Consider the following 42,510-nt stretch of genomic DNA (forward strand, 5'->3'; position numbering starts at 1 on the left):
AACCCATCCCTATCGCGGCAGGCTGACATGGCCAGGGGCCCCCTGTCCCGTTCCGTCACGCCCGCCTCCCCACCAGGGGGCCCGGAGCCCACGCCTCTCCTACTTGTCGCGATCACTCGGCCCGCTCGCTCGTCGCCCAGGAGACCAAGCGAAGGAAAGCGTCGTGAATGAGGTTCTCCGATGGGTGGGCCGGCGCGGTGAGGGATTCATTGGGGTCGATTGTCGCCTTGGACCGCGAGACGTACGTTCGACGGAATGGGAACGGTGGCCCCATGCGGCCCCGGGCTCCTGGCGGGACGCAGTGGCGGGGCCCCACCTCGACTACGGCTTGGGAGAAGGCATGGATACGCTGACCCCTCAGGAGCGCAGCGAGCGCATGTCGCGAGTGAAGGGGCGGAACACGAAGCCTGAACTCGTTGTCCGCCGTCTCGTCACCGCGTTAGGACACCGTTACCGACTTCACTACGGCAAGGTGCCAGGGAAGCCCGATCTCGCGTTTCCTGGTCGGCGCAAGGCCATCTTCGTGCATGGTTGCTTCTGGCACCGGCATCCCGATCCCAACTGCCCCCTCGCGCGCCTTCCCAAGTCCCGCCTCGATTTCTGGCTCCCCAAGCTTGAAGCGAACCGGGAACGCGATCTGGCGAAGCGCGCGCAGCTTGAGGCCCTGGGATGGTCGGTCCTTGAAATCTGGGAGTGTGAGCTCACCCGCTCGCCAGAGCAGCTGACCGAACGGATCATGGACTTCCTGGGGCCGTCCCGGTCCACCATGAAGCATCTTCACCCGGATCGAGACGAAGCCCCTGCGGCTGGTGCGTGACCCCAAGCTGTAGCCCCGCGAACTGGATCACGGCGTGAACACGGGTGCACTCACTAGTGCGCGAAGCGCACTAGTTAATGGCGTGACCTGGGGTTTCGCGGTACCACGCCTCATGCATCGCGGGCTTCTTCGTCAGCCCGACCTTGTATGGACCCACGCATGGACTCGATTGAACTGTTCACGGGCGCGGGTGGCCTGGCTTTGGGAACGCACCTGGCAGGCTTCCACCATCGTGGTCTGATGGAATGGAACGACGACGCGTGCGACACCCTGCGACGCAACGCGAAGTCGAACGCCTTGCCCGGGATCAGCGGTTGGCGGGTTCATCAGACCGACGTGCGGATGATGTCCTTCGACCTCTTCGGCGAAGTGGACCTCGTCGCGGGTGGCCCGCCGTGTCAGCCCTTCAGCCTTGGTGGTAAGCACCGCGCCCAGGACGACAGCCGCAACATGTTCCCTGAGTTCGTCCGTGCCGTGCGCGAGTTGCAGCCGCGTGCGTTCATCCTGGAGAACGTGAAGGGTCTGCTGCGGCAGAGCTTCAGCAACTACTTCGAGTACATCAAGCTCCAGCTTGAATACCCGACCATCACCAAGAAGCGCGACGAGGAGTGGACCGACCATCGCAACCGCTTGGAAGAGGTGCGGACGAAGGGTCGACACCAGGGCTTGAAGTACAACGTGATCTCCGAGCTGTTGAACGCGGCCGATTACGGCGTTCCCCAGACCCGTGAGCGCGTCTTCGTCGTGGGCTTCCGTTCCGACACGGACCTGGAGTGGCACTTTCCGGAACCGACGCACAGCCTGGATGCGCTGAAGTGGGACCAGTACATCACCAAGGAGTACTGGAAGCGCCATCGGATCCGTGCGCCGAAGAACGAACCGGTCAGCTTGGGAGTGAAGCTGAGTGACCTGGAGCAGGGCGGGCCGTTCAAGACTAAGCCGTGGCTCACGGTACGAGATGCCATCGCGGGCCTTCCCGACCCCATCGCTGGCCGTGACGCGAAGGACGTCAGCAACCACCGCCTCAACCCTGGCGCGAGGACCTATCCAGGGCACACGGGCAGCCCCATCGATCTGCCCTCGAAAACGTTGAAAGCGGGCGTCCACGGAGTGCCCGGCGGCGAGAACATGATCGCATATCCGGATGGTTCGGTCCGATACCTCACTGTTCGGGAGGCGGCGCGCATCCAGACCTTCCCCGACACTTGGCTCTTCGAAGGTTCTTGGTCGGAGGCAATGCGGCAACTGGGCAACGCCGTTCCCGTGAGCCTCGCTTCGGTCGTGGCCAAGAGCGTGGCGGCGAAGTTGAATGCCAGCGATGAGCACTGACGAGTACAATCCACTCGACTACGCCAACCTGACGAAGAACTGCGTCGACGAGCTGATGGACCGGGGCCCATACACCCTGGAGCTGGACACACCCTTCGAGGGAGCTGGGGTCTACGCCCTCTTCTACAAGGGGAAGCTGGGCATCTACGCCCCCATCAGCTCCAAGAAAGCGCAGTGGCCCATCTACGTGGGTAAGGCTGTCCCTGCTGGAGCCCGAAAGGGAGCCAAAGAGACCGGAGCCTCTCGCTCACTTTACTCTCGCCTCCGCCAACACCGCGAATCCATCAAGGCCGCAGACAACCTCGACCCCAATGACTTCCTGGCCAGATACCTCGTGGTGACGCCACTTTGGATCACCATGGCCGAGCGCTTTCTTATTGAGCACTACCAACCCGTTTGGAACGTCTGCATCGAGGGCTTTGGCAACCACGACCCAGGCTCCGGACGTCATCAAGGAGAGCGCAGTTGGTGGGACACGCTTCATCCCGGCAGAGGTTGGGCGGAGAGGCTTGTCACCAGTCGTAAGCAGAGCGACGCGAAGAAACGCTTGAGCGAGTTCCTGACGAGTCATCGTCCCGGAGCGAAGATGCCGGCGCTTCGAAGCGACCCCGGCTTGTTCACCGAGGACGAGGAGTAGGGTCTCCCGAGAGACTCAAACCATCCATATGCAGCAGATCGCTTCGGTGAATGCCGCCCACTTCGAGATCGACATCGTTCGAGCGCTCGCTGATCAACTCATCGAGAAGTTCGGGCAGCTGTCGGTAGGACCTCTCACTGAAGAAGCCATCAAAGCCCTGGAGCCAAATCAGGGCGTTTACCAGCTCTTCCTGAACAATGAGCTTGTATACATCGGCAAGGCGGGCAGCCTGCCGACTCGGCTCTTCGACCACCTGACAAAGATAGATGGGCGTCAGAACATTAGCGCGAGCCAAGTTGGATTCAAGTGCCTCTACATTCATCGCAACTGGACGGCCCTCGCACCGGAAACATCCCTGATCGACTATTACCAAAGCCAGGATGTTCGTGCGTCAGCTTGGAACGGGAATGGATTTGGTCCCCACGATCCTGGGCGCGAGCGCGAGACCACGAACAAACAACCTGACGGATTTGACGCTATCTATCCAATCAAGGATGCATTCCCCTGCTCCTGGATAGAGGCAGGATCTTGGCCCGTTCTTAAGCTCTTGGTGTCACTGAAACGGGGCTTGCCGTATCTCCTTCGCTATGAAGCCGAATCCTCGTACGTCAAAGGCCACCCTGATTTCATTGGCGTTACGCTCAACGTGCCCAGGACGAACATGGCCGCGCGAGAATTGCTCTCGCTTATCGCTCAAGCCCTTCCTGGTTGGCAGGCCACCGTGTTCAAGAGCCATATGATCCTCTACAAGGAACACCGTAGTTATAATTTCGGCGTTCGACTCTGACCGAGGACATAAATCATCACGCGCCATCCCCGTCGACATTGAATTCAGTGCACCGGCGCGGGCCGCGACGCCGGGAGCTCCGGACGCGCGGGAGGCGCAGGAGACACGGCGGGCGCCTGGAGGGACACCGCCAGGGCGGGCATGCGCTTCAGCACGTTGCCGGTGATGAGCCGCATGTCCCGGCCGCCCTTGGTGAAGAAGGTGTAGCCCCAGTTCAGCATCACGGAGGCGCGGTTGCGGAAGCCGATGAGGTAGGCGATGTGCACGCCCGCCCAGACGCACCACGCGGGAAACCCCGACATGCGCCACTTGTCGAAGAGCAACCCCACCGCGTAGCCGCGGCCAATCACCGCGAAGCTGCCCTTGTCGTGGTAGCGGAACGCGCGCAGCGGCTTGTTCGCCAGGCGGCAGCGGATGGTCTTCGCCACGTGCCGCCCCATCTGCATCGCCGCCGGCGCGATGCCCGGCACCGGCTTGCCGCGTTGCTCCACCGCCGCCACGTCGCCAATCACATACACGTCATTCAAGCCCGGCGCCGTGAGCAGCGGCGTCACCTGCACCCGCCCCGCGCGGTCCAGTGGCACCTCCAGCGAGCGCACCAGCGGCGACGCCGCCACGCCCGCCCCCCACAACACCGTGCGCGTGGCGATGCGCTCGTTCCCGAACGTGACGCTCTCCGCGTCGATGTCCGTCACCATGGCCCCGGTGCGCACGTCGACGTGCAGCTCCTCCAGGTCGCGCTTCGCCCGCTCCGACAGCTCCTCCGGATAGGTGTTCAGCACGCGCGGCAGGCCCTCCAGCAACACCACTCTCGCCTCGCGCGTGTCGATGCGCCGGAAGTCCTTCGGCATCGCATGCCGCGTCATGTACGAGAGCGCCCCCGCCAGCTCCACGCCCGTGGGCCCCGCGCCGATGATGACGAAGGTCATCCACTGACGCTGGCGGACAGGGTCGGACTCGCGCTCCGCGGCCTCGAAGGCCGCCAGCACGCGCTCGCGGATGCGCACCGCGTCCTCCAGCGTCTTCAGGCCGGGTGCCACGTCCGCCCACTCCGGGTGCTTGAAGTACGAGTGAGACGCGCCCGTGGCCAGCACCAGCGAGTCGTAGGGAATCTCCCCGCCCTCCACGACGAGCACCTTGCGGTGCGTGTCCACCGACTTCGCATCCGCCAGCAGCACCTCCGTGTTGCGCGAGTGCAGCACGGTGCGGATGGGCGCGGAGATGTCCGACGGGTTCAGCACCGCCGTCGCCACCTGGTACAGCAGCGGCTGGAAGAGGTGGTGGTTGTAGCGGTCCACCACCGTCACCCGCACGTCGCGAGCCTTGCCCAGGGCCTTCGCGGCCTGAAGCCCGCCGAAGCCCGCCCCCACGATGACCACGTGATGCCTGCTGTCCCGAACGCGTTCCATGGCGGACAAGGTGCGGACGCATGACGCGCCCGGCCAGCATCCGCTGTGCCTTGGCTGCCTGGCGGCTCGGGAACGGATGCCCGGCCGCTCCACGGCCAGGCACCTGGAATCCGGACGCGGTGGATCAGCCCGCCTTGGCGGTGCCCTTCGACTGGTGCCAGGCGGAGAGCACTTCCTTCTCACGCTCGGCGGGCAGGCCCGCGCGCAGCTTCTCCTGACGGTCCGCCGGCAGCGTGTGGAACCAGGTCAGCGTGTCGCGCACGGTGTCCGCGAGCGACCGGGTGACGAGCCCCGCCTGCGTGGCCTTGGCGATGCTCACCGCGCCGACGCCGCTCTCCGGCCCGGTGCGCGGCACCCACGCGGGCATGTCCCCGAAGGCCGTCACCTTGTGCTGTTCCAGGAACGCGCTGTCCACCCAGGTGAAGCGCGCGTCGCTCCCGGTCGCCTCGCGCAGGGTCTCCAGCATGCCCTTCATCTTCATGGGCTGGACCGGGCCGGTGACGTTGAAGATGCCCATGCTGCGGCGCTCCACGTTCCGGATGATGAACGCGGCCAGGTCGCGCGCGTCGATGACCTGTACCGGGTCCTCGCCGTCGCCGGGGGCCAGCACCTCGCCGCCCTTCGCCACGCGCAGCGGCCAGTAGGTGAAGCGGTCGGAGCCGTCATCCGGCCCCACGATGAGGCCGGGGCGGATGTTGAGCGTGCGGCCGGGCAGCGCCGTCTCCGCGGCCTTCTCGCAGAGCGCCTTGAGCGGGCCGTAGCTCTCCTCGCCCACCTCCTCCGTGGTCTCGTCCGCGAGGGTGGCCACGGCGTCGGACTCGTTGAGGTCCTTCTTCGTCATCTCCTTGTAGACGGAGACGCTGGAGATGAAGACGTACTGCTCCACGTTGGGCGCGAGCAGCTCCGCGGACGCCTTCACGAGGCGCGGCACGTAGCCGGACGTGTCGATGACCGCGTCCCACTTGCGGCCCGCCAGCGCCTTCAGGCCCTCGCCCTTGTTGGGGTCTCGGTCGCCCTGGAGCTTCTCCACGTCCGGGAACAGGCCCGGGTTGGTCTTGCCACGGTTGAAGAGCGTGAGCGTGTGGCCGCGCGCCTGCGCCACCTGCACCAGCGCGGGGCCCAGGAACCGGGTGCCGCCCAGGATGAGGATGTTCAGGGGCTTGCCCGGGGCGGTGTCCTTGTCATCAGACGCCGAGCCTGGGCCCGCCTTGGGGGACGACGCACAGCCCAACACCTGGACCGCGCCCAGCGCGGCCGCTGCTTGAATCACGCCTCTTCGGGTCAGCTTCATGCCGTGGTTCCTCCAGGAAGGCTTGTCTGCGGAAGGGTTTCAGCGGCGCGCGTGCGCTGCTGACGCGCCAGGTACAGGGCCACCGCGAGCCACAGCGCGGCCACGGGCACGGCCGCCAGCGACAGGCCCGTCATGCCCAGGCCCAACGCGGTGAGCCCGCCCTGCAGCCACGCGCTCAGCGTGTCACTGCCGCGGTACACCACCGTGTCGATGAAGCTCTTGGACTTGTAGCGGGCCTCGCGGTCCACCGTGGTGAACAGGATTTCGCGCGACGGACGCTCCAGCGCGTAATGACTCGCGCCCCGCAGCGACTTCACGGCGATGAGCACCGTCAGCACCGGCGCGAACGCGAGCACCCCAAAGCCCACCAGCGTGAGCACCGGCGCCACCGCCATGGCCACGCCCAATCCCAGACGCGAGATGACCCGCCCGGTGACGAGCGTCTGGATGGCCAGCGTCAGCACCTGCACCCAGAAGTCGATGTCCGCGAACGCCGCCGTGCGCGACGCCGCGTCCTTCGCCAGGGACGCGACCAACTGCACCTCCTGGTAGTACAGGAACGTGGAGGTCGCCGCGTACAGCAGCACCTGCATCCCCAGCGCGAGCAGGAACGGCGACGTCACCAGGAGCCTCAAGCCCGCGAGCATCCCGCCGCCCACCGGCCCCTCGCGCGTGGCGGGCTGGTGCTGCACGTCCCTGGCCCAGTGGCCCAGGCGGCGCACGCACTGCGCGCTCACCTCCAGCATCACCGCGGACACGAGGATGAGGTTCACCGGCCCCACCGGCTCCGCAAGTCTGCCCACCAGGAACGGGCCGACAATCATCCCCGTGGTGCCACCCGCGGCGATGAAGCCGAAGAGCCGCTTGCCCTGGTCGCTGGCGAACACGTCCGCCATGAAGCTCCAGAAGATGGAGACGACGAACAGGTTGTAGACGCTCAGCCAGACATAGAAGGCGCGCGCCACGGACTCCTTCGCCACGCCCCATTTGAGCAGCGCGAAGAAGACCAGCAGGTTGAGGAGGAAGAAGCGGTAGACGCGCGGCACCACCACCCGCCGGGGGTAGCGAGCCACCAGCGCGGAGAAGGCCGGCACCGCCAGCAGCATCACGACGAAGGTGACGGTGAAGAGCCAGGGCAGGTGCTTCACGTCCCCGGCGGTGCCCATCTCGTTGCGGATGGGCCGCAGGATGGCGTAGCCGCACATCAGCGTGAAGAAGTAGACGAACGCCCCGAGGACCGCGCCTACCTCCTCGTCACGGACGTCCACGAAGCGCTTGAGCATGATGGCGGCGCCCTCAACGCCACGGCTGGCAGGCTATTCCCTGTCTGCCAGCCTGTGGAGGAAAGTGGCTACCGGGCCGTGAGGATTTCACGCACGGTGGCCTCCACGCGAGGCATCGCCTCCTCGATTTCGGCGACGGAGGTGGCGCCCACGGAGAGGCGGAACCAGCCGGTGTCCTCCGCCAGGCCGAACGCCTGGAAGGGCACCACGGCGAAGCGGGCCTTCTCCAGCAGGCGCTTGCGGATGGCGTCGTTGGTGGCGAGGCCGTCCTTGCCCACCACGTCGAAGCGCACGGTGAGGTAGATGGCGCCCTGCGGCGCGATGGCGTCCACCGGCAGGCCCGCGTCCTTCATGCGCTGAAAGCCCTTGTAGAGGGCCTCCAGGCGCTGGTCGACGCGCTGACGCATCGTCGTCAGGAAGGACTCGGTGGCGGGGACGTCGTCCAGGTAGCGCGCGGTGGCGACCTGTTCGGCCTTGGGGGCCCAGGCGCCCACGTGGCCCAGCACGTCGCGCATGCGGGAGATGATGGTGGGCGCGCCCACGCCCCAGCCCACGCGCACGCCGGTGGCGGCGAAGGCCTTGCTGATGCCGTCCACGAACACGGTGTACGGCGCCATCTCCGGCACCAGCTCCACGGGCGTGACGTGCTTCTTGCCGAAGTTCAGCACCCAGTAGATGTGGTCGTACATCAGGATGAGAGGCTTCTGGCCGCGGCCCTCGCGCGCGCGGTTCTCCTCGACGATGCGCTGGCAGATGGCGCGCAGGGCCTCCGGGTCCAGCATGGTGCCGGTGGGGTTGAGCGGGCTGCACAGGCAGAGCAGGCGCGCGGACGACAGGTGCGGCTCCAGCTGCGCCAGCGTGGGCATGAAGCCCGCCGATGCCTCGGTGGTCACCACCACGCTCTTCGCGCCCAGCATGTGGGCGTAGTGGTTGTTGTTCCACGACGGCACCGGGTAGACGACGACGTCGCCCGGGTCGAGCACCGCGCGGAAGATGGCGTAGATGACGGGCCGCGCGCCGCCCGCGATAGTGATGCCCTCCAGCGGGTACTTCAGACCCAGGGAGCGCTCGTAGAAGCGCTGCACGGCCTGGCGCAGCTCCAGCACACCGTCGGACGGCGGGTAGTTCGTCTCACCGCCCTGGAGCGCGGCGCCAATCTGGTCGCGCAGGCCGTCCGGGATGGGGAACTCCTTCGGGTTGAAGTCCCCCACGGTGAGGTTGCACACCTTGTTGCCCTTGGCCACGAGCTCGCGAATCTCCGCGGCGATGCGGAGGATTTCACTGCCCACGAGCCCACGCACCATGGTGCTCACGGTGGTGTCATCGCGAGAGGGACGCGGGAGGGAGGTCAGGTCAATGGCCATGGTGCGGATCTCTCCAGTGCACGAAGGGGGGCCGGGGGGACGCGGCCCGGCGGACCCTATACGCAACGGCGCCGGGAAGGCGCATCTTCCATGGTCCTGGGGCACGCGGTGTGCGAGGACTCGGGAAGTCCCCGGCTGACGGGGTTTGACGGGAGGAATCGGATGCGTCTGCGACTGGGAATGTACGTGCTGGGAGTGGCGGTGGGACTGCTGGGCCAGGGCTGCCAGAAGCAGGAGCCCCAGACCGTCCCCATGGACGTACCGGCCGCGAATCCGCCCGCCAACACCCTGCCGCGCGAGGGCCCGGCCGCCACCGCCCCGGTGGTGCACCAGGTGCTGGACGTGAAGGAAGACGCGGGCAAGCCGGCGTCCACGGCGGAGGCAGCGCCGGACTCCGGGAGCGCGGCGGACGCGGCGTGGACGACGGCGACGGTGGAGAGGCCGCGCGGCGAGCCCCCGTCCATCACGCTGCGCTCGGTGCGCACGGGGACGCACGCGGACTACGACCGCACGGTGTTCGAGTTCGACGGGCCGCGCCTGCCGGGCTACCAGCTGGGGTACGTGAAGACGCCGGTGCAGCAGTGCGGCTCCGGCGACGACGTGAAGACGCCGGGACAGGCCGCGCTGGAGGTGCGCTTCACGCTGGCGCGGGCGCACGACGACCAGGGGCAGGCCACGGTGGCGCAGCGCTCGCTCAAGCCCGCGCTGCCGACCCTGCTGGGCCTGGAGCGCGTGTGCGACTTCGAGGGCGAGGTGACGTGGGTGCTGGGCACCGCGCGCCGCGCCCCGTTCCGCGTGCTGGAGCTGAAGGACCCCACGCGCCTCGTGCTGGACGTCCAGCACTGAGGCGACGGGAGGCGGCTACTTCTTGGGCGGCTGGGCGCGCTTCTTCGCGATGAGGTCGCGCGCGTCCTTCTCCGAGTCGGCGAAGTCCACGTCCACCGTCCACTTGCCGGTGAAGTACAGGGCGAGCATCAGCGCCTTCGCGCCCGCGCGCTGGAGCGGGCCCGTGCCCAGGTAGACGTGGCCACGGAACCACTCGGCCTTCGCCTGCGCGACCAGCAGCTCGCGCGAGTCCTTCTCGATGCTGGAGTTGGACACGTCGGAGATGACGAACACCGGTCCGTTCTTCGAAACCTCCTGACAGATTTCCAGCACCTTCTTCGAGTCCTCCATCTTCGAGGGCCCGTTGAACTTCATCACCAACAGGTCCGGCGCCTCGAAGTACGCGCGATGCGCCCCGAACTCCCACTCACGATGATTCGCCACGCGGTCCCTGCCTCACACGGATGAAGAATTGCGCAGACCCGATAGCATCGAGAACGATGATTTCCAAGGAGAGTGCGGAGTCCCGCTCTGTGTGAAGTGAAGCCTGCTGAGGGTGACAGCGACCGCTCAAGTCGGGTCGTGCGCGACGTCTGTCCTTGCTGACCCGGGTCGAGCACGGGCGCGGTAGGAGGAAGGCGTGACGCCGAAGCGGGTACGGAAGCGGCGGATAAATTCAGACAGGTCGCCAAAGCCACACGCGAAGGCGACGTCCGCGATGCGCTCACGGTCCGTCCGCAAGCGTTCAGCGGCGAGTGTCAGGCGACGGCCGAGGATGTAGCTGTAGGGGCTCTCTCCCACCACCTTGCGGAAGGTGCGCAGGAAGGGGTGGCGGCCCATGCCCAGCTCTTGCGCGAGCACGCCCAGGGAGAGGGGCTCCACGAGCCGGGCCTCCATCAACCGGAGCGCCTCCGCCATGCGGCGCTCCTCGGTGGCGGTGATGGGGCGGGCGGAGCCCTCGTGGATGCCGCTCAGCGCCGCGCCCGCCATCCGCAGCGCCATTTCCTCCGCGCCGCGCGAGCCCGGCTGCTCGGCCAGCGCCTGGACGTCCGCGATGAGCGGTGCGAGCCGTTGGAGGGGAGGCAGCCGGTGCTTGGGAAAGTCCGTGCGCGTCACGCCCGACAGGTCCCTGGCCACCTCTTCCATGAGCTCGGGTTTGAAGTGGAACGCGATGCAGCGGTCACCCACGCCGTGCTCGTGGCCGCAGCAGAAGGACGTGTGCTGTTCCCCGAGCAGCAGTGAGCCGGGCGTCAGCAGCACGCGTCCATTCCGGGAGCGGTAGGTGAAGCTCCCCGACAGGACGGCGGAGACGGACACCCAGGTGTGCTGTTCCTCGAAGACAGGGTCCCTGGGACCGGAGCGACAGACGATCTCGCTCACGCGCCATCCGTCCCCGGAGGCCAGCCGGCGCACCGTGGTCAGGTCCACTTTCCCCAAGTCGGCCAAGGTCCGTCCTTCCATCCTGCCCCGCATATCCAACGGGGTGACCGAATCATGGCGATGGAGGCAACGGCAGTCACGCGGGAGCTCATCTGGCGGCGCGTGATGGATGACCTGGGATTCGAGCATGCCCGCGTGAGGCGCGGGAAGGAGGGCACGGAGCTCTCCGGCTTGATCCTCGTCGCGGAGCAGGGGTCACCGCTGAGGGCGGAGTATTCGGTCGTCTGTGACAGTGCGTGGCGCACGCGCCGGGTGAGCGTGACGCAATCGTGGCGCGGCGAGCACCGGACGCTCACGTTGGAGCATGACGGAGAGGGCCACTGGCGGAAGGACGGCCGGGTCGCGGAGGCGCTGAAGGGCTGCACCGATGTGGACCTGGGCCTGAGCCCCTCCACCAATGCGCTGCCCATCAACCGGCTGCGGCTGGGCGAAGGCACCAGCGCGGAGATCCGCGCGGCGTGGGTGCGGTTTCCCTCGCTGGAGGTCGTACCCGCGCGGCAGGGCTACACACGCGCGGGCCCCACGCGCTACCGCTACGAGAGTCTGGAGAGCGGCTTCAACGCCATGCTGGACGTGGACACGGACGGGCTGCCCATCGAATACGCCGGCATCTGGCGCAGGCTCGCGGAAGGGCCCGCCGCCCCCGTGTCCCCGGCGCAGGCGTTCGTGGAGGCACTGGTGAGTCCAGGCCCTTCGAGCGAGCTGGGGGACGCGGCGGCCACCTTCGGCTGGTTGGCGGGAGGCTGGGCCGGGACCATCCAGGACCATGACCCGGACGGGAGCGTCCGCCAGAGCCAGGGCGAGTGGTGGTTCCACTGGGTGCTGGAGGGACGGGCCCTGCAGGACGTGTTCATCGTGCCGTCGCGGCACGCCCCCGCGCAGTCAGGTCCCGGTGCGAACAAGCGCTACGGCACCACGGTGCGCACGTTCGACCAGGCTGGAGGCAAGTGGCAGATCACCTGGATCAGTCCCACGGGTGGCGCCATCAACCGGTTGTCTGGAGGACGGGATGGGGACCGGCTCGTCCTGCTGGGCGAGCACCACGGGAAGCCCATCCGCTGGAGCTTCTCCGACATCGGCCCGGACCGCTTCACTTGGCGCGGGGAGATCCAGGAAGCCGACGGGCAGTGGAAGCTCCAGTCACGCTTCGACATGCGGCGCATCACCTGAAAAACCTGTCCGACTGTCGGACAGGTTCGAGCCGCGCGTCCCCGTCGGGGTGCGACTCACCGCACGCCGCTTCGCAGTCGGGCAGCAGCGGCGTCCAGCCGGGTCAGCAACTCCGCGTGACGGGCTCGGGCTTCGGATCCGCCCGCGCGCAGCGCCATGGCGAGCACCTGAGGCAAGTTGAGCGCGGCCCCCACGCGCAGCCGCTGCTGGTAGTGCTCGGCCCAGTCCGCCGGGATGCGCAGCGACCAGTTGCGCGCGTCCACGGAACCCGGCGCGTTGTACGTATCCGGCATGCCCAGCAGGTCCGCGAAGAACACCATCACGCTGCGCGCACGGCTGGCGAACAGGTCCGCGAACTTCGCCTGCGCGAGCAGCCCCGGGTCCTCCGCCAGCTGACGCGCGAAGGCCTCACGCCCCTCCGCATCGGGATGCAGCCGTTCCGCGAGGTAGTCCGCCTGGGCGCGCAGCGCGTGCTTCCACTGCCATTCGGAGACCAGCCGCCAGAGTGACTTCGTGTCGTGGTTGCCCACCATCACCCAGTCCTCGGGGGCCACGTTCTCGCTGCGGTACACGTCCGCCGGGTTGTTCAGGTCCGCCTTCTGCGTGACGCGGAAGCGGCCCAGACCATCGCGGGCCATCACCCGTGACAGCTCATACGGCAGCGTGCTCAGCACCTCGCACAGCACGTCCTCTCGGGCCCGGCCATGCGCCCGCGCCGTGCGCACCACGGAGTCGAAGAGGATGGCGTACCGAGCCACCTGCTCCTCCGTGAGCCCCTTCACCCACCCATCCGCGTAACGCGGCACCGAGCGGTCCAGCTGCGCCGAAGCCACGATGGAGTACCGCGCCAGCGCCGGGTGGTCCGGCAGGTCCGGCGACGAGAACAGCCGCGCCCCACCCTGCACCGCGCGCAGCGGATCCGCCGAGCCCGCGCGGTACACCCAAGGGCACACGAGCCCGTGCGGGTGGTCGATGCGCAGCCCGTCGTACTCGGAGAGCATCTTGCCCAGCCGCGCGTCCATGTAGCGCAGCACCTGCCCAGGGCCCGAACCGTCCGGAGCGATGTACTGCTCCGGATCCAGCACCGGGTAGTTCCACGGCTGGCCCTCCGGATTGGTGCGGCTGGGCGGAGCCCCCATGAGGTACGCGCCCAGGAACAGCCCCTGCCGCGCCCACGTGTCCCGAGGCGAGAAACCAATCTGGAGGTCCCCATACAGCTTGAGTCCCCAGGCCCCCGCGCGCACCCGCAGCAGCCCATGCTGCTCGTACACGAGGAACTGGCGGAAGGCGTACTGCTCCACCGCATCGGCTTCGACGGTGAGCAACTCCCGGATGCGCGCCTCCGCCTGCGTCTCTTCGCCAGCACGCGGCGCGAACAGGCGCCCATCCAACGAATCCGCCCAACCGCGCCAGTCATCCGGCGTGTGATGCCGAGCGGCGAGCACGTCGAAGAGCGCATCCCGCTCCAGCCACTCCCGCTGCTCCAGGCGGAAGTCCGCGAAGCGACGAACCAGCCCTGGCTCCCGGGTGCGCCGGAAGGTGTCCCACGCCTCCTGGAGCGCCAGCGCCTGGCCCCGGCACGCGGAGGAGTACCGGGCCTCCGGACCCACGTCCTCGGGTACTTCGGAGACGAGCCGCGCCAGGGTGTCCGCGGACAGCAGTGCGCCCCAGGGTCCATGCGGATCCGTGAGCGGAGCGAGCGCCACGTTCAGTGTGTTGCGCGAGAACAACGTGCCGTCATACGGCGACGGGTTGTACGCGGTGGTCTGTCCCTGCGGCCCCAGCTGGATGCCGGTGAAGCCCAGGTCCCGAGCAAAGGCGAGGAAGCGCGCGGCGCCCTCGGAGTACGGAGAGCCGCGCCCCAGGTCCTCTCCGGGGAGGCCGGGGAAGCTGGGGTCATGGATGCTCAGGACCCAGCGGGTGACGCCCAGTGCCTCCAGGGCTTCGGTGACGAGCGAGCGGTGCGAATCGGGCAGCGGGGACAGGAGCTCCACACTCCCGACCCTATGGCCCTCCGCGCGATGCGCCAACCGTTCCTTGAGGGTGACACGAGCATCTTCTCCGCGTCACTCCTGCCGGGCCTGCGGGTGGGGCCGGGGCTCGCCGCCACCGTGCGCTGGCCCGTGGGCCTGGCCCCTCGCCTTGAACACCCGGCGCAGCTTCCCCGTCATCCACGCGCGACCGTCCGTCAGGATTTCATACACCGTCGGAATCACCAGCAGCGTGAGCAGCGTGGACGTGATGACGCCGCCAATCACCGCGCGGCCCAGCGGCGCCCGGAAGTCGCCACCCTCACCATGTCCCAGCGCCACCGGCACCATGCCCGCGATGAGCGCGAAGGTCGTCATGATGATGGGCCGCAAGCGGATGCGCCCTGCTTCGATCAGCGCCTCGCGCAAGGGCATGCCCTTCTCGTGCTGCCACTTGGCGAAGTCGATGAGCAGGATGGCGTTCTTCGCGACGATGCCCATCAGCAGGATGACGCCGATGAGGCTCATGATGTTCAGCGTGTCCCCCGTCACCACCAGCGCCAGCACCACGCCAATCAACGACAGCGGCAGCGACACCAGGATGGCCAGCGGATCGATGAACGAGCCGAACTGGATGACGAGGATGAGGTACATCAGCATCACCGCCACGCCTAGCGCCAGGAACACCCGGCCGAACACCTCCTGTTGATCCGCGGACTCGCCGCCCGTGGACACCTCGTAGCCCGGCGGTACCTTCACCGCCTCGAGCCGCGTCTGGATGCCGTTCATCACCTCCGACAGCGACCGTCCCGCCACGTTCGCTTGCACGTTGATGACCTTCTCGCGGTTCAGGTGGTCAATCTGCGCCGGGCCCACCGTCTGCTTCACCGACGCCACCTGTCCCAGTGGAACCACCACCGGCGCGCCCGTGGCGCTGGTGCCCACCACCAGTGGCAGCTGCGACAGCTGCGATGGGTTCTCCCGGAACTGGGGCGCCAGGCGCACCATCACGTCGCGCGTCTCGCCAATGGGGTCCACCCAGTCGCCGGAGTCCAGGCCCGCGAAGGCCGGCCGCAGCGACTGCGCCACCTGGCCCACCGTCACGTTGAGCTGGCCCGCGACACCGCGGTTCAGCTCCACCTCCAGCTCCGGCTTCTCGCCGCGAGTGGACAGCCCCACGTCCACCGCGCCCGGCACCTGCTTCACCTCCTTCATCACCTGCTGCGCCAGCTGGTTGAGCCCCTTGGACTCTGGCCCACGCAGCTCCAGCTGGATGGACTTGATGGCCCCGCCAAAGCCGCTGGTGAACACCGACACGTTCGCGCCGCCCACCGCGAGCAACTCCTGACGCAGCGTCTTGCCCAGCACCTCCTGGCTCGCCTTGCGCTCCGTCTTCGGCTTGAGCCGCACGTACACCAGCGCCTGGTCCACACCCGGCGAGCGCAGCGGCAACGGCACACCGATGGTCGTGTACGTGTACGCGACCTCCGGATGCTGGCGCGTGAGGCGGGATACCTCCTCCACCTTGCGCCGCGTGTAGTCCAGGCTGGAGCCTGCGGGCGTCTCCACCAGCATCTCAATCTCCGCGCGGTCGCTCACCGGCACGAAGCCCGCGCCGCCGAAGACGCCTTGCAGCGCCACCGCGCCCACCAGCGAACCCACCGCCAGCAACACCATCGCGAGCCGGTGGTCCAGCGCCCACGCGATGACGCCCTTGTAGCGGTCCGCCTGCCGGTCGAACCAGTGATTGAAGCGCTCCAGCCCGCGCGAGATGAAGTTGCGCCGCTCGCCCTTCTCCACCTGCGGGTCCGGCCAGTACGCGCTGAGCATGGGGTCCAGCGAGAAGCTCACGAACAGCGACACCAGCACCGAGCACGCGATGGTGAGCGCGAACGGCTTGAACCACTGACCCGCCACGCCGTACATGAACGCCACCGGGACGAACACCGCCACGATGGAGAACGTCGTCGCCGCCACCGCGAGGCCAATCTCGTTCGTGCCCTCGCGCGACGCCGTGTAGTGGTCCTTCCCCATCTCCACGTGCCGCACGATGTTCTCGCGCACCACGATGGCGTCGTCGATGAGGATGCCGATGGCCAGCGTCAGGCCCAGCAGCGACATCGTGTTGAGCGTGAAGCCGAACGCCCACACGCTCACGAACGACGCCAGCACGGACACGGGCAGCGCCAGGCCCGTAATCACCGTGGAGCGCCATGAGTTGAGGAACAGGAACACCACCAGCACCGTGAGCAGCGCGCCTTCAATCAGCGCCTGCTGCACGTTGATGACGGAGTTCTCCACGCGCGTGCCCGCGTCGCGGACGATTTCCAGCTTCGCGTTGGCGGGCAGCCGCTGCTGGAGCATCTTCACCCGCTCGCGCACGCCGTCCGCGACCTCCGTGGTGCTGTGGCCCTTGGACTTGATGACCTCGATGCCCACCGCCTGCGCGCCGTTGTAGAGCGACAGGGTGCGCGGCTCCTCGGTGCCGGCGAACACGTCCGCCACTTCGCCCAGCCGCAGCGTGCGCCCGTTGCGCTCCGCGATGGGCACCTGCGCGAAGTCCTCCGGCGTCTCCAGGCGGCCCTTGAGCCGGATGGTGCGCTCCTGCAATTCGGTGTTGAGCCGGCCCACCGGCGCCGCCAGGTTCTGCGCCTGGAGCGCCGCCACCACCTGCGCCACCGACAGGCCCGCCGCCTGGAGCGCCGCGGGCCGCACCTGCACCGTCATCTCCCGGTCCACGCCGCCCACCACCGTGGCCTGCGCCACGCCCGGCACCGAGCGCAAATCCCCCACCACCAGCGGATCCGCGATGAGCGACAGCGCGGGCACGTCCAGCGCGTCCGACGTCAGCACCAGCGACACGATGGGTTGGTCCGCCGGGTCGAAGCGCGTGAGGATGGGCTCCTCCATCTCCTGCGGCAGGTCCGCGCGCTTGCTGGAGATGGCGTCGCGGATGTCCTGGGACGCCTCCTGGATGTCCTTCTCGAAGTCGAAGAAGACCGTGAAGTTCGCCAGGCTGTCCGTGGAGCTGGACGTGGTCTTCTTCCCGTCCACGCCGGAGATGGCGAAGATGGCGTCCTCGATGGGCTCGACAATCTCGCGTTCCACCGTGTCGGGTGAGGCCCCTGGGTACGCGATGGTGACGTTGATGACCGGCTGCTGAACGTCCGGGAACTCGTCCGTCTCCAGGTTGAAGAGCGCCACGATGCCGAACACGACGAGCACCACCATCGCCGTGATGGTGACGATGGGGCGCTTGATGGCGAAGTCGGAGATGAACACGGACGACTCCTGCGGTGCTTCAAGGGGTGGAGAGGTCTGGCGTTACTTCGCGGGTGCCTGGGCCGGAGGCGTGGGAGTCCCGGCCGCGGCCGGAGCCTGCGAGGGGCCACTGCCGCCGGACGCGTTGCCCGCGCCGCCCACGCCCTGCTGGGCTTCCGGTGGAGAAACCGGCCGCTGCTTCTTCGGCCCTTCCGGCGCGGCGGTGAGCTTCACGGGCGTGCCGTTGGTCAGGTCGCGCGCGGAGCCGAGCAGCACCACGTCCCCAGCCTTCAACCCCGAGCGAACCTCCACGGCCTGCGCCACGTCATCCCGCAGGCCCAGCGTCACCGCCACCTCCTCCACCTTGCCGTTGGAGATGCGCTGCACGGTGGGCGGCTCCTGGCGCGTGTCGAGCGCGTCCACCGGCACGGCCAGCGCCTCTTTCGACTGGGACGCCACGCGCCCCAGCGCGAACAGGCCGGACAGGAGCGTCTGCTCGTTGTTGGGGATGCCCACGTAGATGCGCACCTGGCCCGTGGCGGGGTCCACCGCCGGGTTGATGCGCTCCACCTCACCCTTGAAGGCGCGGTCCTCGTAGCCGTTCACGCGGAAGTCCACGGGCGTTCCGACCTTCACCTGGCCCAGCTGCGCCGCGGGCACGGAGGCCTCCAGCCGCAACGTCGCGGGATCCACCACGACGAAGAGGGGCGCGCCCGGCTGGACGATGTCGCCCGCGTTCACCTGCCGCTCGCTCACCACGCCCGTGAAGGGCGCGGAGACCTTCGTGCGCGACAGCTGATCCTGCGCCAGCTTCAGCTGCGCCTGCGCCTGCGCCAGCTGTCCCTCCGCCTGCGTCCGTGTGAGCTGCGCGCGTTCGAAGTCGCGGCGGGTGATGACGCCCTGTTTGACCAGGGTTTGATTGCGCTGCTCATCCGTCTTCGCCACCTGCAAGGCATTGCGCGCCACGCGCAGGCTGGAGCTGGCCGCCAGCACCTGCTCGCGCAGCGTGTGTTCCTCCACTCGCGCCAGGGGCTGCCCCTCCTTCACCGTCTGGCCCTGGTCCGCCATCACGTCCAGGATGCTGCCCCCCACCTCCGCGCGGACGCTGGCCAGCCGCCGCGCCTGGAGCGTCCCGGAGATGACGGGACCGTTCTCCAGTTTCTGGGGCTCCACGCGCACCACGTTCTCCGGTCCCAGCGACACCACCGTCGGCGCGGTGGGCGCGGCGGCCTCCTCGGAGCGCTGTCCGCATGCGCCAGCCAACCAGACAACGGCCAGCACGGCTCCCCACCGTGAACCCGTGCGCCGGGCTCGAAGACCCGCTGTCTCTTCGGTGCGTTCCACGGCCTGCCTCCCCGGCCCCCAGGGGCCATTGGCCCTGGAGTTCCACCCGGGGGCGGTCCCCGGGGCCGGGTAAACGTGGTGCCGCCCCCCCGGCCGGGGAAGTCGTGCCACCACCACCCGTGAACCTGGAGAACACGCACGGCCCGTCCCCCTGACAGGCGGGGAGACATGCGGACGGCGGCTGGAAAGACGACGGCCTCCGTCCCACGCGAAGGGACGGAGGCCGCGTTTTCTTCACATCCGGACGAGGCTCAGTGGACGCTCGGCGCGGCGGTCACGAACGCCGTGGTGAGGCAGCTCTGGTTTGCCATCTGGTCCAGGAACGTCTGGCGCGCCAGCACCTCGTTGAAGGTGCGCACGGGCGTCCCGTCCGCGCGGTCCGGCACGGTGAGCGCGCCGCTGAGGAACGGCGACAGCGCGCCGGTCCAGCTCACGTGGGTGAAGTTCGTGCCCAGCTCGTCACCGTGGCAGCCGTCGCAGGTGTTGAGCGAGAAGACGTGCCGCGCCTGGCGGTTGGGGATGGCGGACGCCGGCAGGCTCCAGAACGGCGGGGTGGCCACGGGGTTCGTCACCAGGGCGCGGCCCGAGCGGAAGGTGCCACCGGCCCACGGCAGCGGAACAGAGTACGTGCCCGAGATGATGGGCCCTGTGTTGGCGTTCACGTACGCCGGGAACAACGAGGTCTGCCGGGTGCGGTCCGGCGTCTGGGCCACGGTGTGGCTGTTGAGCAGCCCGAGCGCCGGCGGCGGCGTGGTGGAGTACGAGTTCGGGTTGATGGAGCCGTTCCAGAGACGGAACTCGCGCAGCTCCCACGGGTGGGCCAACCAGTCGTCGTTGGTGCGCACCTGGTTGATGGAGCTGCGGTTGGGCTTGCGCGGGGACAGGTCGCGCTTGGCGAACTGCTCCGTCAGGGCCTCCAGCGCCGCGTTGTACGACGCGCTGCCCAGCGGCAGCCCGGACAGGGCCTGCCACTGCTGCGCGTAGGTCTTGATGTTCACGCAGCCGGTCTTGTCCACCCCGTACTCCAGGATGACCAGGAAGGGCACCGTGTAGCAGCTCGACCCCGTGCCCGTGGTGGCCGCGAAGATGAAGCGGCCCTCGCCCGCGCTGCCCGCGCCGTAGGCCGGGTTGCTGCCGGCCAGGTCCAGCCGGTTCACGATGGCGATGAGCTTGAACGGCGACCTCGCCAGGTTCAGCTCGCCGGAGGACAGCTTCGGCCAGGGCCCGATGAGGTTCGCCGCGATGGACGTGCGCGGCGGGTTCACGAAGCCGTTGATGGTGCGCGGCTGCTCCCACTGGCGCAGCCACTCGCGCACGAAGGTGGTGGGAGCCACGCCCGTGAAGGGCTGGTTCGCCATCTCCGTCATCAGGTAGTTGAACGTCCACTTGCCGTTCGGGTTGCCCACGCCGGTGCACGGGTCATACGTGCGCGTCGTGTCGTTCACGACGCCGGGCGCGCGGATGATGAGCGAGCGCGCCGGGTCCACCAGCGACGCCAGACCAATGGGCTGGATGGGCACGGGCTGGCCCACCGGGAACTGCGTGCTCAGCGCCGTCACCGGCACGGTGGCCACCAACTGGCGGTTCTCGAACACGGCCGTGGTCAGCTGCGTCTGCGACTGGGACTGCGCCTGGGCAATGCGCTGCTGCTGGGTCTGGAGCGCCACGAAGTCGAACGTGCCGGAGGCCGTGAAGAGCAGGTCCCCCGCCACCGCGTCGCCACCCTGGCCGTCGTCGCGGAACGTCAGCTGCTGCGCACCGTCCGCCATCGAAAGCGTCCCACCGCGGAACGCCTCGTTCTCCGAGCGATTCGACTTCAGCTTCAGCTGGAACACCGTGGCCGTGGACTTGCTGGCCGCGCCCTGGGGAATCGCGAAGAGGGACTCCACCACCGGACGCGCTTCGTCCCCCTCCAGGGCCTGCAGGGTCGTACCAAGCGCCACCTCCAGGTTGCCGGACGGGTCCACGGCCTGGGCGGAGGAGTCCGCCTGGGGCGCGGAAGGCGCGGGAGTCTCGGACGTCTCCGGGGCGGGCTGGCCACAGCCCACCGCCAGCGACGAGGCCAGGAGCGCGAACGGCAGACGCTTCCGGGAATGCTTCCACAATAGGGACAGCTCAGGCTTCATGGGGCGTGCTCCACTCACGACGGGGTGACCGCGACGACAGCCTCGCGATGGGGCGCCCTCCCCCTCACCGTGCGCGGAACCCCGGACACACCGGTCCCGTCCCCCTCCGTGAATGCGGAAAACGCCCCATGCCCCTCCGGTCCTTGCGACGCGGAGGCGAATGGAGCGTTCTCATAACATGAAACACTGACTTTCATCGACTTCCAGATTTTGTAACCTAGTCCGTTACAAGTCTGGGATTGCTGTAGCCGGTGAGGCTACAAGCCGCTGACCCCGTAGGGCGACTCGCTGATGAGGCGGGTGCCGGACTGGAAGTGGCTGGTGCTGCCGCAGTCAGGGATGGGGTTGAAGCCCGAGCACGTCACGGGCGCGTGGGCGCGGGTCTCCGAGGTGAAGCAACGCGCGCCGGCCTCATTCCACTCGGCCTCCGTGCTCCAGGACTCGGTGTCCGTCTGGACGCCCACGCCGTCGTAGAGGTTGACCCACTGGCCATCGGTGGTGTGCGACGCGCCGTCGCCACAGAAGTCCGCGCGAACCATGCGGGTGCAGGCCTGGTGGTGACCCGCGAGGCTCTGGCCGTTGACGGTGGCCCAGGGCTTGTAACCAAAGTGCATGCACTTCGCGATGGCGGCGCCCTCGCAGGCGAAGGTGAAGGCGGTGGCGTCCTCAATCTTCTCGCCGCCGCCCGCCACGCCCTGGAGGTAGTTCCAGCGGCCGGCCACGGCGATGGCGGAGAGCGCCCCACCGTTCGCGTCCTGGCACACGGAGTTCCAGCTGCCGTCCGAACCCTGGTAGGAGACTTGGTAGGACCACAGGTCGCTGTCGCCGCCGCTGCCCTGGGTGATGCTGTCCACGCGCACGGGCAGGGTGGAGCCGTCGCCCAGCTTGCCGACGAAGCGGGCGCCATTGAAGCCCATGCCCGTCACGGGGTTGGGGCCGTCCAGGCCGACGAAAGCCGAGCCCTGCAGCCGCACGTTGGTCAGCGCCTTGCCGGAGGCGGAGGTAGCGCCCGCGTACGCCACGGACACCAGCATGCTGCCCAGCTCGCCGTTGTTCAGGTTGCGGCCGTTGAGGTTGCGGCCGTTGAGGTTGCGCCCATTGGGCGAGACGACCTCCGCCACCTGCGTGCGCAGGGAGGGAGCCTCGGGCTCCGACGATTCCGTGCCACAGCCCACCGCCACGACGGCGAGACACGCCGCGAACACTCGCTGCAACGTCCTCATCTGGATGCCCCTTCCCTGCCCCGACCCCGACCCGCACCGCGTTACAGGGCACAAGGTCAGTCCGGTGTGCGGGAGCGGCAACCACACGAGGCCCATCCGGGCACTTGCAGCGTCCAGTGGCTTCCAGTTGGAGCAGACCCCAGGGCGAGGCCAGCGGTTCCCGGGGGGTTCCAGTGTCCGGTGGCGCTCAACCGCCGGACACGGGCGCGTCCGCGCACACGCGCAGGCCCACCGTGACGTCGCGCAGTGAGGGCTCTGGCAGCTCGCGGTTGGAGGACCGCGCGCTCGTCACGTTGAAGGTGAAGCTGCCCCCGCGAGCCACCGGGCGGCCGGGCTCCAGCCACGAGCGGGTCCACTCCCAGACGTTGCCGGCCATGTCGTCCGCGCCGAAGGGACTGCGGGACGCGGGATGGCTGCCCACGACGTCCGGGCCGAAGCCGCCCGGATCCTTGCCGTAGGTGACGTCCACGTTGGCCTCGTCCGGCCCCAGCCGGTTGCCGTGGGGATACTCGCGACCGTCCACGCCGCGCGCGGCGCGCTCCCACTCCAGCTCCGAGCACAGCCGCGCCCCCGGCACCTGGCCGGACGTGGACAGCCACGTCACGTAGGCCTCCGCGTCCGCGAAGTTGATGCCGCTGACGGGGAACTGGCGCCAGTCCTGCTCCGTGCGCTGCGAGCGCCGCGCGTACCGCACGGGCTCGCCCGTCCGCGCCGTGTAGCGCACGCCGCCGGGCTGGAAGCGAAGGCGCCAGCCATTGCCGTCCGGCTCCAACGCCAGGCCCCCGGCGTAGCCGCCCGTGCCCACGCTGGGCTGGCGCGAGGCGCGCTCCGCCGCGGGCAGGGCCGCCAGGTACTGGAGCCAGTCCGCGTACGTCGTCTCGTGGCGGGCGATGAGGAAGCCCTGCACGGGCACGGTGTGCAGCGGGGTGGCGTTGAAGAAGTCGCGCACGCTGGACTCGGCGGCGCTGCCGAAGCGCACGTCGCCCGGGGGCACGTACACGAACCCCGGAGGGAGCGCCCCCTCGCGGACGAGCGGCAGGACGACGTTCCGAGACTCCCCGCGCGTCAGGAGCAGCGGCTGCACCGACGCCTCGTGGCCCGGGGCGCGCACGGTGAGCTGGTAGTTCCCTGGAGGCACGGTGAGGTTGGCCCAGGGGAGCGCGCCCGGGGACGGCAGGGGCTCGCCCACGACCTCCGGACCCGAGGCCTCGCGTGAAACGGGGCGCAGCTCCGCGGAGGCGCCGGGCGCGTCCACCTGGAGGGACAGGTGCGCGGGCGTGTTCCAGCGGTTCCAGCGCACACCGTCGGGGTCGTAGAGGCGCAGGCGCTGGAGCAGCGCGGGCAGCACGGGCTCGCGCTCGCTTTCGGCCCACAGGGCGCGCTCGTAGAGGAAGTCCGCCAGCGCGTCGCGCACGTCGGTGCGCGTGGGGGCCAGCGCCAGCGCGCGCTCCAGCTGGTCCGCCACGGCGTCGAAGTGGTGGGACAGCTGTCCGGCGTGTCCCGCCACCTTCGCCCAGCTCCGGTCCCCGTCCGCCTTGTGGCCGGTGTCGTAGAGCTGGAAGGCCTCCGCGCGCTCGGCCTGGAGCGCGTCGCGTTCACGGCGCACGGCCTCCAGCTCCGATCCGGCCGAGGCCAGCTCGCCACGCACGCGCACGTCGAGGATGCGGCGCTCGCGCCACTGCAGGCCCGCGTACACGAGCCCCAGCGACGCGAGGAAGCCCAGCACCAGGCCCACCTTCAGGCGGCGGCTGCGCACGCCCGTGCTGCGCGAGGTGCTGAGGAAGGACTGCTCACGCTGGGTGAGCTCGGACGGCTCCAGGAGCTCCGTCTCCGCCAGCTGGCGAGGGCCCCAGAGCGACTCGCGCGCATGGCCCAGGCGCTCCCACTGCGCGGCGGCGGCCTCCAGGCGGGCCTGCACCTCGCGGCGCTCGCCCGCCTCCACCAGCCAGCGCGCCAGCGTGGCCCACCCGGTGAGGAGCGCTTCATGGGCCAGTTCGTACGCGGTGCCGCCCTCGCCTTCACGCGCCACGAGCAGGCGCGCGCGCACCAGTGCCTCCAGCGCGGCGCGGTAGCGAGGGTCGTCGCCCACCAGCTCGCGGTCCGTCTTGCGCGCACGGGTGCCATCCGCCGTCACCAGGCGCAGCATCACGCCGCGCGCCGCCGAGCGCTGGTCGGGCAACAGGCGGGCCACCGCGGCGTCGGCATGCCGGGCGAGCGCACCGGACACGCCGCCCAGCGAGTCCAGCGCCGCCTGGGTCATCACGCCACGGGACTCGTCGCGAGCGTCCCACAGCTCCGCCAGCGCGAACTGGAGCAGCGGCAGGCCGCCGTCGGAGGCCGCCGTGGAGGCGACGAGCGCGTCCACCACGTTCTCGGACTCGAAGCCCACGCCCTTCACGCGCGCGGGGCCGACGATGGCCTCGCGAGTCTCCTCCGGGGTGAGCGCGCGCAGGAGGAACAGCGCGTGCGGCACCTCCGGGCCCAGGCCGGGCACGGCGGTGAGGCGGGTGAGGAAGTCGCTGCGGCCGGTGGCGAGCAGCCGCAGTCCCCCGGCCGCCTCCGTGAGCGACCCCAGCGCGGCGCCCGCGAGCGCGGCCTCCTCCGGCGGGGACAGCGTCACCAGCTCCTCCAGCTGGTCCATGTAGACGAGCAGTCCGCCCTGCGTGCCCAGCTTCGCGCGCAGCCTGCGGCCGAGCGACGTGGGGTCCTGGCGCAGCGTCTCCGCGAGCGGCTCCTCGTCCACCTCCAGCACCGGCGCGAGCGCCACGGCGAGCGCGGACACGGGCCTGCGTCCGGGCACGAGCCGCGCGGTGCGCCAGCGCCGGCCGTCCTCCAGCGTGCCGTCCATTACGGCCGGGAGGATGCCCGCGAGGCACAGGGACGACTTGCCCACGCCGGAGTCGCCCGTCATCAGCAGGAAGGCCTCCGCCTTGAGCCGCTCCAGCACGGCGCGCTGTTCGCGGCGGCGGCCGAAGAAGAGGCCGCGGTGCTCGGCCTCGAAGGCGCGGAGGCCACGGTAGGGATTGCCCTCCGGAATGACGGCCGGAAGCTCCTCGCGCGTCAGCGCCTCCAGCGCGTCGAGCAGTTGCGCGGCGGACGCGTGGCGCTGGGCGGGGTCGCGCTTCAGGCACTTGTCGATGGCGGCGGCGAAGCCCGGGTCCACTGACGAGGCCACCTCCTGGAGGGGGCGCACGTCGCGGGTGCGCACGGCCTCGGACAGCTCGCGCCAGGGCACATCGCGGAAGGGGCCCCGGCCCGCGCACAGCTCGTAGAGCACGACGCCCAGTGAGTACACGTCACTGCGCGCGGTGAGTTCCTCGCCGGCCCAGGCCTCCGGGGACATGTAGTAGGGCGTGCCCACCAGCGCGCCGCGCGGCAGGGACGGCAGGAAGACGCCGTCCAGCGAACGGGCGCCGAGCGCGGGGCTGGCTTCCGGATCCCAATCCGCGGGCAGCTCCGGCGGAGGCAGGGGCGCACGAGGCGGGGTGGGCTCGCTGGCTTCGGCACGGTCGAGCAGCTTGGCCAGGCCGAAGTCGAGCAGCTTCACTTCGCCGCTCTCCGTGAGGACGGCGTTACCGGGCTTGATGTCGCGGTGGAGCACGCCCCGGCGGTGCGCGGCGCCCAGGCCCCGGGCCAGGTCCCGCCCGATGCCCAGCGCGCGCTCCCAGGACACGGGCCGGGCCAGCCGGTCCAGGCTGACGCCCCGGATGAACTCCGAGATGAGGTACGGCTGATCCTCCAGCTGTCCCACCCGGTACAGGGTGACGACGTTGGGGTGCTGGATGCGGGCGGCGGCGCGGGCCTCCACCAGGAAGCGCGCCAGCGCGTTGGAGCCCAGCGACGGGATGAACTTCACCGCGACGGGGCGCTCCAGGAGCGTGTCGTGCGCCAGGTACACCCGGCCCGTGCGTCCCCGTCCGAGCGGCCGCACGATGCGGTATTCGTCGAACTCCTCGGGAGGAGTCCACGCGTCAGGTGGAGAAGACGAGGCGGGAGAGCCCACCAGGGTTGCCTACGTTTCCCGCGTCCGGGGGTCAACCGGGGGGCCCGCGGGAGCCCGTCCCGGCGCAGGGTACCGCACCCGAGTGTCCACCCATGGACACCGCGGGGCGGCGCCTGGGGTTACTCCTGACCCGAGCGGGACTTCGCCTTGCTGGGTTTGAGCATGTTGCGGATCTTGTTCTCCAGGTCCTGGGGCAGGCAGGGCTTGGCGACGAACTCGTCCGCGCCCACGGACAGGGCGTGCTCGGCGTTGCCGGCGAGCACGTGGCCGGTGAGGGCCATTACGGGGATGTCACGGGTGCGCGTGTCCTGCTTGATGCGCCGCGTCGCCTCCCAGCCATCCATGACGGGGAGGGACAGGTCCATGAGGATGATGTCCGGCTCCCCCTCCTGGGCCTTCTCCACGGCCTCCAGGCCGTTCTTCGCGGTGTCCACCTCAAACCCGCAGAACTCCAGGTATTCGGCGTACATCTCGCGGGCGTCGTCGAAGTCGTCGACGACGAGGACGCGCTGCTTGGCGGAGTTCACGGGAGCGGGCCCACCGCTCGCGGTTGGCTCACCCTCTGGAGATGTCAGGACCGCGTTCTTCATGGAGCAGAGGCCTCGCATGCAGGGGAGGGGCGGAGCGAATCTAAACACGTCCACCGGAAAGCGCCCGTTCTCGCAAGATTTCCCTGGACGGATCCGAGGGTAGGTCCGTTGTCCGCCAAGCGACAGGGGGACAGGAGACGACAGTGTAGGTGGGCGGAGGGACTGGGGGTAGGGCTAGTCGTTGAGGCGGTGGACGTGGATGGCCGACATGACGGTGTCGGCCGGATCGACCCGCTGCGTCCACGAAATGAGGGGCTCGTCATCCGCGGCCAGGGCGAACGCGGGCGTCCCCCAGGTCTTCTTTCCGGCGCCCGGCATCAGGACGCCCCCCAGCGAGCTCCAGTAGCTTCCCATCCAGCGTCGCGCCTGCCCTCCTACCCGCATGGAGGTGTCGGACGAGGAAGTCGCTTCCGTGGCGAACACCACGAGTTTCTGTTGAGAGTCCCAGGTGATGGACTCCACGACGCGGTCCAGTCCAGGCCCAATGGTGTCCAGGGGATGACCGACCGCAATCCATGTCGAGCCGTCCCACTTCTTGATGAGGCTTCTCCAGGCTCCGTTCACGAGGGCCTTCATCCCCACGAACACGGTCCCGTCGGCCCCCACGGCACTCGCTGTCGGAAGGCCCTCGAGGCCTGACGAGAGGTCCGCCCAGGAGGAACCGGTCCACTGCATCACGCGGCCCACTTCGGGCACGCCCGAACCCAGCTCGCAAAAAGAGAAGACAGGACGCTCCAGTGCATCCAGGTCGAAGCCCAGACGGTTGGTGACCGCGCCTTTCTTCATGGGTAGCGGCAAGCCCTTCGGGCTCCATTGGCTGCCATCCCACTGGTGCAACACGATTTGCGCCTGCGTCGAATCCTCTTCGTACCAGGCCACGATGGGAGGCTCCGGACGCCGGAGCTGAGTCCCATTCACCGGATGCGTCCCTGGGTCAGCGTCGTCGTCAGCGGAGGGCCCAGGGTCTCACAGGTCGTGCCGGTCCATCTCCGGAGTTGGATCTGGCCCTTGAGGCCCTCGTATTCCAGCGACGCCAACAGCGGGCGTCCTTCGACATCCATCTGCAGGGTGCTCTTCCAGAGGAGGTTGTTCGCGCCCGCGCCCAGGGGATTTCCCAGATGCTCCCAGCGCTCACCGTCCCAGCGTTTCACGTGAGCGCTCGCGTCCTGGGTCCAGGCCACGACGGGATGGGAGTCTTGATCCACGCGAAGTGACGTTTCGCTGATGTCGCTCTCCTCGAGCTTTCCGGAGAACAAGGGCTCTCCCACCAGAAGGTAGGCCGGAACATGCCAGTTCCACATCTCCTGCGGCGGCTCGACTGGATTGCCAGCCAGATCCGTCACCCCTGAGGTCACGAAGACCGTGACCGTCGTGTTCAAGATCCGCAAAGCGAAGGGAGTCATCGACAGCGACGTCCCATCGTCCGAGAGAGTGATGTGCGGAATCACGAAGGAGGACGGCGCAGAAACAAATAAGGCCCGCTCGCTGATCGTGCTCCTCAGGAGTAGCTCCGAGAAGGTTGCGTGGATGGCCGCATCCACGGGCACCTGGTTCGCGCCGCTCGCAGGGGACCACGTCAGCATCCGGGGCCGGGTTCGATCGACCGTGATGCCGCGCCCGGGACTCGTGAACACCTGGGTCCCTCGAGTGGCCTGCGCGGTGAGCACATGGCTCCCCTCCGCGATGGACGAGGTTTCGAAGTTCAGTTCATTGGGCGGGGGGAGCTCAGCAACGGGTGCGCCGTCCACCAGCAACTCCACGCGCTCAGGAGTATCGCCCGTGGCCTCCACTCGGATCAGGAGCGGGCCGTTCGTGTAGACGTCCGGCTCCGGCGACATCCAGGCGAGGGAGACCTGCGGCGGGTCGACCACGCCGCCTCCATCCACGGAGGCAGGCGGGACCAGTTCGGGAATCTCCAGGCAGGCACTCGCCTGGAACAGGACGAAGAAGACGAGCAGGCACCGACGCAAGGTCATGTGGGCGGGGGCTAGTGGTTGAGGCGGTAGACGTGGATGGCCGACATATAGGTCTCGGCCGGATCGACCTTCTCGTTCCACGACACGAGGGGTTCGTCATCGCCCGCCAAGGCGAAGTCAGGCAGCCCCCACAGCACTTTGCCCGGGCCCGGCTTCAAGACCTCGCCCAGGGACTCCCATTGGGTTCCCGTCCAGCGCCGCGTCTGCCCAATCCGGCTGCCCGTCTGGGTCGCCGAGGGAGCTTCGGTCACGAGCACGATCAGCGCTCCTTGGGAGTCCTGTGCAATGGCGTCCACGGTCCGGGACGTCCCGCCAGCGATGCCCGCCAACGGTTCGCCGACCGTCACCCAGGCGCCCCCATCCCATTTCCTGACGAGTCCCGTCCAGGCGCCATTGACCAAGGCAGTCCCTCCCACCAGCACGCTCCCGTCCCGCCCCATGACACGGGTTACCGGCAGCAGGCCAAGCCCTGTGGAGATTTCGGTCCAGGAAGTCCCGTTCCACTGCATCACCCGCCCCACGTCGCCAGTGCTCGATTCGAATTGCCGGAAAGAGACGACGGGTCTCTCCGAGGCATCAAGGTCGAACCCCAGGTAATTGATGGTCGCGCCTCTCTTCATTGGCAGTGGCGCGGCCTTGGCCACCCAATTGCTTCCGTCCCACTGGCGGAAGACAACCTGCGCCTGTGAAGCGTTTTCTTCGTGCCATGCCACGACCGGAAGCGCCTGGGCTCTGGACGTAAAACCCATCCACGGGATACCGCTCTGAGCAAGGCTGGTCGTCATGACCGTGCCCATGGGGGCCCATGCTGATCCATTCCATCCGCGGACATGGACCTGGCTCTGGCTGAGGACTGAGGAGTACTCCAACCAGGCCACCATCGGGCGCCCGTCAGCATTGACCTGCAGTGAGTTGCCCCAGGCAGCGGGGGTCGCGCCGCTTTTCATGGGACCGCCCAGATACTCCCAGCCCTCGCCATTCCAGCGTTTCACATGAACCGAACCGTCCTGCGCCCAGCCCACGATGGGCAGGGCATCCATTCCCACCCGGAGTGACGTGTCTCCAATGCTGCTCTCCTCAAACCTCCCTACGAACTGGGGCTCTCCCCATTGGAGATATGCAGGCACGAACCACGCCCAATCCTGGGACAAAGCCTCCAGCCGGTTTCCGGCAAGATCCACGACCGTGTTGGCCATCACCACGCGAACCCGCGCATTGACCGGCAGCGGAGAAGCCGGGCTCAGGGTCAGCGTCCGCCCATCCGCTGAAAGCAGGACCTCCGCCGCCAGGGGTCCGGTATCCGTCATCAATTGGACCGACTGCCCGTTCACGGTGGCGGGGTTCAATGACTCGGAGAAGGTCACTTGAATGGGTGTCTGTATTGGGACTTCGGAGGCGCCGTTGACGGGGGTCTGGCCAATCTGGCGTGGCAGCGTCCGATCCACTACGACATTGCGCTCAGCGCTTAGAAAGACCTGCTCATTTCGCAGAGCGCGCACGACCAGGACATGAGCCCCTTCGGCGAAGCGCCAGGTCTCCCAATCCAGTGCGTATGGGGATTCAAGTGTCTCGACAGCAGCCCCATCCACCAGCAGTTCCACGCGGTCAGGCTCGGGCCCAGTAACCTCCACCTGAATCCGCAGTGTGCCGTTGGTGATGCTGTTCGCGGCTGGAGACGTCCAGTTGAGCAGCACCGGACGCGCATCCACGCTTCCGGCATCTGGCGAGGCACCAGGCCCCAGCTCTGGGATCTGGATGCAGGCGCACGTCAGCAACAGCATGAGCAATGCAAGGTAGAACCGACTTGGGAGCATGAGTTCCATCTGAAGCAAGATCGTATCCACGAAGCTTCGGCCGCATTCCCAGGGAATCCCCTGGTCCATGACGCGCGGGGCAGTCTCGGCGCCGGGATGCCGTGTCTCATTGACAGGACCCTTCGTCCTGTCATCAATGAAAATGCCCCTGTGAAGCCAGGGCTTCACAGGGGCAATGCGTTGCTCAGGTTCTACGGGTCACGCGCCTACGGAGCGGCGGGATTCTTCTGCATGACCATCCCCGTGCCATCCACATCCGCGTTGACGGACTGGCCCCAGATGGTTTCGTAGGCATCGCTGTATCCCTGCTGGGGCAGCTTGCCGAACTCGACCTTGAAGGTCAGCTTGCTGCTCTGGGACTGACCGAAGGAGGTCGCGCCGCCATAAACGAAGTAGTAGCGCGTGCTGTACGACGAGGGCTGGATGCCGAAGACAGGCTTCTCGGCGGGAGTGCCCGTCACATACGGCGCGGTGGGCTCAGCCGAGTAGAGGTAGAACCCTTGCGCATTTCCAATCTCGCCCACGACGTTGCCCAGAATCCCATTGCCATCAAGGTCGTCGTTGAAGAAGACCTGCGCCACAGTGCCAATCAGGGCCTTGATGGGCGCCGAGAACGTCACATAGACGGTCTCACCGCTGTTCAGCTGGATGTTGGTCGGGGCAATCGTGGTGTTTTCCTGGTAGCGGACGTCCGTGATGGACACCGCCTTCGGAGCAGCTTGGTCGCCGCCGAAGAAGAAGCCCGTCTGGCTGTAGTTGCTGCCACCCTCCGCGGCCACCGCGCGGACGAAGATGTTGTACTCCTTGCCCTCCTGCACGATGCCGTTGCCCGGGGTGATGGTCGCCGAGTAACCGCCGACGTTCACCGAGGCCGTCACCGGCAGCGACTCCTTCGCGTACTCGTCCGTCAGGCGCACGAGCAGCGAGCCCGGCTGCACCGGCTGGTTGAAGTACACGTAGATGGGCTCGCCAGGACGCACCATGTTGCGGAGCGGATCCACCTCCGCGGCGCCCTTCAGGCTGGACACGTTGCCACCCTCGATGTTCAGCGCCCCCACGCCCGACGGCTTCGAGAAGTTCAGCTGCGCGAGCGTCGTGGCCTGGGAGCCCACGATGGAGCCACCCGAGTAGCTCTTCGTGTAACCGCCCGTGTCCACCACCCCGTCGCCGTTGGTGTCCATCGGCGCGATCCAGAGGTTGTACGTGCCGCCCAGGCGCGCCAGCTCCACGCCGGAGGGGATGCCGTTGAAGGTCAGGATGCCGTTGGAGTCCGCCGTGGCCTCCACGTAGACCTTGCTGACCACGGAGGAGACGGAGTCGTAGTTGCTCAGGATGACCGAGCCCGCCTTGTCGACCTCCAGCACGCCCTTCGCGCCCACCGCCGGACGGCCCTGCGGCGTCACCACGGTGACGGCCAGCGAGCTGTTCAGCTGCGTCAGCGTCACCGGACCAAAGCTCGCGTTGCCGTTGTTGATGGGCACCGTGCCCGCGGCGGCCGGCACGATGGAGGACGCACGCAGCGTCGAGTAGCCGCCCTTGCTGAACGTCAGCAGCACCTGCGCGGCCGCCGGCACGTCCGTCATCACGAAGTTGCCGCTGGCATCCGTCGTCGCCGACTTGCCCGTCGGCTGGCTGCCAATCGTCATCGCGACCGTGACGTCCGCGAGCGGCTGCAGCGTCGTGCTCAGCACCTGGCCCGACACCGTGCCCTTCGGCGTGGAAGGCACCACCACCGACACGTTGTTCGGATCACGGATACCGTCCGCGACACCATCGTTGTCCGCGTCAGTCGGGTCACCGCACCCCCAAACCATCAGCGGCAACACGGCCATCAGCACTTGCTTCTTCATCGTCCCCACCTTGAATTTATGACGGAATTTTCACGCCCCAGCTGCTCCCAAAAGGGCGGAAATCGGACACTCCCCGACCCGGGCCCACGCCGTCAAGGTGGGGTGAATTTTACCCAAGGGCTTCCAAGCGCCCCGAACCAGGATGACTCGCCATGTCAGACGTCAACGACCCCTGCCTGGGCTGCGCCATCGTTCGCGGGGAGGTCCACCCACCGGGTGGCGTGCTCGCGCGGGTGCCCGGGCTCGTCCTCCACGGGGTGGCGTCCCCCAGCCCCGTCCCGGGCTGGGTGGTGCTCACCAGCGATCAGCATGTGCGCGGCTGGTATGACTTGGACGAGGGGGCCTCGCGGGAGCTGGGGCCGTTCGCCGCCCGGGTGATGCGCGCCCAACGCGAGGTGCTCGGCGCCGAGCACGTCTACGCCTTCGCCATTGGGGACGTGCTCCGCCACTTCCACCTGCACCTCGTCCCCCGCTTCGCGGACACCCCGTCCCACCTCCGGGGTCGGGGCGCCTTCGACGCGGTCCCGGCGGAGCACCTTTCGCCGGAAACGCTGGAAGCCGCGGCCCGGCGGCTGGCGGCGGCGCTCGCCCGCTGACCCACGCCGGGCGTGCGGTGCTCTTCCGGGTTGGCCAGTGTCATGGACCTGACACCGTATCGGGGGAAGAATGCCGGCGCCCTCATGCGTGCGTTCCCCCTCGGTCCCTGGCTGCTGTCCCTCTGGCTCCTCACCGCCGGTCCCGCACTCGCGGACAACAACGCGGATGAGGCGGACATCGCCTTCGAGCTGGGCAACGACGCCTACTCGCACGGCAACTACACCGAGGCGCTGCGCTCGTACTTCACCAGCTACCGGCTGGTCCCCAACCGCAACGTCCTCTTCAACATCGCGCGCTGCTTCGAAGCGCTGGGCAAGTTCAACGAGGCGTACCGCTACTACAACGACCTGCTCGGCGAGGACCTGCCGGCCGAGGACGCCTCGGAGGTCACCCGCTCCCTGGAGCGGCTGCGCCCCAAGGTCGCCCTGGTTCGCGTCACCACCAATCCCCGCGGCGCGGAGGTCTTCGTGGACCGCGCGGACCTGGGCAGCCGGGGCCGCTCGCCGCAGACGCTCGCGCTGTCGCCGGGCCGCCACAAGGTCCTGGTCCAGAAGTCCGGCTACCGCCCCACCGAGGCCGCCGTCACCCTCGTCCGGGGCCGGGAAGTGCCCGTGGACCTGGACCTGGCCCTCATCACCGGCATGGTGGACATCACCGGCAGCCCCGAGGGCGCGGAGGTGCGCGACAGCCCCACCGGCCCCGTCCTGGGCCGCATCCCCGCGAAGCTGCGCCTGTCTCCGGGCCAGCGCGTGCTGCACGTGCGCGCGCCCGGCCACGCTCCCGGTCAGTACGTCATCGACGTGCCCGCCGAAGGCACCCTGCCACTCGCCGTCACGCTGACCGCCCAGACGGCGCCCAGCGGCCGCGTCGTCGTCACCGCCAACCACGACGGAGCCACCGTGCGCGTGGACGGCCGGCCCGCGGGCTTCACCCCCACCGTCGTCACCCTCCCGCAGGGCGAGCACGTGCTGGAGGTGGAGAGCCGCGACGTGCGCCCCGTGCGCCAGAAGGTCACCGTCATCCCCGACCAGGAGGTGAAGGTCCACGCCACCCTGCGCTACGAGCCGCCTCCGGTGCGCGCCGCGTCCAAGCGCCTCCTGTCCGTGGACGAGGCCCCCGCCTCCACCACCGTGCTCACGCCGGAGGAGCTGCGCGCGTTCGGCTGGCGCACCCTGGCGGAGGCGCTGGCGGGCGTGCGCGGCTTCTTCCTCACCGACGACCGGACGTACACGTACCTGGGCGTGCGCGGCTTCTCTCCGCCGGGCGACCTCAACACGCGCATCCTCATCCTCTGGGACGGCCACGCGATGAACGACGTGTGGGCCGGCCAGGGCTACGCGGCGCATGACCTCAGCGTGGACCTGGAAGAGGTGGAGCGCATCGAGGTGGTGCGCGGCCCCGGCAGCGCGCTGTACGGCACGGGCGCGTTCTTCGGCGTCATCAACGTGGTGCCGCGCGAGTCGCTGGGCCTGGACCGGCGGCTGGAGATCACCGGCGCCGTGGGCGCGCTGGGCTCCACGCTCGTGCACGCGACCACGTCGTGGGAGGACCCCCAGCGCTCCGTCCTCTTCAGCCTCGCGGGCATGAAGTCCCACGGCGCGGACACCACCCGCCTGGGCGACTCGGGCCCCATCGTCACCGGCCTGGACGGCGAGAGGGCCGGCACCGGTTCGCTGCGCGCTCGCCTGGGCAACCTGTCCCTGGTGGCCCGGCTGCACGGGCGCAGCAAGGACGTGCCCACCGCTCCCTATGGCACCGTGGTGGGCGCGCAGGGCACGCGCGTGCAGGACGTGCGCGGCTTCGCCGAGGCCAAGTACGAACGCCCCCTGTCCGAGCGCTTCGTCCTGTCCCTGCGCGGCGCGCTGGACCTGAGCCGCTACAAGGGCCACTGGAACTACGACGGCGGCGACAACGCGGTGACGAACACCGACTCCGGCGCGGCGGACTGGCTCACCGGCGAGGCGCGCCTGCTGGCGGTCCTGTCCGAAGCCAACCGCCTCACCGTGGGCGTGGAGGGCCAGGCCCAGCTGCGCGTGGACCAGAAGAGCGTGGGCCCCGCGGTGGCCGCGTCACTGGGCTCGCGGACGCGCTCGCTCGTGTCCGTGTACGCACTGGACGAATGGCGCCTGCACCCGCGCCTGAGCCTGTCCCTGGGCTTCCGCGTGGACATGTACTCCGACCTGGACTCGCTGCCGCTCACGCCCCGGCTCGCGGTCATCGGCCGGCCGTATGAGCAGGGCCTCACCAAGCTCGTCATCGGCCGCGCGTTCCGCGCCCCCAACGTCTACGAGCTGTTCTACGAGGACAACCTCCTCACCCAGCGCCCCGCGGGGCCGCTGCAGCCGGAGACCATCACCACCTTCGAGGTGGAGCACTCGCACGACCTGACGCACGAGCTGCGCCTGACGGTCGCGGGCTACCACAACCGCATCTCCCAGCTCGTCACGCTCACCACCGAGTCCGCGGCCACGCCCGCTTGCGGCACCCAGAGCGCGCCCACCCAGTGCCTCGTCTACGCGAACAACTCCGGCGAGACGCTCGCGTGGGGCGCGGAGGCCGGGCTGCACTGGCAGCCGGGCCGCTGGCTGCTGGTGGACCTGAGCTATTCGTACGTGACGCTGCGCAACGCCTCGCAGGACGTGGTGGAGGCCGCGCCCGCGCACCTGGCCTCCGGACGCTTCCTGCTGCCCGTGGGCAACGGCGACATGCGCATCGCCACGCAGGCCACCTACCAGAGCGCCCGGGTGCCGAGCGTCGCTGGCGCGGCCAGCGGGGAGGCGCTGCTCGTGGGCTTCGGCGTGTCCGGTGACTACGGCCGGCTGCGCTACTTCGCGGGCGTGAACAATCTGCTCGACTCGCGCTACGCCTTCGTCGTGAGCGACGACGTGTCCGCCGGTCCCGTGCCGCAGTACGGCCGCACCTTCAACCTCCAGCTCACCGGCAGCTTCTGACAGACTCCCGCGCCATGAATGACCTCCGCTTCGACTTCATCGACCCCCGCCATCCGCTCTACGCGGGCGAGCTGGAGCTGCGCTTCCGCGTGCTTCGCGAGCCGCTGGGCCATGCACGCGAGGACGTGAAGTTCCCCTTCGAGGACGCCAGCCTCCACCTGGTGGCCCACGCGAATGGCGACGTGCTGGGCTGCGTGCTCTTCCACCCGGAGGACGCGCACGGCGGCCGGCTCTTCCAGATGGCGGTGTCGCCCTCGCTGCAGAAGAAGGGCCTGGGCGCGAAGCTGGTGCGCGCGCTGGAAGAGGAGCTGCGCACGCGCGGCTTCCGCCACGTCCACCTGCATGCGCGGGCCCCCGTCGTCCCCTTCTACGAGCGCCTGGGCTACGCGCCGTACGGCGAGCTCTACGAAGAGGTGGGCATCCCCCACCGGAACATGCAGCGCGACATCTGAGGCTTCAGGTCGCGGAGGCCTGGGCCGCCGGCAGACGGCGGCCACTCCAGAGCACCACCACCAGAGCCGTGAGCGACATCGCCCCGCCCACCGCGCACACGCCCGGCCAGCCCGCGCGCGTCCACGCCGTCATGCCCGCCCACGCTCCCGCGGCACCGCCCACGAAGTAGGTCACCATGTAGAGCGTGTTGAGGCGGCTCCGGGCGTCGGGCCGCAGCGAATACACCCGCGCCTGGTTGGCGATTTGATTCGCCTGCGCGCCCAGGTCCAGCAGCACCACGCCCAGCGCGATGCCCCACAGCGAGTGCCCCACGAGCCACAGCACGACGAAGGACGCCAGCAGCACGGCGATGGCCAGCGCGTTGATGCGCCGGTCCCCTCGCTGGTCCGCGTAGCGCCCCACCAGCGGCGCGATGGCCGCGCCCGCCACGCCCACCACGCCGAAGAGGCCCGCCACCTGCGCGTCGTAGTGCCCGGGCAGTGAGCGCAGGTAGAGCGCCAGCGTGGCCCAGAACGCGCTGAACGCTCCGAAGGTCAGCCCTCCCAGCAGCGCGTGCAGCCGCAGCACCGGCTCCGTGCGGGCCAGGTGGATGAGCGACCGCATCAACTGGGGATAGGGCATGGAGACCGAGGGCGGTTGCGCGGGCAGCGTGAAGCGCAGCACGACGCCCGTCACCACCATCAAGACCGCGGCCACGAAGAACATGGTGCGCCAGCCCAGGTGCGTGCCCACGAAGCCCGCCGCCGTGCGCGACAAGAGGATGCCGATGAGCAACCCGCTCATCACCGTGCCCACCACGCGTCCGCGCTCCGAGGGCGCCGCGAGCTGCGCCGCGAACGGGATGATCATCTGCGGCACCACCGTGGTCACGCCGATGGCGAAGCTCGCCGCCACCAGCACGTGCAGGCTGGGAGCGAGCCCCGCGACCACCAGCGCCACACCCACGCAGCCACACAACAGGAGGATGACCTTGCGGCGCTCCAGGCTGTCGCCCAGCGGCACCAGGAACAGCATGCCCACCGCGTAGCCCACCTGCGTCAGCGTGGGCACCAGACCCAGTGCGCTCCCGTCCGCACCCAGCGTCCGTCCGATGTCTCCCAGCAGGGGCTGGTTGTAATAGAGGTTCGCGACGGTGACGGCGCCGGCCACCGCCATCAGCCAGACGAGAGAGGGACGGAGCGAAGCGGAAGGCGCGGGGTCGGAAGGCGTCTGCATGGCGGGCGGCGCAACGGATAAGCCCCGCATGGACGCGCTTCAAGCAGGACCTGCGCGCCCAGCACCGTCCGGGCGGGCAGGCCGTGCGTGCCCCCCTTCCCCACGGGGCCCGCGCGCGGCAGGCTGCGGGCCATGCTTCGTTCCCTCCTGCTGTGCGCGGTGCTGGCCCTGGCCGGCTGTGGTGACTCTTCATCCTCCTCGGGTGACCCCGCGGACGTGACCTACGCCGATTCCCTGGGCGTGGACCTGTCCGCGATGAACAAGAGCGAGTCCGGCCTCTACACGCAGGACCTGGTCGTGGGCACCGGCAAGGAGGCCGTCAAGGGCAGCCGCGTGCAGGTGCACTACGCGGGCTGGCTGCCGGATGGCTCCATGTTCGACAACAGCCGCTCGCGCGGTGAGGCCTTCACCTTCTCGGTGGGCGCGGGCCAGGTCATCGACGGATGGGACGAGGGGCTCGTCGGCATGCGCGTGGGCGGCAAGCGCAAGCTCGTCATCCCCTCCGACCTGGGCTACGGCTCGCGTGGCTCCGCGCCCGTCATCCCCAGCGACGCCGTGCTCGTCTTCGACGTGGAGTTGATGAACATCTTCTGATGCGCGTGACGAGGGGCCCCGGCGTGGACTTCAAACGCCGGGCGTTCCCCCGGACACGGGCGGTGCCGGAGGCGAGCGCTTCTTCGGAATCGTGGAGCGGCCCTTCGGCCCTTTCAGCGCCACGCCCAGCAGCATCGTCGCGGGCAGCATCATGCCCAGCCCCTGCGTGAGGTCCTGCGGGGGATGGTTCACCACGCCCAGCACCATTCCGGCGAATAGCAGGCCGCAGATGACGCGGAGGATGAGGGCGTTCACGGTCGAAGGCTCCCAGGCGGGCAATGCCCGGTGGCGGGCGGCCGGAGCATAGCGCGCGGCGCCCCGCCGCGCTGTCCGTTAAGGTCGCCCCGTGAGCCCCCTCAAACGCTTCCAGCCCGGCTATGAACCGCCCGCTCGCTCGCGCGACATCGCGCTCCTGTTCGCCACGCGCGGCATGGACCTGCTCGTGTCCGAGCAGGACGGCCGACTCGACCTGCCCCGGTGCTCGGCCCTGCCGGAGGCCGCGGTCAGCGCCCACTTCCTGGGCATGCTCGACGACACGGACTGCTATGCGGCAGCAATGCCGGGAGATTTCACGCCGCCAGAGGGGCTGAAGTTCGTGCCCGCCCGCTCGCTCTACAAGCAGGTGGACGAGGCGACCTTCGCCGTGGCGGGCCGCGCGCTCTCCATCTCCGAGTGGGACCTCAACCACCGCTTCTGCGGCAAGTGCGGCGCGGCCACGCAGCTCGTGCCTGGCGAACGCGCTCGCCGATGCCCGGTGGACCACACGCCGTTCTATCCGCGCATCGCTCCGGCGGTCATCGTCCTCATCACCCGGGGTGACGAGATGCTGCTCGCGCGCAACGCGTCCTTCCCGGAGCCCTTCTTCAGCACCGTCGCCGGCTTCGTGGACGCCGGCGAGTCGCTGGAGGAGACCGTGCTGCGCGAGGTGAAGGAGGAGGTGGGCGTGGACCTGAAGAACGTCACCTACTTCGGCAGCCAGCCGTGGCCCTTCGGCCGCTCGCTGATGGTGGGCTTCATGGCCGAGTACGCGGGCGGCGATGTCGTCGTGGACGGCAAGGAAATCGCCGAGGCGCGCTGGTTCGGCGTGGACGACCTGCCGCGCATCCCGCCCCGCCTGAGCATCGCGCGCCACCTCATCGACACCTTCATCGACCGGGTGAAGGCCCGCCGGGCTTGACCCCTTCCCCCCAAGGGTGCGCTTGATGCGCCCCTTCGCACGCCATGCCTGCCGCACGCCCGCACATCGAGCCCCGCCGCGTCCCCACCGCCGACTCCGTCGTGGTGAAGGAACTCTATCTCTCACTCCAGGGTGAGTCGTCCCACGCCGGCATGCTGTGCGGCTTCATCCGCCTCACCGGCTGCCACCTGCGCTGCACGTACTGCGACAGCGAGTTCGCCTTCCACGGCGGCAGCCGCATGAAGGTCTCCGAGGTCGTCGAGAAGGCGCTGGCCTGGAACTCGCCCACCGTGGAGGTGACAGGTGGCGAGCCCCTGCTCCAGCCCGGCGTGTATCCGTTGATGGAGGCGCTGCTGGACGCAGGCCTCAAGGTGCTGCTGGAGACGAGCGGCGCCATCGACGTGCGGCTCGTGCCCCCGGCCGTCCACAAAATCGTGGACATGAAGACGCCGTCGTCCGGCGAGTGCGACCGCAACGACTACCGCAACCTCACGTCCATGAACGCCAACGACGAGCTCAAAATCGTCATCGGCTCACGTGTGGACTACGAGTGGGCGCGCGCGCTCGTGCAGGAGCACCAGCTGGGAAAGAAGCCCTACGGCGTCCTGTTCTCCACCATCTTCGACAAGCTCCACCCGCGCCAGCTGGCGGAGTGGATCATCGAGGACCGGCTGCCGGTGCGCTTCCAGCTCCAGATGCACAAGTACCTCTGGGACCCCAACGAACGCGGCGTGTGACGCGCGCCCTCAGGGCCCGTGCCGCCTCAGAGTCGTCAGCACCACGGCGATGAGCGCGCCCCACGCCAGCAGCCCCAGCAGGTTCACCGCGGACAGCACGCGCAGCACGATGGCGAAGCCCCGGTCGCCCACTTCTTCGCGGCGCCGCAGCTTCCGCGTGGAGATAAGGGTGCCCGCCACCGCCGCCGCGAACGCCCCCATCAGCACCAGCAGCACCGTCGTCCCTTCGCCCTGCCTCCCCCCTGAGAACATCCACAGCGGCGCGACGAGCAACAGGAGCCCCAGGACGTTGGCCAGCAGCGCCAGCCGCACCGCGCGCGATGGGCGCATGTCCTGGAAGCGCCGCTCGGCGCAGGGCGCGCAGTACGCCGTCTCCTTCAGCACCTCCGTGCACGCACCGCACAGGTAGCCGCCGCAGCGCGCGCAGAGGGCCACCGCGGCCGCGTCCGGATGCTGGCCACAGCGGGCACCCGTGGGGCTCGCGGTCATGCGCGGAGGCCTAGAAGCCGGGGGGCGGCATGCGGGCCATCGCCGCCGAGATGCCGTGCGCGCCCATGCCCAGGAACACCGCCGTCAGCACCGTGCTGGCCACGAAGCCCGCGACGATGAGGTTCTTGCGCGGGTGCTCGAACTGGCTGAACGCGTAGACGAGCATGTAGCAGGGGATGAGCAGCACCATGACGCCCGTGCCCACGCTGCGGCGGAAGGCGTGCGTCAGCAGGAGGGCCGCGCACACGAGCGAGACGACCCCGAACAGGATGGCGAGTGGCAGGAGCGGCACACCCGCCCCCTTAGCACGCCTTCGCCCCTTTCGCGGCGGGCGTGCGCATACTAAGGACGGCCCGCCGCCCACCCGCCGAGGAGGTCCCCACCATGGCCATGCTCAAGACGTTCCTCATCTTCATCCTGGCCGGCACCCTGCTGGGCACCTTCATCGCGTCGCTGGCGGCCCCCTCCTACATCGAGTGGAACAACAGCACGCCGCTCGCCACGCAGACCATGTGCAACCTGCCAGAGGTGGTGCGCAGCGTGACGGCGTCGCTGATGCACTCGCAGCTGATGGGCGCGGCCATTGGCGCGGGCGTGGGCCTGGTGGCCGCCATCCTCTTCGCCGTGCGCGCCCGGAGCCGCGCGAAGCAGCGTCCGGGCTCTCCGCCTCCCGCGGCCACCGCCGCCTGAGGCCTGCGCGCTACTGCTGCTTCCGCAGGATGAAGAGCGGAGGCGACTGGCCCAACAGCACGCCCCCGTTGTGGTCCTCCACCTCCACGTAGAGGTAGATGGGCTGGTTCGGGTCCTCCAGCGGCGCCGGCGCCGTCCAGGTGGGCGTGGCGATGTTGGCGTTGCTGAACACGCCGCCCGCGTTCGAGGGGTTCTGCGTCCAGCGGAAGTAGATCTCGTCGTTGTCCGCGTCCGTCACCTCCAGCTGCAGCTGGATGACGGTGCCCTCCTCGAACTTGAGTCCGCCCGGCGTGGACGGCGAGCCCAACGGGCGCGGTCCTGCGGTGATGACGGGCTGGTGGTTGGGAGCGCCGCACCCCACGCTCCCCAGACCCAGGGCAAGCAAAGCGAACAAGAACGAGCGAGAACGCGACATGGACTTCCCCCTGCTAGGACAGGCCACACCCTAATTCGGCCCCTGGCGTTCCGTACACCCACCCGAAGGCCCCGGCCGTTTCATCAGCAGGCGATGAAACACCCGCGGGCGCCGCGCCAACTGTCGCTCGGCGCGCATCCCGCGTCGTGAAGAGAACCCATTCCGCCAACAAGGCGGGGGGACGTGCGTCAACGCCGTCCCGGACGCCGCGTGAACAGCAGCAACTTGTCCGCGCGCGTCAGCCGCTTGATGGCGGCCTCGCGGCGCAGGGCGGTGCTCCGGTCCTCTGCGGGCTCGCTCCACACCAGCGTCACCGGCAGCCGGGCTCGCGTGTACGCGGCGCCCTTGCCCCGGCCGTGCGTGGCCAGGCGACGCTCCAGGTTGTTGGTGGCACCCGTGTAGAGCGTGCCGTCCTGGCAGCGCAGCATGTACACGGTCCAGGCGGTGGGAGGGGCTTCCGACACGGCGAGCCCCACTCTACAGCCAGGACCGAGCCCCTCAGAAAAGCTTCTGCCTGTCCCCACGCCTGCCGTGCAGGCGCGCCAGCCGCCGCTTCTGGCTGCGGACCGCGTGAGTCTTGCGAACCCGCGCCATGACGTCCGACACCTGCGCCAGCGGATCCGTCCGCCACCCCGCCAGCACCTGCGTTTCGTGCACCACGCCTACCAGGCTGCCCCCTGCCC

General features: G+C 69.0%; 36 protein-coding genes and 1 pseudogene. 13 read left to right on the top strand and 24 right to left on the bottom strand.

Annotated elements, in window-relative coordinates; genetic code table 11:
- The first annotated feature begins 340 nt into the window (after positions 1–340).
- The 4 genes from D7V77_RS10755 to D7V77_RS43235 all read left to right on the top strand — a co-directional run bounded on the left by D7V77_RS10755 (position 341) and on the right by D7V77_RS43235 (position 3,570).
- The gene (locus tag D7V77_RS10755; RefSeq protein ID WP_120576177.1) at positions 341–817 is read left to right on the top strand and encodes a very short patch repair endonuclease; all 477 of its coding nucleotides are present in this window, start codon (positions 341–343) and stop codon (positions 815–817) included.
- A 159-nt stretch (positions 818–976) separates the two neighbouring features.
- Entirely contained in the window at positions 977–2,146 is a 1,170-nt protein-coding gene (locus D7V77_RS10760; protein ID WP_120576178.1) for a DNA cytosine methyltransferase, read from the top strand.
- Positions 2,136–2,783 (top strand): Eco29kI family restriction endonuclease, encoded by a 648-nt coding sequence (locus tag D7V77_RS10765; RefSeq protein ID WP_158624375.1) that lies wholly within the window; start codon positions 2,136–2,138, stop codon positions 2,781–2,783. The genes D7V77_RS10760 and D7V77_RS10765 overlap by 11 nt, the downstream gene beginning before the upstream one ends.
- A 28-nt stretch (positions 2,784–2,811) precedes the next feature.
- Entirely contained in the window at positions 2,812–3,570 is a 759-nt protein-coding gene (locus tag D7V77_RS43235) for a GIY-YIG nuclease family protein (protein ID WP_147452037.1), read from the top strand.
- A 44-nt stretch (positions 3,571–3,614) separates the two neighbouring features.
- On the opposite strand, the gene D7V77_RS10770 is transcribed toward D7V77_RS43235, so the two are convergent.
- The 4 genes from D7V77_RS10770 to D7V77_RS10785 form a co-directional block, all read right to left on the bottom strand.
- The gene (locus D7V77_RS10770; RefSeq protein WP_120576179.1) at positions 3,615–4,949 is read right to left on the bottom strand and encodes an NAD(P)/FAD-dependent oxidoreductase; all 1,335 of its coding nucleotides are present in this window, start codon (positions 4,947–4,949) and stop codon (positions 3,615–3,617) included.
- 154 nt (positions 4,950–5,103) lie between these two features.
- Complete coding sequence (locus D7V77_RS10775; protein WP_120576180.1) at positions 5,104–6,270, bottom strand: NAD-dependent epimerase/dehydratase family protein; 1,167 nt, start codon at positions 6,268–6,270, stop codon at positions 5,104–5,106.
- Positions 6,267–7,553: an NTP/NDP exchange transporter gene (locus tag D7V77_RS10780; protein ID WP_120576181.1), complete on the bottom strand. Its 1,287-nt coding sequence runs from the start codon at positions 7,551–7,553 to the stop codon at positions 6,267–6,269. Before D7V77_RS10780 ends, D7V77_RS10775 begins: the two co-directional genes overlap by 4 nt.
- 68 nt (positions 7,554–7,621) lie before the next feature.
- Positions 7,622–8,917 (bottom strand): pyridoxal phosphate-dependent aminotransferase, encoded by a 1,296-nt coding sequence (locus D7V77_RS10785; protein WP_120576182.1) that lies wholly within the window; start codon positions 8,915–8,917, stop codon positions 7,622–7,624.
- Between the two features lie 162 nt (positions 8,918–9,079).
- On the opposite strand from D7V77_RS10785, the gene D7V77_RS10790 reads away from it, so the two are divergent.
- Entirely contained in the window at positions 9,080–9,763 is a 684-nt protein-coding gene (locus D7V77_RS10790) for a hypothetical protein (RefSeq protein ID WP_233596803.1), read from the top strand.
- Positions 9,764–9,778: 15 nt separating this feature from the next.
- On the opposite strand, the gene D7V77_RS10795 is transcribed toward D7V77_RS10790, so the two are convergent.
- Together D7V77_RS10795 and D7V77_RS10800 are read right to left on the bottom strand one after the other, a co-directional pair.
- The gene (locus tag D7V77_RS10795) at positions 9,779–10,186 is read right to left on the bottom strand and encodes a hypothetical protein (RefSeq protein WP_120576184.1); all 408 of its coding nucleotides are present in this window, start codon (positions 10,184–10,186) and stop codon (positions 9,779–9,781) included.
- Positions 10,187–10,312: 126 nt separating this feature from the next.
- Positions 10,313–11,188, bottom strand: a complete 876-nt coding sequence (locus tag D7V77_RS10800) for an AraC family transcriptional regulator (protein ID WP_158624376.1) — start codon at positions 11,186–11,188, stop codon at positions 10,313–10,315.
- Between the two features lie 48 nt (positions 11,189–11,236).
- On the opposite strand from D7V77_RS10800, the gene D7V77_RS10805 reads away from it, so the two are divergent.
- A complete protein-coding gene (locus tag D7V77_RS10805) occupies positions 11,237–12,352 on the top strand; it encodes a putative glycolipid-binding domain-containing protein (protein ID WP_120576185.1) in 1,116 nt (371 codons plus the stop codon).
- A gap of 56 nt (positions 12,353–12,408) precedes the next feature.
- Here D7V77_RS10805 and D7V77_RS10810 read toward each other — a convergent pair whose 3' ends face one another.
- The 11 genes from D7V77_RS10810 to D7V77_RS10865 form a co-directional block, all read right to left on the bottom strand.
- Positions 12,409–14,346, bottom strand: coding sequence for a 4-alpha-glucanotransferase (locus D7V77_RS10810; protein WP_199733764.1), 1,938 nt, complete (start codon positions 14,344–14,346; stop codon positions 12,409–12,411).
- A 72-nt stretch (positions 14,347–14,418) separates the two neighbouring features.
- A complete protein-coding gene (locus tag D7V77_RS10815) occupies positions 14,419–17,604 on the bottom strand; it encodes an efflux RND transporter permease subunit (protein ID WP_120576186.1) in 3,186 nt (1,061 codons plus the stop codon).
- Between the two features lie 42 nt (positions 17,605–17,646).
- Positions 17,647–18,927, bottom strand: coding sequence for an efflux RND transporter periplasmic adaptor subunit (locus D7V77_RS10820; protein WP_120576187.1), 1,281 nt, complete (start codon positions 18,925–18,927; stop codon positions 17,647–17,649).
- 251 nt (positions 18,928–19,178) lie between these two features.
- Entirely contained in the window at positions 19,179–21,053 is a 1,875-nt protein-coding gene (locus tag D7V77_RS43670) for a hypothetical protein (protein WP_158624377.1), read from the bottom strand.
- Positions 21,054–21,310: 257 nt separating this feature from the next.
- Positions 21,311–22,276, bottom strand: coding sequence for an ADYC domain-containing protein (locus D7V77_RS10835; RefSeq protein WP_120576189.1), 966 nt, complete (start codon positions 22,274–22,276; stop codon positions 21,311–21,313).
- A gap of 187 nt (positions 22,277–22,463) precedes the next feature.
- Positions 22,464–26,279, bottom strand: coding sequence for an SUMF1/EgtB/PvdO family nonheme iron enzyme (locus tag D7V77_RS10840; RefSeq protein WP_120576190.1), 3,816 nt, complete (start codon positions 26,277–26,279; stop codon positions 22,464–22,466).
- Positions 26,280–26,398: 119 nt separating this feature from the next.
- Positions 26,399–26,869: a response regulator gene (locus D7V77_RS10845; protein WP_120576209.1), complete on the bottom strand. Its 471-nt coding sequence runs from the start codon at positions 26,867–26,869 to the stop codon at positions 26,399–26,401.
- A gap of 174 nt (positions 26,870–27,043) precedes the next feature.
- Positions 27,044–27,655, bottom strand: coding sequence for a hypothetical protein (locus tag D7V77_RS10850; RefSeq protein ID WP_147452038.1), 612 nt, complete (start codon positions 27,653–27,655; stop codon positions 27,044–27,046).
- Positions 27,656–27,783: 128 nt separating this feature from the next.
- Positions 27,784–28,740, bottom strand: coding sequence for an Ig-like domain-containing protein (locus D7V77_RS10855; RefSeq protein WP_158624378.1), 957 nt, complete (start codon positions 28,738–28,740; stop codon positions 27,784–27,786).
- A gap of 116 nt (positions 28,741–28,856) precedes the next feature.
- Positions 28,857–30,668 carry an Ig-like domain-containing protein gene (locus tag D7V77_RS10860; protein ID WP_158624379.1) on the bottom strand — a complete coding sequence of 604 codons (1,812 nt, stop codon included), beginning with the start codon at positions 30,666–30,668 and terminating at the stop codon, positions 28,857–28,859.
- Positions 30,669–30,865: 197 nt separating this feature from the next.
- Complete coding sequence (locus D7V77_RS10865; RefSeq protein ID WP_120576194.1) at positions 30,866–32,509, bottom strand: carboxypeptidase-like regulatory domain-containing protein; 1,644 nt, start codon at positions 32,507–32,509, stop codon at positions 30,866–30,868.
- A gap of 152 nt (positions 32,510–32,661) precedes the next feature.
- Between D7V77_RS10865 and D7V77_RS10870 the strand changes: the two genes are divergently transcribed.
- From D7V77_RS10870 to D7V77_RS10880, 3 genes are all read left to right on the top strand, one after another.
- Complete coding sequence (locus tag D7V77_RS10870) at positions 32,662–33,105, top strand: HIT family protein (protein WP_120576195.1); 444 nt, start codon at positions 32,662–32,664, stop codon at positions 33,103–33,105.
- A gap of 84 nt (positions 33,106–33,189) precedes the next feature.
- Positions 33,190–36,057 carry a TonB-dependent receptor gene (locus tag D7V77_RS10875; RefSeq protein ID WP_120576196.1) on the top strand — a complete coding sequence of 956 codons (2,868 nt, stop codon included), beginning with the start codon at positions 33,190–33,192 and terminating at the stop codon, positions 36,055–36,057.
- A gap of 14 nt (positions 36,058–36,071) precedes the next feature.
- Positions 36,072–36,509: a GNAT family N-acetyltransferase gene (locus D7V77_RS10880; protein WP_120576197.1), complete on the top strand. Its 438-nt coding sequence runs from the start codon at positions 36,072–36,074 to the stop codon at positions 36,507–36,509.
- 4 nt (positions 36,510–36,513) lie between these two features.
- Here the strand turns inward: D7V77_RS10880 and D7V77_RS10885 are convergent, their stop codons facing one another.
- Positions 36,514–37,725: an MFS transporter gene (locus tag D7V77_RS10885; protein ID WP_120576210.1), complete on the bottom strand. Its 1,212-nt coding sequence runs from the start codon at positions 37,723–37,725 to the stop codon at positions 36,514–36,516.
- Positions 37,726–37,857: 132 nt separating this feature from the next.
- Here D7V77_RS10885 and D7V77_RS10890 point away from each other — a divergent pair, with 132 nt between their 5' ends.
- Positions 37,858–38,319, top strand: a complete 462-nt coding sequence (locus D7V77_RS10890; protein ID WP_169821022.1) for an FKBP-type peptidyl-prolyl cis-trans isomerase — start codon at positions 37,858–37,860, stop codon at positions 38,317–38,319.
- 30 nt (positions 38,320–38,349) lie between these two features.
- Here the strand turns inward: D7V77_RS10890 and D7V77_RS10895 are convergent, their stop codons facing one another.
- Complete coding sequence (locus tag D7V77_RS10895; RefSeq protein WP_120576199.1) at positions 38,350–38,574, bottom strand: hypothetical protein; 225 nt, start codon at positions 38,572–38,574, stop codon at positions 38,350–38,352.
- 91 nt (positions 38,575–38,665) lie between these two features.
- Here D7V77_RS10895 and nudC point away from each other — a divergent pair, with 91 nt between their 5' ends.
- Both nudC and D7V77_RS10905 read left to right on the top strand, forming a co-directional pair.
- Complete coding sequence (nudC, locus tag D7V77_RS10900; RefSeq protein WP_120576200.1) at positions 38,666–39,496, top strand: NAD(+) diphosphatase; 831 nt, start codon at positions 38,666–38,668, stop codon at positions 39,494–39,496.
- Between the two features lie 44 nt (positions 39,497–39,540).
- The gene (locus D7V77_RS10905) at positions 39,541–40,233 is read left to right on the top strand and encodes a radical SAM protein (protein ID WP_120576201.1); all 693 of its coding nucleotides are present in this window, start codon (positions 39,541–39,543) and stop codon (positions 40,231–40,233) included.
- Positions 40,234–40,242: 9 nt separating this feature from the next.
- On the opposite strand, the gene D7V77_RS10910 is transcribed toward D7V77_RS10905, so the two are convergent.
- Together D7V77_RS10910 and D7V77_RS10915 are read right to left on the bottom strand one after the other, a co-directional pair.
- The gene (locus tag D7V77_RS10910; RefSeq protein ID WP_120576202.1) at positions 40,243–40,722 is read right to left on the bottom strand and encodes a hypothetical protein; all 480 of its coding nucleotides are present in this window, start codon (positions 40,720–40,722) and stop codon (positions 40,243–40,245) included.
- A gap of 10 nt (positions 40,723–40,732) precedes the next feature.
- Positions 40,733–41,014: a hypothetical protein gene (locus D7V77_RS10915; RefSeq protein WP_120576203.1), complete on the bottom strand. Its 282-nt coding sequence runs from the start codon at positions 41,012–41,014 to the stop codon at positions 40,733–40,735.
- A gap of 92 nt (positions 41,015–41,106) precedes the next feature.
- Here D7V77_RS10915 and D7V77_RS10920 point away from each other — a divergent pair, with 92 nt between their 5' ends.
- The gene (locus tag D7V77_RS10920) at positions 41,107–41,412 is read left to right on the top strand and encodes a hypothetical protein (protein WP_120576204.1); all 306 of its coding nucleotides are present in this window, start codon (positions 41,107–41,109) and stop codon (positions 41,410–41,412) included.
- Positions 41,413–41,422: 10 nt separating this feature from the next.
- Here D7V77_RS10920 and D7V77_RS10925 read toward each other — a convergent pair whose 3' ends face one another.
- The 3 genes and pseudogenes from D7V77_RS10925 to D7V77_RS10935 form a co-directional block, all read right to left on the bottom strand.
- Positions 41,423–41,827, bottom strand: a complete 405-nt coding sequence (locus D7V77_RS10925) for a hypothetical protein (RefSeq protein WP_126934565.1) — start codon at positions 41,825–41,827, stop codon at positions 41,423–41,425.
- Between the two features lie 188 nt (positions 41,828–42,015).
- Entirely contained in the window at positions 42,016–42,255 is a 240-nt protein-coding gene (locus D7V77_RS10930; RefSeq protein ID WP_120576211.1) for a GIY-YIG nuclease family protein, read from the bottom strand.
- 70 nt (positions 42,256–42,325) lie between these two features.
- Positions 42,326–42,510: pseudogene (locus tag D7V77_RS10935) on the bottom strand (hypothetical protein); the annotation flags it as partial.

The sequence above is a fragment of the Corallococcus sp. CA041A genome (assembly GCF_003612075.1).
GTDB lineage: Bacteria > Myxococcota > Myxococcia > Myxococcales > Myxococcaceae > Corallococcus > Corallococcus exiguus.

Bases quoted from the DNA above. Each gene is read 5' to 3' on its own strand.
- D7V77_RS10755 (WP_120576177.1), top strand. From the start codon at position 341: ATGGATACGCTGACCCCTCAGGAGCGCAGCGAGCGCATGTCGCGAGTG.
- D7V77_RS10760 (WP_120576178.1), top strand. From the start codon at position 977: ATGGACTCGATTGAACTGTTCACGGGCGCGGGTGGCCTGGCTTTGGGA.
- D7V77_RS10765 (WP_158624375.1), top strand. From the start codon at position 2,136: ATGAGCACTGACGAGTACAATCCACTCGACTACGCCAACCTGACGAAG.
- D7V77_RS43235 (WP_147452037.1), top strand. From the start codon at position 2,812: ATGCAGCAGATCGCTTCGGTGAATGCCGCCCACTTCGAGATCGACATC.
- D7V77_RS10775 (WP_120576180.1), bottom strand. From the start codon at position 6,270: ATGAAGCTGACCCGAAGAGGCGTGATTCAAGCAGCGGCCGCGCTGGGC.
- D7V77_RS10780 (WP_120576181.1), bottom strand. From the start codon at position 7,553: ATGCTCAAGCGCTTCGTGGACGTCCGTGACGAGGAGGTAGGCGCGGTC.
- D7V77_RS10785 (WP_120576182.1), bottom strand. From the start codon at position 8,917: ATGGCCATTGACCTGACCTCCCTCCCGCGTCCCTCTCGCGATGACACC.
- D7V77_RS10790 (WP_233596803.1), top strand. From the start codon at position 9,080: ATGCGTCTGCGACTGGGAATGTACGTGCTGGGAGTGGCGGTGGGACTG.
- D7V77_RS10805 (WP_120576185.1), top strand. From the start codon at position 11,237: ATGGCGATGGAGGCAACGGCAGTCACGCGGGAGCTCATCTGGCGGCGC.
- D7V77_RS43670 (WP_158624377.1), bottom strand. From the start codon at position 21,053: ATGAAGCCTGAGCTGTCCCTATTGTGGAAGCATTCCCGGAAGCGTCTG.
- D7V77_RS10835 (WP_120576189.1), bottom strand. From the start codon at position 22,276: ATGAGGACGTTGCAGCGAGTGTTCGCGGCGTGTCTCGCCGTCGTGGCG.
- D7V77_RS10845 (WP_120576209.1), bottom strand. From the start codon at position 26,869: ATGAAGAACGCGGTCCTGACATCTCCAGAGGGTGAGCCAACCGCGAGC.
- D7V77_RS10850 (WP_147452038.1), bottom strand. From the start codon at position 27,655: ATGAAGAAAGGCGCGGTCACCAACCGTCTGGGCTTCGACCTGGATGCA.
- D7V77_RS10860 (WP_158624379.1), bottom strand. From the start codon at position 30,668: ATGGAACTCATGCTCCCAAGTCGGTTCTACCTTGCATTGCTCATGCTG.
- D7V77_RS10865 (WP_120576194.1), bottom strand. From the start codon at position 32,509: ATGAAGAAGCAAGTGCTGATGGCCGTGTTGCCGCTGATGGTTTGGGGG.
- D7V77_RS10870 (WP_120576195.1), top strand. From the start codon at position 32,662: ATGTCAGACGTCAACGACCCCTGCCTGGGCTGCGCCATCGTTCGCGGG.
- D7V77_RS10875 (WP_120576196.1), top strand. From the start codon at position 33,190: ATGCGTGCGTTCCCCCTCGGTCCCTGGCTGCTGTCCCTCTGGCTCCTC.
- D7V77_RS10880 (WP_120576197.1), top strand. From the start codon at position 36,072: ATGAATGACCTCCGCTTCGACTTCATCGACCCCCGCCATCCGCTCTAC.
- D7V77_RS10885 (WP_120576210.1), bottom strand. From the start codon at position 37,725: ATGCAGACGCCTTCCGACCCCGCGCCTTCCGCTTCGCTCCGTCCCTCT.
- D7V77_RS10890 (WP_169821022.1), top strand. From the start codon at position 37,858: ATGCTTCGTTCCCTCCTGCTGTGCGCGGTGCTGGCCCTGGCCGGCTGT.
- D7V77_RS10905 (WP_120576201.1), top strand. From the start codon at position 39,541: ATGCCTGCCGCACGCCCGCACATCGAGCCCCGCCGCGTCCCCACCGCC.
- D7V77_RS10910 (WP_120576202.1), bottom strand. From the start codon at position 40,722: ATGACCGCGAGCCCCACGGGTGCCCGCTGTGGCCAGCATCCGGACGCG.
- D7V77_RS10920 (WP_120576204.1), top strand. From the start codon at position 41,107: ATGGCCATGCTCAAGACGTTCCTCATCTTCATCCTGGCCGGCACCCTG.
- D7V77_RS10925 (WP_126934565.1), bottom strand. From the start codon at position 41,827: ATGTCGCGTTCTCGCTCGTTCTTGTTCGCTTTGCTTGCCCTGGGTCTG.
- D7V77_RS10930 (WP_120576211.1), bottom strand. From the start codon at position 42,255: ATGCTGCGCTGCCAGGACGGCACGCTCTACACGGGTGCCACCAACAAC.